Annotated in this window: 53 protein-coding genes (2 of these 53 cut by a window edge); 16 read left to right on the top strand and 37 right to left on the bottom strand. The window is 46.8% G+C overall.

Going from position 1 to position 57,671, the window contains the following annotated elements; genetic code table 11:
• From ASD40_RS06540 to ASD40_RS06515, 6 genes are all read left to right on the top strand, one after another.
• A protein-coding gene (locus ASD40_RS06540) for an HD domain-containing protein (RefSeq protein WP_057302526.1) crosses the window boundary here: on the top strand, nucleotides 1-449 show its 3' portion. Its footprint begins 529 nt before the window's first position; only the last 449 of its 978 coding nucleotides appear in the window; its start codon lies beyond the left edge, outside the window; the stop codon is at nucleotides 447-449.
• Nucleotides 450-483: 34 nt separating this feature from the next.
• Entirely contained in the window at nucleotides 484-1,059 is a 576-nt protein-coding gene (locus ASD40_RS06535; RefSeq protein ID WP_057302525.1) for a thymidine kinase, read from the top strand.
• 57 nt (nucleotides 1,060-1,116) lie between these two features.
• The gene (locus tag ASD40_RS06530; protein ID WP_063860204.1) at nucleotides 1,117-2,298 is read left to right on the top strand and encodes an MGDG synthase family glycosyltransferase; all 1,182 of its coding nucleotides are present in this window, start codon (nucleotides 1,117-1,119) and stop codon (nucleotides 2,296-2,298) included.
• 25 nt (nucleotides 2,299-2,323) lie between these two features.
• Nucleotides 2,324-2,815, top strand: coding sequence for a hypothetical protein (locus ASD40_RS06525; RefSeq protein WP_057302524.1), 492 nt, complete (start codon nucleotides 2,324-2,326; stop codon nucleotides 2,813-2,815).
• A gap of 151 nt (nucleotides 2,816-2,966) precedes the next feature.
• The gene (locus tag ASD40_RS06520; RefSeq protein ID WP_057302523.1) at nucleotides 2,967-3,692 is read left to right on the top strand and encodes a polysaccharide deacetylase family protein; all 726 of its coding nucleotides are present in this window, start codon (nucleotides 2,967-2,969) and stop codon (nucleotides 3,690-3,692) included.
• 50 nt (nucleotides 3,693-3,742) lie between these two features.
• Nucleotides 3,743-4,669: a polysaccharide deacetylase family protein gene (locus tag ASD40_RS06515; RefSeq protein WP_057302522.1), complete on the top strand. Its 927-nt coding sequence runs from the start codon at nucleotides 3,743-3,745 to the stop codon at nucleotides 4,667-4,669.
• 19 nt (nucleotides 4,670-4,688) lie between these two features.
• On the opposite strand, the gene ASD40_RS06510 is transcribed toward ASD40_RS06515, so the two are convergent.
• Nucleotides 4,689-5,456, bottom strand: coding sequence for a C40 family peptidase (locus ASD40_RS06510; protein WP_057302521.1), 768 nt, complete (start codon nucleotides 5,454-5,456; stop codon nucleotides 4,689-4,691).
• A 148-nt stretch (nucleotides 5,457-5,604) separates the two neighbouring features.
• Entirely contained in the window at nucleotides 5,605-6,801 is a 1,197-nt protein-coding gene (locus ASD40_RS06505; protein ID WP_057302520.1) for a WD40/YVTN/BNR-like repeat-containing protein, read from the bottom strand.
• A 251-nt stretch (nucleotides 6,802-7,052) separates the two neighbouring features.
• Between ASD40_RS06505 and ASD40_RS06500 the strand changes: the two genes are divergently transcribed.
• Together ASD40_RS06500 and ASD40_RS06495 are read left to right on the top strand one after the other, a co-directional pair.
• Complete coding sequence (locus ASD40_RS06500) at nucleotides 7,053-8,063, top strand: M23 family metallopeptidase (protein WP_235549184.1); 1,011 nt, start codon at nucleotides 7,053-7,055, stop codon at nucleotides 8,061-8,063.
• A complete protein-coding gene (locus ASD40_RS06495) occupies nucleotides 8,063-8,515 on the top strand; it encodes a bactofilin family protein (protein ID WP_057302519.1) in 453 nt (150 codons plus the stop codon). Before ASD40_RS06500 ends, ASD40_RS06495 begins: the two co-directional genes overlap by 1 nt.
• Before the next feature lie 866 nt (nucleotides 8,516-9,381).
• Here the strand turns inward: ASD40_RS06495 and ASD40_RS06490 are convergent.
• The 13 genes from ASD40_RS06490 to ASD40_RS06430 form a co-directional block, all read right to left on the bottom strand.
• The gene (locus tag ASD40_RS06490) at nucleotides 9,382-10,050 is read right to left on the bottom strand and encodes a DUF559 domain-containing protein (protein ID WP_057302518.1); all 669 of its coding nucleotides are present in this window, start codon (nucleotides 10,048-10,050) and stop codon (nucleotides 9,382-9,384) included.
• A gap of 250 nt (nucleotides 10,051-10,300) precedes the next feature.
• Nucleotides 10,301-11,809 (bottom strand): leucyl aminopeptidase family protein, encoded by a 1,509-nt coding sequence (locus tag ASD40_RS06485; protein WP_057302517.1) that lies wholly within the window; start codon nucleotides 11,807-11,809, stop codon nucleotides 10,301-10,303.
• Nucleotides 11,806-12,705 carry a metallophosphoesterase family protein gene (locus ASD40_RS06480; protein WP_057302516.1) on the bottom strand — a complete coding sequence of 300 codons (900 nt, stop codon included), beginning with the start codon at nucleotides 12,703-12,705 and terminating at the stop codon, nucleotides 11,806-11,808. Before ASD40_RS06480 ends, ASD40_RS06485 begins: the two co-directional genes overlap by 4 nt.
• Nucleotides 12,706-13,049: 344 nt before the next feature.
• Nucleotides 13,050-14,006, bottom strand: coding sequence for a carbohydrate kinase family protein (locus tag ASD40_RS06475; RefSeq protein ID WP_057302515.1), 957 nt, complete (start codon nucleotides 14,004-14,006; stop codon nucleotides 13,050-13,052).
• A 32-nt stretch (nucleotides 14,007-14,038) separates the two neighbouring features.
• A complete protein-coding gene (locus ASD40_RS06470; protein ID WP_057302514.1) occupies nucleotides 14,039-15,058 on the bottom strand; it encodes a LacI family DNA-binding transcriptional regulator in 1,020 nt (339 codons plus the stop codon).
• Nucleotides 15,059-15,101: 43 nt separating this feature from the next.
• The gene (locus tag ASD40_RS06465; protein ID WP_057302513.1) at nucleotides 15,102-15,989 is read right to left on the bottom strand and encodes a hypothetical protein; all 888 of its coding nucleotides are present in this window, start codon (nucleotides 15,987-15,989) and stop codon (nucleotides 15,102-15,104) included.
• Between the two features lie 23 nt (nucleotides 15,990-16,012).
• Nucleotides 16,013-16,924 (bottom strand): carbohydrate ABC transporter permease, encoded by a 912-nt coding sequence (locus tag ASD40_RS06460; protein WP_060645838.1) that lies wholly within the window; start codon nucleotides 16,922-16,924, stop codon nucleotides 16,013-16,015.
• 77 nt (nucleotides 16,925-17,001) lie between these two features.
• The gene (locus ASD40_RS06455; RefSeq protein ID WP_057302512.1) at nucleotides 17,002-18,732 is read right to left on the bottom strand and encodes an extracellular solute-binding protein; all 1,731 of its coding nucleotides are present in this window, start codon (nucleotides 18,730-18,732) and stop codon (nucleotides 17,002-17,004) included.
• 84 nt (nucleotides 18,733-18,816) lie between these two features.
• Entirely contained in the window at nucleotides 18,817-19,677 is an 861-nt protein-coding gene (locus ASD40_RS06450; protein ID WP_414858696.1) for an ABC transporter permease, read from the bottom strand.
• Nucleotides 19,678-20,454: 777 nt separating this feature from the next.
• Nucleotides 20,455-21,480: an ABC transporter substrate-binding protein gene (locus tag ASD40_RS06445; RefSeq protein ID WP_057302510.1), complete on the bottom strand. Its 1,026-nt coding sequence runs from the start codon at nucleotides 21,478-21,480 to the stop codon at nucleotides 20,455-20,457.
• A 16-nt stretch (nucleotides 21,481-21,496) separates the two neighbouring features.
• Entirely contained in the window at nucleotides 21,497-22,261 is a 765-nt protein-coding gene (locus ASD40_RS06440; RefSeq protein WP_047687173.1) for an ABC transporter permease, read from the bottom strand.
• On the bottom strand, nucleotides 22,194-23,033 hold the full coding sequence (locus ASD40_RS06435) for an ABC transporter ATP-binding protein (protein WP_057302509.1): 840 nt from the start codon (nucleotides 23,031-23,033) through the stop codon (nucleotides 22,194-22,196). The genes ASD40_RS06440 and ASD40_RS06435 overlap by 68 nt, the downstream gene beginning before the upstream one ends.
• Before the next feature lie 40 nt (nucleotides 23,034-23,073).
• Nucleotides 23,074-24,327, bottom strand: coding sequence for a DUF445 domain-containing protein (locus tag ASD40_RS06430; protein WP_057302508.1), 1,254 nt, complete (start codon nucleotides 24,325-24,327; stop codon nucleotides 23,074-23,076).
• A gap of 164 nt (nucleotides 24,328-24,491) precedes the next feature.
• Between ASD40_RS06430 and ASD40_RS06425 the strand changes: the two genes are divergently transcribed.
• Complete coding sequence (locus tag ASD40_RS06425) at nucleotides 24,492-25,319, top strand: DUF2935 domain-containing protein (RefSeq protein ID WP_057302507.1); 828 nt, start codon at nucleotides 24,492-24,494, stop codon at nucleotides 25,317-25,319.
• 403 nt (nucleotides 25,320-25,722) lie between these two features.
• Here the strand turns inward: ASD40_RS06425 and ASD40_RS06420 are convergent, their stop codons facing one another.
• The 11 genes from ASD40_RS06420 to ASD40_RS06370 form a co-directional block, all read right to left on the bottom strand.
• The gene (locus ASD40_RS06420) at nucleotides 25,723-26,394 is read right to left on the bottom strand and encodes an HD domain-containing protein (RefSeq protein ID WP_057302506.1); all 672 of its coding nucleotides are present in this window, start codon (nucleotides 26,392-26,394) and stop codon (nucleotides 25,723-25,725) included.
• The gene (locus ASD40_RS06415; RefSeq protein WP_057302505.1) at nucleotides 26,391-27,266 is read right to left on the bottom strand and encodes a TrmB family transcriptional regulator; all 876 of its coding nucleotides are present in this window, start codon (nucleotides 27,264-27,266) and stop codon (nucleotides 26,391-26,393) included. Before ASD40_RS06415 ends, ASD40_RS06420 begins: the two co-directional genes overlap by 4 nt.
• A 211-nt stretch (nucleotides 27,267-27,477) precedes the next feature.
• The gene (locus ASD40_RS06410) at nucleotides 27,478-28,164 is read right to left on the bottom strand and encodes an MgtC/SapB family protein (protein WP_442952628.1); all 687 of its coding nucleotides are present in this window, start codon (nucleotides 28,162-28,164) and stop codon (nucleotides 27,478-27,480) included.
• A gap of 558 nt (nucleotides 28,165-28,722) precedes the next feature.
• Complete coding sequence (locus tag ASD40_RS06405; RefSeq protein WP_047687167.1) at nucleotides 28,723-29,412, bottom strand: response regulator transcription factor; 690 nt, start codon at nucleotides 29,410-29,412, stop codon at nucleotides 28,723-28,725.
• Nucleotides 29,409-30,884, bottom strand: a complete 1,476-nt coding sequence (locus ASD40_RS06400; protein WP_057302504.1) for a sensor histidine kinase — start codon at nucleotides 30,882-30,884, stop codon at nucleotides 29,409-29,411. The genes ASD40_RS06405 and ASD40_RS06400 overlap by 4 nt, the downstream gene beginning before the upstream one ends.
• A 5-nt stretch (nucleotides 30,885-30,889) precedes the next feature.
• Nucleotides 30,890-31,639 (bottom strand): ABC transporter permease subunit, encoded by a 750-nt coding sequence (locus ASD40_RS06395; protein ID WP_057302503.1) that lies wholly within the window; start codon nucleotides 31,637-31,639, stop codon nucleotides 30,890-30,892.
• Nucleotides 31,632-32,369, bottom strand: coding sequence for an ABC transporter ATP-binding protein (locus ASD40_RS06390; protein ID WP_057302532.1), 738 nt, complete (start codon nucleotides 32,367-32,369; stop codon nucleotides 31,632-31,634). Before ASD40_RS06390 ends, ASD40_RS06395 begins: the two co-directional genes overlap by 8 nt.
• A 66-nt stretch (nucleotides 32,370-32,435) precedes the next feature.
• Nucleotides 32,436-33,368 carry a hypothetical protein gene (locus ASD40_RS06385; RefSeq protein ID WP_057302502.1) on the bottom strand — a complete coding sequence of 311 codons (933 nt, stop codon included), beginning with the start codon at nucleotides 33,366-33,368 and terminating at the stop codon, nucleotides 32,436-32,438.
• 202 nt (nucleotides 33,369-33,570) lie between these two features.
• A complete protein-coding gene (locus tag ASD40_RS06380) occupies nucleotides 33,571-34,734 on the bottom strand; it encodes a Ger(x)C family spore germination protein (protein ID WP_057302501.1) in 1,164 nt (387 codons plus the stop codon).
• Nucleotides 34,731-36,179, bottom strand: a complete 1,449-nt coding sequence (locus tag ASD40_RS06375) for a spore germination protein (RefSeq protein ID WP_057302500.1) — start codon at nucleotides 36,177-36,179, stop codon at nucleotides 34,731-34,733. Before ASD40_RS06375 ends, ASD40_RS06380 begins: the two co-directional genes overlap by 4 nt.
• On the bottom strand, nucleotides 36,179-37,270 hold the full coding sequence (locus ASD40_RS06370; protein ID WP_057302499.1) for an endospore germination permease: 1,092 nt from the start codon (nucleotides 37,268-37,270) through the stop codon (nucleotides 36,179-36,181). The genes ASD40_RS06375 and ASD40_RS06370 overlap by 1 nt, the downstream gene beginning before the upstream one ends.
• 204 nt (nucleotides 37,271-37,474) lie before the next feature.
• On the opposite strand from ASD40_RS06370, the gene bluB reads away from it, so the two are divergent.
• Nucleotides 37,475-38,125, top strand: coding sequence for a 5,6-dimethylbenzimidazole synthase (gene bluB, locus ASD40_RS06365; RefSeq protein WP_057302498.1), 651 nt, complete (start codon nucleotides 37,475-37,477; stop codon nucleotides 38,123-38,125).
• 611 nt (nucleotides 38,126-38,736) lie between these two features.
• Here the strand turns inward: bluB and helD are convergent.
• The 7 genes from helD to arfA form a co-directional block, all read right to left on the bottom strand.
• The gene (gene helD / locus ASD40_RS06360) at nucleotides 38,737-41,034 is read right to left on the bottom strand and encodes an RNA polymerase recycling motor HelD (protein ID WP_057302497.1); all 2,298 of its coding nucleotides are present in this window, start codon (nucleotides 41,032-41,034) and stop codon (nucleotides 38,737-38,739) included.
• A 21-nt stretch (nucleotides 41,035-41,055) separates the two neighbouring features.
• The gene (locus ASD40_RS06355) at nucleotides 41,056-42,027 is read right to left on the bottom strand and encodes an ABC transporter ATP-binding protein (protein WP_057302496.1); all 972 of its coding nucleotides are present in this window, start codon (nucleotides 42,025-42,027) and stop codon (nucleotides 41,056-41,058) included.
• A gap of 34 nt (nucleotides 42,028-42,061) precedes the next feature.
• Nucleotides 42,062-42,853, bottom strand: coding sequence for an ABC transporter permease (locus tag ASD40_RS06350; protein WP_200957368.1), 792 nt, complete (start codon nucleotides 42,851-42,853; stop codon nucleotides 42,062-42,064).
• The gene (locus ASD40_RS06345; RefSeq protein WP_057302495.1) at nucleotides 42,850-43,626 is read right to left on the bottom strand and encodes an ABC transporter permease; all 777 of its coding nucleotides are present in this window, start codon (nucleotides 43,624-43,626) and stop codon (nucleotides 42,850-42,852) included. Before ASD40_RS06345 ends, ASD40_RS06350 begins: the two co-directional genes overlap by 4 nt.
• 728 nt (nucleotides 43,627-44,354) lie before the next feature.
• Complete coding sequence (locus ASD40_RS06340) at nucleotides 44,355-46,373, bottom strand: sulfatase-like hydrolase/transferase (protein WP_057302494.1); 2,019 nt, start codon at nucleotides 46,371-46,373, stop codon at nucleotides 44,355-44,357.
• A 97-nt stretch (nucleotides 46,374-46,470) separates the two neighbouring features.
• Entirely contained in the window at nucleotides 46,471-46,785 is a 315-nt protein-coding gene (locus ASD40_RS06335; protein WP_057302493.1) for a c-type cytochrome, read from the bottom strand.
• 240 nt (nucleotides 46,786-47,025) lie between these two features.
• A complete protein-coding gene (gene arfA, locus ASD40_RS06330) occupies nucleotides 47,026-48,537 on the bottom strand; it encodes an arabinosylfuranosidase ArfA (protein ID WP_057302492.1) in 1,512 nt (503 codons plus the stop codon).
• Nucleotides 48,538-48,701: 164 nt separating this feature from the next.
• On the opposite strand from arfA, the gene ASD40_RS06325 reads away from it, so the two are divergent.
• Nucleotides 48,702-49,607 (top strand): ArsR/SmtB family transcription factor, encoded by a 906-nt coding sequence (locus ASD40_RS06325; RefSeq protein ID WP_057302491.1) that lies wholly within the window; start codon nucleotides 48,702-48,704, stop codon nucleotides 49,605-49,607.
• 521 nt (nucleotides 49,608-50,128) lie between these two features.
• Here the strand turns inward: ASD40_RS06325 and ASD40_RS06320 are convergent.
• From ASD40_RS06320 to ASD40_RS06305, 4 genes are read right to left on the bottom strand one after another with little or no spacing between them, the layout of a single operon-like run.
• Entirely contained in the window at nucleotides 50,129-50,563 is a 435-nt protein-coding gene (locus tag ASD40_RS06320) for an SRPBCC family protein (protein WP_057302490.1), read from the bottom strand.
• 36 nt (nucleotides 50,564-50,599) lie between these two features.
• Entirely contained in the window at nucleotides 50,600-51,055 is a 456-nt protein-coding gene (locus tag ASD40_RS06315) for an SRPBCC family protein (RefSeq protein ID WP_057302489.1), read from the bottom strand.
• Nucleotide 51,056: 1 nt separating this feature from the next.
• A complete protein-coding gene (locus tag ASD40_RS36045) occupies nucleotides 51,057-51,608 on the bottom strand; it encodes an ArsR/SmtB family transcription factor (protein ID WP_063870734.1) in 552 nt (183 codons plus the stop codon).
• Nucleotides 51,601-52,995, bottom strand: a complete 1,395-nt coding sequence (locus ASD40_RS06305) for an MATE family efflux transporter (RefSeq protein ID WP_057302530.1) — start codon at nucleotides 52,993-52,995, stop codon at nucleotides 51,601-51,603. The genes ASD40_RS36045 and ASD40_RS06305 overlap by 8 nt, the downstream gene beginning before the upstream one ends.
• Before the next feature lie 155 nt (nucleotides 52,996-53,150).
• On the opposite strand from ASD40_RS06305, the gene ASD40_RS06300 reads away from it, so the two are divergent.
• The 5 genes from ASD40_RS06300 to ASD40_RS06280 form a co-directional block, all read left to right on the top strand.
• A complete protein-coding gene (locus tag ASD40_RS06300; protein WP_057302488.1) occupies nucleotides 53,151-54,029 on the top strand; it encodes a helix-turn-helix transcriptional regulator in 879 nt (292 codons plus the stop codon).
• A gap of 80 nt (nucleotides 54,030-54,109) precedes the next feature.
• On the top strand, nucleotides 54,110-54,352 hold the full coding sequence (locus ASD40_RS06295) for a hypothetical protein (protein ID WP_057302487.1): 243 nt from the start codon (nucleotides 54,110-54,112) through the stop codon (nucleotides 54,350-54,352).
• Nucleotides 54,353-54,449: 97 nt separating this feature from the next.
• Nucleotides 54,450-55,649 (top strand): MFS transporter, encoded by a 1,200-nt coding sequence (locus tag ASD40_RS06290; RefSeq protein ID WP_057302486.1) that lies wholly within the window; start codon nucleotides 54,450-54,452, stop codon nucleotides 55,647-55,649.
• Between the two features lie 34 nt (nucleotides 55,650-55,683).
• On the top strand, nucleotides 55,684-56,364 hold the full coding sequence (locus ASD40_RS06285; RefSeq protein ID WP_057302485.1) for a TIGR00266 family protein: 681 nt from the start codon (nucleotides 55,684-55,686) through the stop codon (nucleotides 56,362-56,364).
• Between the two features lie 669 nt (nucleotides 56,365-57,033).
• Nucleotides 57,034-57,671, top strand: partial view of an IclR family transcriptional regulator gene (locus ASD40_RS06280; protein ID WP_057302484.1) — the 5' portion only. 112 nt of this gene lie beyond the right edge of the window; the window shows 638 of its 750 coding nt (coding positions 1-638); its start codon is at nucleotides 57,034-57,036; its stop codon lies off the right edge, out of view.

Here is a 57,671-nt window from a genome sequence, read left to right as displayed (position 1 = left end):
GGCTTCGCTTACGCGGTCATTATGTGGAAGCTGACGAAGATACGGCTGCTGCACTGGTTCATGCGGTCGTGGAGGACCACCGGCTCTTTCTGAACCCGCAGTTCCTTGCGATGGATGCTTTGCTGGCCAAGGCCGCTGCTCATCACTGCGAGTCGAATCCCGGCATGAAGGAACGTATTCCATCTCTTATGGATCACGAATTGATCCAGGAGCTTTTGCAAAGCAATAATGCGATTTCCAGGGAAATCATCCATGTGCTGATGTACGAGCCCCAACGGATTCAAATCACTGGGGAGCCTGTTCCAGGCAGTATAGAAGTCAAAATTCGAAAGCCTTACAAGAAACAGCCGCTGATCGGCGATAAGCTCGCTTCAGAAGCAAGCTTTCAATCCGCCGTCAAGCTGGCAGAACTCGATAGTATGACAGCCACTTACTTTTTCACCATATAACATTTATTACATCCGCAGAGGGGAATGGCCCAGCTTGGCAAAATTGTATTTCCGTTATGGTACTATGAACAGTGGTAAATCAATTGAAGTTTTACGAGTCGCACACAATTATGAAGAACAAGGAAAGAAAGTACTGCTCCTCACGTCCGTCGTAGATGACCGTTTCGGGGTTGGCAAAGTTGTCTCCAGAATCGGCATGCAAAAGGTCGCTACCGTGGTGGACAAGGACTTGGATATGATTGCACTCGCGAGCACAGAACGCCCAAACTGCATTTTGGTTGATGAAGCGCAGTTTTTGAATAAAGAGCAGGTTGCTCAATTAATTGAAATTGTGGACGAATTGGATATTCCCGTTATTGCTTATGGACTCAGAGCTGATTTCATGGGGCAATTATTCGAAGGAAGCGATGCCTTATTAGCCGTAGCTGACACGATCGAGGAGATCAAAACCGTCTGTTGGTATTGCGACAAAAAAGCAATTATGAACATGCGCTGCAAAGACGGGGAGCCGATCTTCCACGGTGAGCAGATTCAAATTGGCGGTAATGAAAGCTATGTACCTGTGTGTCGTAAATGTTATGCAGCTAAGCGGAAGTCTTCACAAATTTAATGGCTATACTTATAAATAGGTCACAAAGAAATGGTTTTACTAAGAAAGGTGAGTTCCTTGCGAAAAAAACGGATTTTGCTCTTATCCGAGGGCTTCGGGAAAGGTCATACGCAAGCGGCTCACGCGCTTTCAGTGGAGCTTAGGCAGAGCTCATCTGAGATTATTACACGCGTGATCGAGCTTGGCGCTTTTTTGCATCCTACCTTGGCACCTTGGATCTTTTCGGCATACCGCCGCACGGTTACATCACAACCCAAACTCTATGGTATGCTTTACCGTAATCAGTACGAAAAGTCGCCGAGTCGCGTCGCTGGGCTTGTTCTGCATCGTATCTTCTACTCCCAGACGAAAGCAATCATCAAGCAGCTAAGACCAGATATCATCGTTTGCACGCATCCTTTTCCAAGCATTATCGTCTCTCGTCTCAAAAGAGCTGGACTTCATGTTCCTCTCTTCACCGTCATTACCGATTACGACGTTCATGGCACATGGATTGATCCAGCCGTAGACAAATACTTGGTTTCAACACCCATGGTGAGAGAACGTTTGATAGGCCGCGGTGTGCCGGAAACGCATGTTGAAGTCACGGGAATTCCTGTGCATCCTAATTTCCGTTTGGAACATAGCAAAGAGCAGATTCGCCAAGAATTTGGTCTAAAAGCCATGCCCACTGTTATGGTCATGGGCGGCGGTTGGGGTGTATTTAAAAAGGAAGAAAAGGAAGAACTGCTGACGTATTTGGCAAGTTGGAGCAAGGATATCCAGCTTCTAATCTGCTTGGGTACGAATGAAAAAGCGCGTCAACAGCTACTCGAGGAAGACGTGTTCCGGCAGCCTAACGTACATCTAATCGGTTACACTAGCGAGATTAACAAGCTGATGGACATCTCCGATCTGCTCATTACGAAGCCTGGCGGGATGACCTGTACAGAAGCGATGGCCAAGGGCATTCCGATGCTGTTCTACAGCCCCATTCCAGGTCAAGAAGAGAAGAACTGCGACTATTTTCAGGAACAGGGTTATGGTCAGAAAATTATTTCGCTAGAGATGATAGATCACTGGTTCAATTTACTGCTTGAACAGTATCCCGAGCTTGTGAAACGTAGAACAGATATCCGCAACCATCAAAAATATACGGCGCAAGACTGCTCCGCAGCCATCATGCAATATTTAAAGTTATCGGAGAAGCGCCCCTATGTGCAGGCATCAACAACAACACCGCTCATACAATGGTATTAACCATGTATAGGGCGGTGTTTTATTTATGGATCCCCTTCACCGATTCGGCAAGCAGTTCATCTTCACTTATTTGCTTATCTGGTTCGTCGGAAGCCTCTGGATGATGGCTGTGCTTGGCAGCGGTTCTGTTCAGGGGAAACTGCTCGGAATTGACGTAAATCAGTATCACGAGTATGCGTGCTTTGGATTTGCAGGAGCTTTAGGCGGGGCGCTGTATGGACTGCGCATGTTTCATGAGCATTACCACGACCTCACCACACAGTGGGTGTACTGGTACCTGATGCGCCCGATACTATGCTTTGGATCAGCGATCATTACCATCGTCTTATTCGAGAGCGGCATCCTACTGTTGCAAGTCGGGGACTCGATGGCCGCTCGTATCAGTGTGGCGTTTCTTACCGGATATGGGTACGGGAAATTCATGGAGAAGATTCGTGCACTGACGACTACGTTTTTTAACGGAAATGGGAACAGTACCGGAAACGGTAGTAATGGCGGCGATCAGCCGAAGAACTAATAAGATGGTGCAAAAGACATGTTGCTGCCGCGACATGTCTTTTTTTTGCTCAAATTACCATAAGAGCTGAATCGAACCAAATTTATATTGAATTGGATTGGCTTTATTGGAGATTATAATTTTGTCACCCATTTATACAAAGGAGAACAACATGAGAATATTTATTATTTTGTGTATTTGTCTATTTTTGATGCAGCCTGCTGCTAATGCCGCCCCTAAGAAAGATCGAGCTTATTATGAGACACGCGGAGAAATCGTTTGGGAAATAACCACCGATGAGAAAGTCATTGCACTAACGTTCGACGATGGTCCTCACCCTGAATACACAGCTCAGATCCTGGAACTGCTCAAACAGTACGAAGCTAAGGCCACTTTCTTCGTTGTGGGTAATAAAGTAAAGCTTTACCCTGACGTTCTAAATCAAACTATACGCGAGGGCCATGAGATAGCTAATCATACATATAGCCACGCCTATCTAAGCAAAAAAAACAACATTAAAAAAGAAATTAATCAAACAGAGGAACTTATCTATGACACAACTGGAAAACGGTGCCTATTGTTTCGCCCGCCTGGAGGGTTTTATAACGAGCGGCTTGTAGCTACTGTACGGGCGGAAGGGTATAAGATGATTATGTGGAGTTGGCAATTGGATACAAAGGATTGGAGTACACCAGGGGTCAACAAAATTGTAAACCGCGTATTAAAGAATGCGAAAAACGGAAATATTGTGTTATTTCATGACTATATTGAAGGTCCTACACAGACCATTGCAGCCTTGAAGATCATTTTGCCGGAATTAAAAAGTAGGGGATATCAGCTAGTTACCGTTTCACAACTTCTAAATTATAACAAGGCTCTCCCTGCAAAAATTGATTAGACATAGAGATGCCTAAACCTAAAAAGAAATTTGAAATGGAGTGCTTTGCGATGGTACATTTTAAGCTGCGTTATTGTTTGATACTTTGTGCGCTGCCTGTTTTGTCCGGATTCACAGTATCTGCTGGCGATTCCGTCATGACCGAAATTATGAATGAAGCTCCAAAAAAGCGAATCTTACCTATTTCTGCAAAAATAGATCGTGTTGAGGGGGCTATCCCTGGTTACAATGGTCTGGAAGTCGATATTCAAAAGACATACGAAATGAACAAGAACAACCTTGGCGGCAGATCTATTCATTATGTTTATAAGGAAATACCACCGGAGATTCATCTTAATCAGTTGGGAGCAGCCCCTATTTATCGCGGCAACCCTCAAAAACCTATGGTTTCGTTCATGATCAATGTGGCATGGGGAAATGAATATATCCCTGTTATTCTCGATACACTGGACAAACATCATGTGAAAACAACTTTCTTTCTGGACGGATCTTGGCTTAAAAAGAATGTGACCACGGCCAAACAAATTCTGGACCGCGGTCATGAATTATCCAATCATGCTTATTCTCATAAAAACATGAGCCAATTAAGCAACAGCCAAGCTTATCTAGAGATCTCAAAAACCGAGAAGCTGCTCTCTCAAGAGCTGCAAGTAAAAAACCGCTGGTTTGCTCCCCCGTCGGGTGATTTCGATAAAGAGACTGTTGAAGTTGCTCAAAGTATGAAGCTGAATACGGTGTTGTGGACGTTAGATACGGTTGATTGGAGAAATCCAAGCCCGCAATCCATCATTCATAAAATTAGTACAAAAGCAGGCAATGGTTTCTTAATCCTCATGCATCCTACTCGATCAGCAAGTAAAGCCTTGGACGGCATGCTTACCGCTGTCAAGAATAAAGGATTGCACGTAGGGACTGTAAGCGATGTATTGTCTACAAATCGGGTTCCTGTTGGTGAACAGTACTTTGGGACAGAATGACGTGGAACTTTGTGGGGAGTTACAGAACGCGCTTAGCCTTGACAAAGCGGTCTTTCCAAGAACCATTCAATTCAGATATCGTGACGCCAATGCCCGGGCGGAAGGTATGCAGCATAAGGCCGTTACCTAAGTACACTGCAACATGACCGATACGGTCGATACCGCTTTTATTTTTTCTTTTGGGCGTGGTGAAAAACACGAGATCACCTTCACGCAGTTGATCCATAGACACCTCTGTACCAAGCTGACTCTGCTGCCTTGAATCTCGCGGAAGCGACACCCCTTGACTGATAAAGATGTATTTCAAGAAGGAAGAACAGTCGAAAGAGTCGGTTTGGTCCGACTTCGCCCCGAATACGTAAGGGGTTCCAAGGAAACCAAATCCTTTCACAATGAGATGGTCGGCTTTGCGTTTCCAACTTGGCTCCTTTTGATCCGAATGGGCAAGCTGTTCAAAATGCGCGACAACTTTAGCTATTTCGGCAGCGGATATCTTTACATTCTTCGCATTTGGGACTGGATCGTCTCCATCTTGCGTCATCTCTTGTGTGAGAGCGTTCTCATTCTCCTTCACGGAAGGCGCGCTGCTATCAGGAGTTGTCACTTGCTTATCGGCAGCAGCATCCTGTCCTGATAACTGAATAGGAGCGGTTGCTACCCATCGATTAGAGTGAGCATTCGAGAATGCAGCTGTTAATTTCATGTTTTCAGGATTTTTCATGGTAAAACCGATTAGTACCAGAAAAGCAATGACTAGAGCGGGTATCGCATATTTTTTGGCAAGCATGTGTGACTCCTCTAGTAAGCAAGTTTACCTATACCATTCTACGGCCATTGGCTAGGTTAGGGGGTATAGAGGATGGAATTTCATGGGTGATGTAACAGCAAAGAAGCCTTTCCTTCAGCAGTACTCTGCTTCCAGAAAGGCTTCTTCGTTATTTCGCTGTATCAAACGTATGCACCTTGTTCCAATTAACACCGCCGTTAGCGGTGGTGTACATGACGCTTGGCTGCTCATTATCATTCGTGATGAGCCAGCCTTGATTCATGTCTGCCATAGCCAGCAGCAGCTCACCAAAGCCTGTGAACGACTCCTTGCCGTTCACCCATGTCTTGCCGCCGTCCTTGGTCCATCCGACGGAGTTCGGCTTGTCGCAGCTCGGGCACTGCCCGCCCATATAAGCTACGTCTGGACTCACGACGTAGAGAGGTCCGGGCTTGGAGCCCGTATTCTTCGGCCCTGTGTTCTCACCAGCAGGGAAACCTGGGGCTGGTCCCCCTCCGGCGGTGCTGTTTGCCAGAACCGTTAGCCAGTTCTTCCCGCCGTCTTTCGTGTGAAACAACGAATACGAGGTTTGAGTCATCCCCGATTCCCCAATTAACTCGACCCACGCATCGTTCACACCTGCAGAACGAATAACGACTCCGGTTAGTGAGGCTTCTGTTTTACGCGACATCACCTTATTCCATGTCTTGCCGCCATCCTGTGTTCGCTGGACTTCAATAGCATCCTTGACTTGTCTAACCGCCCATCCATTATTTTTATCATGAAAATAGGCGTCCCCCTTCGTGCCCTCGGGTACAGGCAAGGAAGTCCATTTCACTCCTCCATCCACAGTGTGTGCATTTCCGCTAAATGCTTCCGTCTTCGTTACAAAATGAAGGAACGCCTGATTCGGTACTTTACCAACGGATGTCCAGTGTTGGCCTCCATCGTTCGTACTTAGCAGTTTACCTTCATCACCGACTGAAGCCCAAGCATCTTGACTATTCAGAGCGAACAACTGCTTAATGTCGCCTGTCCCCTCGTATTGAACCTTCCATTTCACACCGCCATCATCTGTTCGTGCGATCCAGCCTTTGCCGCCGATCCAACCAGATTTGGCATCAGCCAGCCTTACCGCTGTTACCCCGTTCATCGATACCTTCGATGGTGTTTCATTACCTTTATTGGGAACAGCTGTGGAACTAGGAGCCGGTGTTTCAGCGGCAGCTGTCGGTTGTGGCGTGATCGTTGCACTAGGTGTCGGTGAATTTGAAGCATTCGCTGTCCCGCTTGTTGTTCCGGATGATTCACACCCTGTAAGTGCAAATAGCGTTATTGCCAAAAGCGTAATTGTTTTTCTCAACATGATGATAACTCCCTTCACTTCTAATCGTTCATCGATCTACCTTATAGACGTAACTTTCATTGGAAAAGTTGAGCCTCCAGACATATTTTGATTGGCAAATTTAGTATGTCCCATAACGGATCGCACTTATGTTGGCAGCACCAATGGCCGACATCCTCTTTTTAGCAAAATAAATTAGGCATGACTCATCCCATTGAGGAATACAATCGAATCAAGGAGGGGGACATTGTTACGGAAAGGAAGAGGATCGGTTGAAATTCATCTGGGGTAAAAAAGAACTCACCTTAATGATTATTCCGGGCGCCAACCACCGAACCGTAAGATTCAAGCTTCCGCACAGCAGTTTGTATATTGTGCCTAGCTTGATCCTGCTCGTGTTGATTGGATTTTTTGTCACGATTTACTTAATGAATATCTACTCCCATCAAACGAGAACCAGCATGCAGCAAACGTTCGATGGACAAGAACGCCAACTGGTTAATCAAATTACACTTAAAAATAGCGAACTAGAACAGCTTCAAACCAATTTGATTGACTTATCCCAGCAAGCGAGTGAATTTAAGGTGAAGTTAGAAGAAATTAAGAAACTTGATCATGTCATTCAGTTAATGAGCCAGACAGAAGGAACAAACCGGACAAGCAAAAAGATTTCAATGGAGAGTACAGAGACTCAGAGTGGCTTACGCTCTGACGTCGGCGGCAGTGAGATCCCTGTTACTTCGCAAGAAGTATCTTCTTTGGTCAGCAGCACCAAACAAGGACTTACTTCGTTAGTTGGGGATATTAACGCGCTGCTTTTGAATTTGAACGAATCCGAAGCCAGGCTGGAAGAAGCCGAGCGTCTGCGCAGCATCACACCGACACTTTGGCCAACGACGACCCACCTTATTACATCAGGTTTCGGCATACGTAGAGATCCTTTTACGCTTAAACCGACCATGCATGCCGGGCTCGACCTCGATGGTGAAATGAATGACCCCGTATATGCCACTGCTGCAGGTAAAGTCGTAGAAGCCAGCTTTGACAACGAACATGGTAATCATATTATTCTCGATCATTCCCGAGGGATACAAACGGAGTACATGCATCTGAATAAAATGCTCGTCAAACGCGGAGAATCAGTAACGAAAGGTCAAAAGATCGGCCTACTCGGCTCCACAGGACGAAGCACGGGCTCCCATCTGCATTATGAAGTTCATAAGAACGGCGTCCAGATTGACCCCTCCCCTTATCTCATTACCAATAGAAAGGATGAACCCTAATGCTTGGAAGCTCTAAGTCGAAGCGAATTGATGCTAAAACAACCGATACATTGATCGGGGGCAGTACCATTTGTGAGGGTAAAATCATGTCCGAAGCCAGCCTTCGCATCGAAGGCCAGATGAACGGCGACATTGAGTGCGCAGGCGACATCACCATTGGTGAGAACGCTGTTGTGCAGTCCAACATCCAGGCACGCGATGTCATCGTTGCCGGCAAAGTGAAAGGCAATATTCACACCAAAGGCAAGCTCATCGTGACCAGCTCCGGCGTGCTGGTTGGCAATATCGATGTCCGTTCCTTCATTATTCAGGAGGGCGGCATTTTTCAAGGAAGCAGTGCGATGAGCCTCGCAGCTGTGAATGACAAAGGCAGCGGAAACGGCAAAGTCATCGATGCTAAAGCACATAAACAGCAGAAGAGCGAGCAGCAGGCTGCTTCTGGCGGGAACTAAGCATTGGAAGTAAGCAAAAATAAAGATTGCCTATCAGCTGGCCTTTTGGGCCAGGTTGTGGGCAGTCTCTATTTTGTTCTGTGCAATGCAATGGCACCAGACCTTTTCTCGCTCGTGAAAACGGTAAAAGTGGAGTCTGTGGAGCGCTTTGATTCCGCGAAGCCTCGAACCTCCCTAATTGAATTCCTAGTTAGAGCGAATTCAAGGCATCTAACAAAGCCTGCGTAAGTGCAATCTTTTCAATCGAGTCAGACTGTTTGGAAGAAATTCCTGCAAATATACAGTATTATTGCAAAATTTCTACCTGAACTTGAGAAGAAGCCGTGGAAAAGTGTATTTTTGCAGGGATTATATTTATCGAGCTAAATATGAGGTAAATGGATGTATAATTGCATTTATTATACAAAAGCTGAACTGCGCTTCGTTGAAGTTCGTATCGCACGATATTTTTGCCTGCTGCCCATGTGACAGCGGAAAACCATCTTTTCGTACAGAGCGACTGCAGCTTTCGAACGGCAGTTCGGTGATTGATGCCTAAATGAGTCAATACATCAATAGGCCGCAGCGGACGAGCGAGTCTGCAGGCGAGACGAACGATTTCCCTCTCCTACACGCTGCTCGAGGCAGTCTTTTTTTGTCCTCTAAGTAATTATCTTCGTCAGGGAAATTGACGCAGCTAACAAAGCCTGCATAAGTGCAGTCTTTTCAATCGAGTTCGACTATTGGGAAGGAATTCCTGCAAATATACAGTATTATTGCAGAATTTCTGCCTGAACTTGAGAAGCAGCCGCGGAAAAGTGTATTTTTGCAGGGATTATATTTACCAAGCTAAATATGAGTAAAAAGGATGTATAATTACATTTATTCTACAAAAGCTGAACTGCGCTTCGTTGAAGCTCGTATCGCACGATGTTTTTGCCTGCTGCCCCTGTAACAGCGGAAAACCATCCTTTCGTACAGAGAGACTGCAGCGTTCGAACGGCAGTTCGGTGATTGATGCCTAAATGAGTCACTACATCAATAGGCCTCAGCGGACGAGCGAGTCTGCAGGCGAGACGAACGAGTTCCCTCTCCGACACGCTGCTCGAGCTTGCGGGAGATGATTGCGACTGATAGCGACTAAGCAGCATCCGCAATAACGTGATGCATAGCTCTGGACGATGAGCGACGTCATCATAGGCAAAAGATATGATCTGGAATCCCATAGCAGATAGAAATGTTTCCCGGTTCAGTTCGTTGCAGTATTTTTGTCTGTCCATATCCCGAACATGCGAACCGAAACCTTTGATTTCGATGATCAGTTTTACAGCTTGCGTCAGCCAGGCGAAATCGCAGAAATAGGATAGACCCCGCCAATCGAGTACTTCGAATTCCGGATGTAAATCGTCGAAATTTCCTAGGAGAGGCCACCATATGTTCCTACAAAATAATCTCTCGGCTTCCCGGTGTCCCCGCTCCAAGCGGCCTCTTCTTTCTCCCGTTCGCCTCTGTAAATGGTTCTGAATAAAATAAGAATGTGACTTCTCAAACGTCATCTTCAACCTCCCCTCACAAATGAAAAAAAGAACGACCCAGCTCCATCTGTTGAGGAATGGAGCGGGACGTTCTTCGTCTCGTTGAGATTATTATAATGCGAATTCGTTCGGTTAACCAGTCCGAATATTGGGTAATTATTCCTAATTTATGAGCGGAGCAGGCTGCCAAGGAAGGAGAGCTTTCTGATGCTGGGAATTTCCTTGTTGCTTACCTGCGAATATTAATCACAAACGTGAGCATATAACGGCACTAAAGCAAACGGCTATCCCCTTTGGAAATCACGTTTTCATTGGACACCCGATTGCGCACAAATTGCGCGAGTAAACGGGCTCCGTAACCAGTCGCACCTGCCGAATGCCAGCCTTGAGCAGACGAGACATCCTTTAGAGATGCCATATCGATATGGGCCCAGCGCAGAGATGGCTGGACGAACTTACGCAAAAATAAAGCTGCCGTCGTAGCTCCTGCTTCTCCTACCCTGCTGATGTTGCATATATCCGCATAATCGCTGTGCAGGTAAGCCTCGTACTCATCGACAAGAGGAAGCTGCCACACTTTTTCGCTCACTTGCTTTCCGGCTTGTGAGATCTCAGCCACAAGAGCGTCCTCCCCCCATATCCCAGCATACTTGGAACCTAGAGCGGCTCCGCAAGAATAGGTCAAGGTTGCAATATCAACGGCTTCCACTGCCCCAAAGCGCTGGGCATGAATCAAGGCGTCGGCTAGCACCAATCGGCCTTCCGAATCCGTATTGCCCACTTGAACCGATACGCCATTCGGGTATTGCAGCAGCTCGCCAGGCAGCAATGCCTCACCGTCTGGCATATTTTCGGCAGCAGCAATAAGCACAACGACGTTCGCCTGCACGTCCCCAGCAGCAAGAATATCGAGAGCGCCTATCACGGCTGCCGCCCCAGCCATATCCATTCGCATATCGCTGATATCGAAGTCCTTCTTCAGACTGATCCCGCCTGTATCAAAAGTAATGCCTTTGCCAATTAGGGCCGTAAGCGGCAATGTCTCATCCGTACAATAGCGCAGCTCCAGAAGCGCTGGAGGATACTTGCTGCCTTTGCCCACGGCGATCAAGCCGACCATACCTTGCTGCTCCAGACGCTCCCCTTCATAAACGACAGCCTCGACCTTCGTACCGGCAAAATGTTCCACAGTCCTCTCGATGAGAGTCTTCGGACGCAGCATATTGGGGGGCTCATTCGCGAGATTGCGGGCTAGAATCGCCCCTTCTGCATAAATGCGTCCCCATCGTACCGCTTTATTCAACACTTCGAATCTTGCTTCGGTGAGAAACTGCAAGCTTACTTCCGTATGTACGGTCTGTTTCTTTCGATACACCTCGAACGCATAGGTGCCGAGCTTCCAGCCCTCCACCCAAGCGGTAACTGCTTCCGCTTCGCTAGTGGGAACCGAATGTTCACATCGCTTCAGCAGCTCGCCCAAATTTATGCCTACTCGCTCTTTCTTGTGCTTATGAATCGCACGTCCTGCATTCCCCGCTGCCTCGCGGATTCTTTCCGTATCCAAGCGCGAGTTCTCTCCACAACCAACCAGCAGCGCGTCACGCTCTCCAATACGGCCATGAAGCCAAGTCAGCTCTCCTCGTTCTCCCATATGCGGCAGAAGTGAATAGGCTTGCAGCCATGAAGGAAGGCGTATCCCTCCCATCTCTTCGATGTCGTCCGAGCAGATGGGAACAATGAGAGTCTGGGCATCATTTTCTCCACCAACCGTAAACGTCATCTTAAGATGCCTCCATCTTCTAACCGCTGCCATGTTTCAAAGGAAGGCCTTCCTTCTTGCAAACGAATAACGCGGGCGCCCCGAGGTAAATCTCCATAGGTGCTGCAGCCTGTCACTCTGCCAAAACATAACCGAATATCATGCAGCGTACCACAGTAATCATTGTCATGATCATGTCCGACAAAGGTTCCCATCACATCACCCATTTCCACCATGGCAGCAAATAACCCGCTGTTGAGTTTGGGACAACATACCTCTTCGTGCTTAGTACCGCTCACTTTCCCCAGTTTCCATACATCGTCGTATTCAGGAAGCGGGATATGGAAAAACGCAAGACCAGGCAATATAGCCCCGCTCCGTTCGCGGAGAGCAAGCGACTGCTGCTTATACCAATGCACCTGATCCGAGGCAATCCAAGCGTAACCGCCCACTGATTCTGGTGCCATCACACCGGAATCGAGAAAATAAAGAACAGCAGCCGGATTCCCGGATTGCACGCTTTGAATCGTATGCATGTAATTGCCAACGCCGCTGAGCTCTAATGGTCCTGCTTGCGAGTAGCAGGTCTTATGCTCCAGTGCAATCGCCATCAGTTCCTCACGTGTCACATCCGCCTCCGCATCGTGATTACCGAATACGTGCGTCCAGGGTAAGCCAGACTCAACCGCTGGCGCAATAGCTCTGCGAAAGGAGGCTGTAGAGTCAGATACGCCATAGCTTGAAATCAGATCGCCCGTATACACGATGAGATCCGGCTTCTCCGCCGCTAGTACCGCACTGACTAAAGCGAGCGTCCTCAAATCCTCTTCATTGTCCTTGTCGCCTCCTATATGCAAGTCCGTGAGCTGTACAATAGTAAATGTCCCGTCCTCCCGGAACCTCAGATCGTCTGCCATTCATCCATGCCCCTTTCTAATCGCAGCTTCAAATATCGGAATAAGTTACTAAGAATGTATGCACAAACTCGGTAGAATGATGTTGTAAAAAGTGCAACAATTACTGCTTAGATCCCACCAATCTCCTTTGATGTTGCATGATGTACAACAATTAGTCCCCTTACAGGCCATTTCGCAACAAATGGGCTCGAATGTTGTACAAACTGCAACTTTAACTTGTAAAATAGCCTTTTGGCCGAGAATTGTTGTAGGAACTACAACATTAGTGCCACGACAACCCTAGCTACCCTCGCAAAGCTGCTGAATGACTCTAAAATCGAATTTCGGAGTTATTTCAGTCATCGTTATACCACCTCAGAATGGTCAGATCCCTGTTCTTTATTTTGTCTAATAAAAGCTTCCAGCCCTTCCCGATCCGGGGTACCGGTGCTACCGCCATAAGCTTCGACTGACATAGCTCCGCAAACGTTGCCATATAACAGGCAAGTCTCGACGTTCAGCCTTGTTAAGAACCCATAGATGTAACCGGCATTAAATGAATCTCCTGCTCCTGTCGTATCTAAGGCTTTAACGGAGAATCCGGGGCAAGACGTTTGCAAACCGTCTTTCATCGCTACGGCTCCTTTGGGTCCGAGCTTGACTACAACATGCTTGCAGAAGCCCGACATATAGCTTAAGCTGTCATCTATGTGTTCGAAGCCCGTATAGTGGTGCGCCTCGGTTTCGTTCATCAGAAAGACATCTACATAACGCATCAATTCAAACACCCCGGAATACCATTCTCCGGTATCATCCCACCCTACATCGCAGGATAGTGTGACTCCCATCTCTTTCAACTTTTTGGCCATAGCAACGAATTCATCATGGTTGCGTCGTCCTCTATAACCGGTTACGTGGACATGTCTGCCTGACGCTACTTGGGCTAAATCCAGCTCGCTTACTTGCATCTCCGCATTTGATCCTGCATAAGTAATGAAAGAACGATCCTGTTCCGGATTAATCGCTATCGTTATGCCTGTACGACTCGTTTGGCTAGTCAAGATCAGACTGGTATCGATACCATATCGACCAAACTGTTCCCGGATATAATGACCGTAGCCATCATCTCCAAGAACGCCGTTAAAGGCTACATGCAGCCCTAGCTTAGCTAACGAGATCGTGAATAGAGCCGCACCTCCGCCTACATGCATCAACATATCTTCAACAAAAATTTCTTGTCCAGGCAGAGGAATCTGATTACAGCCCACCACTACTAAATCAATATTGGCATCGCCGATGACAACCGCATCAAATTTGTTCATTCCGCACTTCCTCTCCCGCTCCGTTCTCTGTCCTATCTCTCAGTTTGATAGGCCCTGCAGCTGTCGCGCACGACAAGTTTATGTCCCAAGATCAAATCTTCCCTCGGACTGAATGTAGGATCTGAAATTAATTCAATCAGCGTATCCACCGTAATTTTCCCCATGTCCTGAATTGGCTGCTCCATGGAGGACAAGCGCGGACGAACGAGCTCCGTCAGTTGGCTCCCATCAAAGCCGATGATGGATATATCGTCCGGAACTTTTAGCTGATAGTCATGAATGCAGTTCATTGCTCCAACCGCCATATCATCACTTACTGCAAATAAAGCTGTAGGACGAGGCTCACAGGCAAGCAGTTCCTTCATCAGATTGTATCCGCTCTGCGTCTTATAGTCGCCGAACCGGATATAGTCATTCACAATCTTGACCCGGTTATCTTTGAGGGCATTCCGGTAGCCTACATAACGGTTCTGCCCTGAGGTAATATCTCTCATATCCCCGCCAATAAAGGCAATTCGTTCATGTCCAAGCTCAATTAAATAACGGGTCGCATCATAAGCCGCCTCGTAATCATCGATAATGACAGAAACGAACTTATGATCTAAAGGCCTTACACTGGAAAAGATGACCGGGATATCCAATTTATTAATAAAACTGCGAATGTCATCGCTTAATTTCTCATGCATAATAATAATGCCGTCTACACGCATCTCTTTAAACACATTCAAATATTTCAGCTCTTTATCCGTATCCTCGATAATGTTGCAGACCAGTAAGTTGTAATCATTCAAGCTCGCCGTTTCCTCGATACTGCTCAATATGGTGGAATAGAAACTTGATGTAAGATCGGGAACAATGACGCCAATCAGGTTCGTTTTCTTCCGCACCAAACTCCTCGCGATGTGGCTCGGTGCATAACCAAGCTCGTCAATTACGCGTTTCACTTTGGCCTTCAGATCGTCCTTCACGTATTTTTCTCCGTTTAACACTCTGGAAACTGTGGTTACGGATACTCCCGCTTTCTTGGCTACATCTTTAATTTTGGGCGCCATGATTATCATCCTTCCTTACTAGCAGCATAAACAATTTTCTCTGTTATTCGACAAATATCGGCTGAGCGAAAGCCCCGAATCCACCTTCCAAGTAGACAGCGATGCGAATATAACCTTCATCGCCTCTCACCGTATACTTCACCTGTTTGATTCTTCCTGTTTCCTCCTGAAGTATACGGCCTTCTTTACCGATCAATGTCACATATTTATACATTTTATCATATAATGGGCTTGATCGAAGATCATAAATAATTTGACCGTCTTCTACCCGAATTCCATCAAAACCATAGCCTGTAGAAACATAAAAGCTGCCCTCACGAATTGCGGTAAGAATAGCTCCATTCGTATTTTCTTCTGAAAGCACCATATTCCAGGCTCGCTTCTCCTGCCCGTAGACATGTGAGTCATCATTTCCGAAGCCCCATACCCTGCGTCCTGCGGATAATATGTAATCCCATTTATCAAAAGCGATATCGTATTCCGGATTTCCATCCCCATTTACAACTTCAATGCCATTGTACCGCTGCATGCTGAGCATATCCTCATGCCGCCAATAATGGGAAAATAAACGGTTCGGATGAGCCAGTATAGATAGGCCGCCGTTCTCTACACATATATCGGAAAGCCTTTGATAATTGTCAATCGAAAATTCATTGGAATAGCCATCCATGAGAGATCTCGGAGGGTGGACAAGCAGCATATGCGTTTGGGAACTGCTCACCTCAATGGCTTCAAATACGGTCCCAATCGTGTGCTCACCCTCATGCTCAGTAATCAGATCATGATCGGATATGCCTAGAAAGTCATAATCGTGATACATGCGGTACACCGTAGAAAGCGGATGATGCCCGTCACTGTTAGTCGTATGGTTATGAAAGCTGCCTCGCAGCCAGATACCTTGTCTGTCATACGGATTTGTTATTGCAGTCACTTACAACCTCTCCTCTTGGGCGTCTATTCTTTGACCGATCCAATCATTGCACCCTTGGCAAAATACTTCTGAATAAAAGGATAGGCAGCAATAATCGGTGCCACAACCACGATGATCGTCGCCATTTTAAGAGAATCTCCCGTAAGCTGCATGCGTTCGAGCATTTGATATTGCGTCGTACCAGCGGCCTGCATCAGGGATTCCCGAATCGCATCCTGTTTGGTTAACATCTCCTGCAGCAGGGTGGATAAAGGTCTAAGCGAAGCAGTTCGGACAAAAAATGCACCTGTGAACCAATCATTCCAATGAGTCACGGCTGTAAACAATGAGATCGTTGCCAGCACAGGCTTGCTGAGCGGCATGATAATCCGCATAAAAATACCAAAGTCGCTGCAGCCGTCCATCCTTGCCGATTCCTCCAGACTGATGCTAATCTGCTGGAAAAACGTCCGCATGATGATCAAATTCCACGCACTGTATAATCCCGGAAGGACATAGACCCAGATCGTATTGGTCAAATGCAGACTTTTGAGCAGCATATAATAAGGAATGATGCCGCCAGAGAACAACATCGTAAAAAAGACCATAAGCGTAAAAAATCGTACACCCGGCATCGTCTTGCTTTTTAGCGAATAGGCAGCCATAGCTGATAAAAATACGCCTGCAATGGTACCTAGAGCCGTACGAAATATGGAAATGGCAAATGCCTTGCCGATATTAGCCGATGTAAACACTTCACGATAATTTTCAAGCGTCCATACGCGGGGCCAGAAATAGATTCCTCCTCTTTCCGCATCCTTACCTGCGTTAAAGGAAAGTGCCAGTATATTAAGAAAAGGCAATATGATGGACAGGCATAGAAGAATAATGAGGGCATAATTAACGAACTTGAATATTTTTTCACCTGCTGAGAGCTTATAAAATTCATTTCCCACGTTAATCTCTCCCCATACTAAGAAGTGCGCCCCCGCCATGATCTGGGGGAGCGCCCGCTTCCCTACTCATCTATTCATTATTTGAGAATAACCTTTGTTTTAGGATCGCTGTCCTTCTTCATAAGCAGCTCTTCGAATTTGTCCAAGCCAGCTGCCTGCAGTTGCTTTTTCGATGCATCTAGAATTTTTTGCGCTTCATCCATGCTTTTGGCATAGAACGCGCGAATGACGCTTTCATTGTAGTTTGTTAAGGCTGTTTTTAATTCATTGCCTGTCGCAAGCTCATTAATAAATGAAAGCGGACGATAGCCATCGTTGATGATTGCGTTTTTCTTCTTTTCGTCATATCCCCAGTACTCAGCAACTTTCAGCGGTGTCGCATTGGCTTCCGGTGAAACAGCATCGCCATACTGAGCTTCGCCGAAATCAGCCAGTCTGTTGATATCCGTACTGCCGAGATAGCCTCCCCAGCTATTCCCTACTCCCTCAAAGCCAAGCTCCATAGCTGCTTTCGGATCTTTGTTCCGTAGCTCTAACACTTCTTTCTTGACCAAAGGATTGCCTTTGGCATCCAGCGTAAAGTCTCTTCCCTCTAGACCGTACTGCCAGAGCAGCTTGCCTTCACGACTGGCCAGGAAATCAGCGAATTTGACGATATCCTGCGGATTTTTCGTTGTTTTCGGAATCGACCAGGCCAAGGACCCACTCTTATAGTCAACGGACATCCGGTAGCTTCCATCCACAGAATTAATAGGTCCAAGCGGAAGATAGCTCATATCTTTATTGAAGTCCAAATAGCTATGCATATCACCGATAATGCCAAATGAACCGTTAATAGCTCCTTCAGTCGCTTTGTTTTCCTGCATCGCATAATAATCAGGAGCCATTAGTTTATCCTTCAAAAGCTTCTGAACGAACTCAATACGCTTCATCGGATATTCCGTCTTGCTTTCGTGAACAATTTTACCTTCCTTGTTCTTTTCGAAGTGTTGGTCAGTCGCTCCCCAGGTCATATCATTGAACAGGGGTCCATTCTCGTGATTGCTATTGCCCCAATATCTAGGTCCAAGTGGGATAACCGCTTTTCCGTTTTTATCTTTGAAATTGCCATCTTTGATCTTCTGGGCCAATTCATACACTTGATCCGTTGTTTTAATCGTTCGAGGATCAACCTTCAGCGCTTCGGCGATATCTTTACGTATAAAAGGACCTCCGACATACTTGCGCTCTTCGTAGCCGCCCTCTCTTTGAATGTTCATATGGACAAAGTAACTGGAGCCGTTAAATTCCGGACGGAACATAACGCCGTTCTTCGTATCAAGCGGCAAATATTTATCATCCAAATATTTGCTGTATATCTTTGTACCTTTAATAAGGGGAGTCAGGTCAGTGAACATGTCTTCTTTGGCTGCTTTCAAAATGACTGGCATTTCTTGGCGACCGCTGTTATTCAGATAATAAACGATGAAGTCCGGTAAATCATTGGAAGCCAGCCCTGCAATCAGGCCGTCAATCGCATGCTGCGAGTTTACACCTTCCATTTGCAACGTAATCCCTGTCATTTCTTTCATCTTCTTGGCGATCTCCGGATTGATGTCTTTCGTTATATCATCGCTGTCAATAAACAGTAGTCCCTTGAGTGTTCTGTCTGCAATCCAAGTTGCGGGCTTGCCACTGCTAGCTGTTGTTGACGGTGTTGAACTAGCATTGTCCCCTCCACCTGCTGGTTGATTGGAACTTTCACAACCGGCTAGCAGCAAACTTGCTGCCAAAGGCATAGTAATCCATTTGACCCAACTTTTGCTCATACAATACTCCCCTTATCTTTCAATTTTTATGAATAACACCCGAGGGCGTCCTTCAACAGTTGAAAATCGGACATCATGGTAACGTTACCATACTGATTCGTCAAAAAACTTTTTGGAAGCTCGATTGGCCGTTACAACAAGAATCAGTCCAATAACACCCTGCATTAAACCAACCGCAGTCGCATAGCCGTATTGTCCATTTTGAAGGCCTACACGAATGATATAGGTGTCAAGAATATCGGCTAACTCCATATTCCCGGGTGTTCTCATGAGATAAATTTGATCAAATCCCGCCTGCAGAATGCTGCCCAGCGACAGAATAAACAGGATCGAAATCGTTAACCGAATGCCCGGCAAGGTAACATGCCAGATTTCATGCCATTTATTAGCCCCATCTATCTTGGCGGCTTCATGCAGCTCAGGATTAATGCTGGCAATAGCGGCCAAATAAATGATGGAATCCCATCCTATGCTTTTCCAAATATGGCTTCCAAACATGAGTGAATAAAAGTACTTGCTTTCCATCATGAAAAAAGTGCTTCCGTCTCCTCCGAAGAATCGGATCGCCTCATTAAGCAGCCCTGTTTCGGGAGCAAGCATCCGCTGCATAAGGCCAATGACGATAACCCAGGAAAGAAAATGCGGCAAATAGGATATGCTTTGTGTAATCCCGCGAAATCTTCGGCTTCTAACCTCATTGAACATCAGCGCAAGCAGAATCGGAAAAGGCAGCCCCAGAAATAATTTGATACTGCTGATAATAAGTGTGTTTTTAATCAACTTTCCACTTTGATAGTCGTTAAAAAAAGCTTTGAAATACGTCAACCCCACCCAAGGACTACCAAGGATTCCCTTATTAAACTGGTAATCCTTAAAGGCTAGCATGAGTCCACCCATCGGGATATACGAAAAAATAACGAAAAATACAATACAGGGAAGGAGCATGAGATATAAATGCTTGTGCCCTAGTATTCTTTTCCCCAGATCAGCATTTTTCTTCTTCGCCGCAGCGCCAACTCTAGCTTGCGGCAGATTCGTTTCCATGTTATGACCACCTTCCTAAGGGTTTCTGCAAACTTTTCTGGTATCGATTCCATATTGCATAAAATAAAAAAATTCTGTTGAAAAATCGTCCGGTAAGCGTTTTCTGAAATCGCTACCATATACATCTGCTTTTAGTATAAATCCATTACCACCTTTTGACAATACAAAATTTTATTTAATATTCTTAATTTTCTGTAAATGACAGTTAGGATCATCGTGCACCAAAAAACAAATAAGCGCGGAAAACGCGCTTATCCTTGCAGCCCCAGTAAATGAATGGGTTAATTTGCAGCCTGAGAGTCGATTTCATTGGAGTAAATCCAATAGAAGTCTGTCTCCGGGCGATGAATCGACCATTTGGTTGGATAAATTCCAATAGAAATGCGATTTTCACAGCCTAATAGACTATTTCATTGGATTTACTCCAATGGTTTTGTGGTTCTCTATCTGAGGATCTAATCGGACGATAAATAAGGAGTAGGCTCCGCTTACCCCAAATTCTTACATGTGTACAAATAAGCACGGAAAATGCTTTCGGCGAGAACTGCCCGTGCAGAAGCTACGTTTCAAAATCGATAGCTCCTCTGCTGGTAAATTCGTTGACTACTAGCTTTATTCGACAAAGAGAAAAAAAGAGCCTGATTCATCCAGTAATTTGGATGAATCGGGCTCTTCTCTTTACCTACCGTTCTCGACTTCTTGCAGCATCGACAAATCAACGAATTTACTTAGGTCGAGCTCCTCTTTGTTAATGCCCTTAATATAGCGAGCATCGATGGATACCTTCGCCATCTCCTCCATCACCTTGACGTCAACGTCAGTGGTGAGTTTCAAACGGCTTAGCGAGGCTTTGATTAAGCCCTTATCCATCCCTTTACCGCTATACTTTTTCAGTTGGTTGTTGATGAGATCATAGGCTTGCTCCGGACTGTTCTGGATGAACGCGATGCCATCCCTATTCGCCTTGATTGCACCCTTCACCATATCCCGGTGCAGGGCAATGAACTTGTCGCTTGCGACCATGATGACCGTCGGATAATCGCCGTTGTTCGGCGGGATCGCCTTCCAATCGACGACGACTTTGCCAAGTCCGGCCTTCTCGATCTGTGTCCCCCATGGCTCGGGGACGAGCGTCGCATCGATCTCCTTCTGGCGGAAGGAGATCAGCGTATCCGACGGGGAGCGCACGATGAGGTGCGCACTTTCGGCACCTCTGCCCAAGCTCACACCTTCTTGCTGCAGCAGCATGCGCAGCGAGATTTCGTTCGTGTTTCCTTTGGACGGAATCGCGATCGTTTTATCTACTAAATCTTTAACGGTATTAATTCCCGAGCCATTACGCGCAACCAATACCGCACCGCCGTTATTTGAACCGGAGACAACCCGATAGTTCTTGCTTTTCAAAAAGAAGGTTGTCGCGGGTCCAGGACCAACGAATCCGACATCGATATCCCCTGTCGCCATCGCGATAGATAGGTCAGAGCCGTTATCGAAGGCTGTGACCTCAATCTTAACTTCATTGCCCCATTCCCGGGCGAAATAACCTTTTTCTAGCGCAATGTACGCCGCAGCGTGCGTTACATTTTTAAACACACCGACCCTAACAACCTGAGCCTTGCCAGAAGAAGTCAACTTCTCCCCGCATGCACTCAGCACTAAAACAGCGACCAAAAGCAGCATCAGCACCCATGCCTGTTTCCTCATCCGGCCCACTCCCTACTCAAGACTTCGAGCCAGCGAGGCCGTAGCGCTCTAGCACTTTATCTTCGAGTTTCTTAAAGCAGAAGTGATCAGAAACTGTGCCCAGTACCGCGATAATAATGACAATACACAGCATCAGAGAGGTATCGCCCAGATTTCTTCCGTCCTGCAATAGCTGGCCTAGCCCAGCCCCTTTGGCAATAAGCTCACCGGCAACTAGCGCGCGCCAAGCGAAAGCCCAAGCCGTGCGAACACCATTGATCAAATGCGGGAACGCGGCAGGGATCATGACCTGCACGAATAGATTAAACCCATTGCCCGTCCCCATCGTCTGCGCGGCGCGCAAATAAATAGGCGGGATGTTTTTGATACCGGTACGGCTGGCCAATGCCATCGTCCAGGTTGCTCCGAGTGTCGTAATGAAAATAACCGAAGATTCGTTAAGACCGAACCAAATAATAGCAAAAGGCAGCCAAGCAATACTTGGAATGGTCTGCAAAGAAACCACCAGAAATCCAAGTGTATCATCCAGCATTCTATAGCGTGCGAATAAGAACCCAAGGGTTGTACCGATCAGCAAAGACAACGCAAAAGAAACCAGCAATCTCGCCATACTCGCAAATGTCGCTTGGAGCAGTTCGCCATGCACCAACCCGTCATAGAAGGCTTGTAAGGTTTGGGTTGGCGAAGGAAACTTCCATCCCCATCCGAATAATCTAAATCCCGCCTCCCAAGCTATCAGAAGCAGTACCAGAAAAATCGTTCTTCTTGATGCTGTACTCATCGCCAGTCTCCTCCCTTACCACTTTCTCCAGCTCGTCTGCCAGTGCGTCCATGATCGAATTCTCCACATGATGGAGGACGGTGTCTGCGCTATCCCGAGGTCTCGCCGCTTTCACGGCGAACTCCTTCTTAATCGTTCCGGGACGCGTGGACATCACGAATACACGATCCGAGAGGATTACGGCTTCACGAATATTATGGGTAATGAAGAGGATCGTTTTGCGCGTACGCATCCAGATTTCTTCCAGTTCTTTATGCAAAATAAGGCGTGTTTGCTCGTCCAAAGCGGCGAACGGCTCGTCCATCAGCAAAATCTCTGGGTCCATGGCAAGCGCCCGGGCGATTGCGGCCCGCTGCTTCATCCCGCCCGAAAGCTCATGCGGATAGCGGTCTGTAAAACGGCTGAGATGCACAGCTTTAATCTGTTCCATCGCCAGCTCGTAACGCTCTTTTTTTCCAATACCCTTCTGCTTGAGACCGAAGGCTACATTGTCCAGCACCGTCAACCATGGGAATAGACCATGTTCCTGGAACACGACGACTCGGTCCGCTCCAGCGCCGGTCACCTTTTTCCCATTCACCTGAATAACGCCATCACTCTGCGTATCGAAGCCTGCGACCAAATTCAGCACGGTCGATTTCCCGCATCCGGACGGGCCCAGCAGGGAGACGAACTCCCCCTTTTCAATCGTTAAAGTGATATTATCCAGTGCCTGATAGCTGCCGCCTAATCGCTGAACAAACGTCTTGCTAACGCCTTTAATCTCGATCAAAATGCCTACCTCCACTCGGGCATGTCCCGTCGTTTTTCACCTAAAACAGCATTTTTAACCCTGCCAAGCCAAGTCCTATGATGAATCCGCATATCGCACCGTTGACACGGATCCACTGCAAATCATTGCCGAGCTTATCTTCCATCAACTGGGTCAGCTTCTCGTTCGTCAGCTTATCCAGGTTTTCTTTGACGAGTAGACCGATTTTGCTGTGATTTTGCTCCAAATAAGCAGCGATTTGCTCTTGAATCCAGCTCTCGCCGCGCTGCAGCATATCCTCGTTTTCTTTCACGGAAACAAGCATTTTACGAACCACCGGAACCACATGTTGAGGCACAAAATCGGGCTGATCCACGAAATCCTCTGCCTTCGCCTTCAACCGCTCTAACAGCCCCGATAATTTCTCATCGAGATCAAATAGGCCCGGCAGCTTCGCTTTCAAACCTTCTAGCTCAGCCAAAAGCTGTGGATTCCGCTCAAGCTTGTTCAGTTCATTCCGAATAAAAGTAAGAACCGCTTCTCTGCGCGGATGATTCTTCGTTCGCATTTGCTCGATGTAGGAAAGAACGAAGTTCTGGATAATGCCCCCGATCTTCTCTTCATTCACCATACCGATGAACGCATTAACGGCAAATGCCATGAAGCCATTCGACTGCAAACCCTCGAACGCTTTGAGCGCCATAGCGCCCAGCTGATCGCGCGTATCCGCCTTAACGGCCCATGCTTCCACTTTATCGATAACAAAATCAAATGTTTTGCCGTCATAACCGCCATCAACTATGCTGTCTACAATCGTGCTAACGAGTCGACTCGTATCCACGTCTTGGAGTGCTTTATGAATTTCCTCCGCTAAAAGCGGCGTTAATTTGTCCAGATCAATCGCGTTTAAAGCTTGTTTGGCAAGTGTCGAGAGACCTTTGTGAAGCGCCGCATTGTCCAAATGGCTCTCCGCCAGCTCAAGTCCGCGTTCCAGGAAACGAATTTGTTGCAAGCGAACACGAATGGTTTCTTTGGAAAGCAGTTCATTTTCAACCGTCGAGACAAGCGCTTTCGTAATTTTCTCACGATTCTTCGGCAATAGGGCCGTATGCGGAATCGGAATGCCAAGAGGGTGACGGAAAAGGGCGCTAACCGCAAACCAGTCAGCCAAGCCGCCTACAACGCCAGCCTCAAAACCACCTTGCAAAAAGGTTCCCCATAGGGTTGAAGATACCGGCGTGGGCAGCGTGGCCAGAAAGCCTGCTCCCATAACCCCTAAGGAAACCGTCGCTATATACTTTGCTTCTCTTTTCATTGTCATAACATCTCTTTCTGCTCGAAGTTAATGAATCATTCCTTCTATTTTATCACAAAATGCGACGAAAACCGTTCTCGAACCTTTTTTTGTTGAATACACTTCGTTGATACTAACAAATGAATGTACATGGCGTAAAGTTTAGTTATAGGAGGAAACTTTCCATGAGCCTAAATGAGACAATAACACCATGGCAGGAGCATTTATTCTGGGTTGAAATTTTACAGGATCATGCCATCTTTGTGGATGAGGCGCTCGCGAATGAAGAGGTACAATGGATCACGATAGCCAAGCGATACATCGGTGCTTTTACAGAACTGCGGAACCGCATTTTGAAAACAGACCCAGCTCTGCCTGTCTCCTCGGAAACGATGATTCAGCTCTCAAAAGATATATACCCTGTTGTTCAAGGATATTATCAATTTGAGGGCTATTTGCAGCATCTGCGCATTCAAAATAAAATCGTTGTCTCCTTAACTCCCGTCTATTTCAATGGGACTCTTTTGGAAAACGGAGAGTATATACGCATTCTGCATTATTGGATAAATGGAGTCCCTTATGAGCCCCTTCCGCTCGTTACGCTGGTGGAAATGTGGCTTGAGGATCAGCTCGGTCACGCTGTACTTCTTGCCAACCATTTGGACCCAACAGAAATGGAGCTAATCAAAACCACACAGCTATTCGCTCAACAATTCAGCGCTCACATCGTCAAAAACACAGCAATCCGCGGCTTCCTCCGCTTCACAGCGCCTAATTTCCCTATTCAGCAAAAGTTTGCCCGGCAAGTGGCTGAAACCGTCATCCGTTTTTACCATGTCGTCGAGGGTGTTATTCGCGATTATCAAGAAACCGAACTGCTCAGCCGGTTGACACTACGGTTCCTTGAACATCATTTACCCGAAACGTGCTATTTCCTGCGCAAGCTGGCGGAATATAATGGGGAGATTGTGGGGCTACCGGATTGTCCGCTGACGAAGCCGTCTTTTGAATAATGGCTGGTGGGGGGAACGATCTTACACATCACTTCTCCCAGCCCAATCAAACCTTTCTTCTGTGATTTGCAAGATCAGTAATCGAGCTGTGCAACGATGCGAATAGTAGCAAGATAATCTACGCATATGACAAAGAGAAGCGAAGTTGTACTTTATACAACAATTTGTCCCTGAAGGTGAGGATACCCTCTCCGGAGTTGTACAAAGTGCAACAATTCACCTCAAATCGAGCATCTTTGAAGCAAATTAAAACAAATTGTTGCACAGCGTACAACAGTTTTCATTTGGAACCGTGAAATCCCAAAATATGTTGTATGCTGTACAACAATCTTATCTGCAACCGCGAAAAGATCACAGCCTATCTCACCAAAAAAAAGAGCCATCATTGGCTCTTTTTCGTTTGCTATCTCTCGCCTTCCCACTCCGCGTAAAACTGCTGGAGGTACTGCTCCATGAAACGGTGCCGCTCCTCGGCCAGCTGCCGGGCGTAGGCTGTGTTCATTAGCTCCTTCAATTTCAGGAGCTTCTCGTAGAAGTGATTAATCGCGGTATCTTTCCCAGCGCGATACTCGGTCTCCGTCATATGCTCACGCGCTATGACGGTAGGATCGTGAATCGGGCGGCCTTTCCAGCCCGAATAAGCGAATACGCGCGAGATGCCTACCGCGCCTATCGCATCCAACCGGTCGGCATCCTGCACGACCTGACCTTCCAGCGTGCGCATTGGCGGACGCGCGCCGCCCTTGAACGACATCGTGCTGATGATCTCCAGCACGTGCTGCACTTGCTCCGCTGGCGTGCCGCTGGCAGCGAGCCACGCCTCCAGCTCGCGCTGCGCAGCGGCTGGATCGGCGTTCAGCTTCTCGTCGACGACGTCGTGAAGCAGCGCCGCAAGCTCGCAGACGAAGCCGTCGGCGCCCTCCTGGGCAGCGATGCGCTTCGTCGTCTGCACGACGCGATAGATATGCCACCAGTCGTGGCCGCTGCTATCGCGCTCCAGCTTCTCCTTCACAAGTGCTTCTGCTGCGAGTAGAATTCCCTCTGTCTTCGTTTGTTCCTCTTCATGCTGCTTCATTTCTTCTTTCTCCTTTTTCCTTCGGCAGACTTTCCTTCACTAGACTTGCCTTCCAAAGCTCCCGTCGGTTGCGGGTCCATCCCCTTCACCTCGGTGTACTTCTGTATAATTTTCTTGAAGTTTTTGCCATATTTATCTTCCAGCTTAGCGCCCATATCCTGCTGCAGCTCGTGGATCACCATATCACGTAAGAAATTGTTCAGCAGCAGCTCCACCATCGCTGGATGCTCTGTCATCATCGCCAGAGCCGGCTCATCGCCGCCTCGTGTACCAACAATTGCCAGCTTGCGGTCGATCAGCAGTGTAAATTTCCGCCCATTGCGCTTCTGCCAACCCTCCTCGCGTCCATGCAGGAATTGATGAACCCCGTTTGGCAGCTCCGCTTCACCAATCGTCGAAACTAGCAATCGCACGCCTTGCGCTGGCACTAGCCGAAGAGCTTCCTTCAGCAGCAGCGCTTCTTCCGACCATAGCTCACAGAGCGCCTCTTCCTTCGCTTTTTTCAGCTCAGTTCGTATACGCTCTATGACCTTAACGTCTCCCTCCAAGCTGAAGTACTCCGAGCGGTGCGCATCCTGCTTCGGCATATGCGCTTTCACATAGCGGATCGAGGCTTGCAGCTCCGCTTCAATCCGCTCGCCGATCTCTTCGATCGGCACGCTCTGATAATGCGTGGGCTCACCGTGACTCGTGATCACGGCCCCCTTCTCCGCGAGCTTCTGCAGCGCGGAGTAGACGTTCGAGCGCGAAACGCCAAGCTGCTTGGCGATTTCGTAGCCGGTCTGCGTGCCGCTTTCGGCGAGCACGTGCAGGCACTTGGCTTCAAGGTCCGTGAAGCCAAGATTTTTTAAATGCAGATGAACATCCTCCATGCCAGCTCCCCTTTTCATCAACCCGTTATGATTTCTTGATCAATATTGTAACATGATTTTTCACTTCAAGTTGTGTAGACTTCTGCTTCCTATCCAGTACATTAGCTGGACTCAGTGCAAGATTAGCAGCTTCATCAGGTACTACGAGCTGCTTATAAAAAAAGACCGGATTGCGTCAAAAGCACAATCCGATCCTACTTCTACTTGAATCCTACAAAGTCTCAACTTCCGCAATCTCAATATAATCCATACTTTTCAACTCATCATACACTTCCGAAGCATATTTCCTATCAATAAACACGATGAAATGCAGCTCTTGCTGCTCCTGGTTCAACTCTTTAATATGTACGCTTTTCATCTTGTAACCTTTGGCAATGATCGCTTTGATAATCGTAGTTAAGTTGCCGTCATGGGAGACGACGAGCCTCACGCGCAGATCCTTCATAATAAGGGGTCTTGGGCCCATTTTCTTAATATAATAAGGCAAAACTACAACGCTAATCATGATAAGCAGGAGTCCAAAAAACGCTTCTACAAAGAAGCCTGCCCCAACCGCAATCCCAAGTCCGGCCGCCCCCCAGATCATTGCAGCCGTCGTTAATCCGATAATGACATCATTGTGTTTGCGTAGGATGACCCCGGCCCCAAGAAAACCGATTCCGCTAACGACTTGCGCAGCTAGACGCATGGGGTCCATTACGTGCAGTCCCGCGACGGCATATTTATTGGCCGATTCGATGGACACAATCGTCAGCAAGCAGCTGCTTAAGCAAATGACTAAAGAAGTCTTGAGTCCGAGCGGCTTATTCCTGATTTCCCGTTCCAGACCAATAATGAGACCAAATATAGCTGAGATCCCTAATTTCATTAAAATGTGCCAATCCACGGAAAGTATCATAGTTGTTGACTCCTCTTTATTAAGTAAGCTTTACAATATCTTAACATTACTTTGGAGTAAATGACCATTTGTTAATTACAAAATCATCATATAGACTCGTAAAACCGAGCATACGTCTAACGGTCGCCGATATAAGCGCGGAAAACGCACTTTCGGCGGGTCTACAAAGCACTGTAGCTCAGACGAATAGGCGCTAATAACCTTTCGGCGGCTGTAACAAAAAGAGGCTGTCCCATTAAGTAGATAAATCTACTCGTGGACAGCTTAAGGTTTTTGGGACATTCGAATCGATATTCAAAACAAAATCCATACTTCCATTGGATTTTTCCAATGGAATCGACTCACAGGCTTCGAAATTCGTAGTTCTATTGGAATAACTCCAATAGAATTGACTCTTAGGGTGCCAAATCACTATTTCCACTGGATTAACTCCAATGGAAGTAGCAGGCAGACTGCAAAATGTATGAAGTAACCTGAATTTTCCAAATAGACTTTTATACGAAAATGAATGAAATGGTGTCCGTCAGGCCATGTTGGTTTGGGACAGCCCCTTTCCCGTTAAATCCGAAACCGATATCCTGCTCCCCAGATCGTCTCGATGTATTGCGGGTTGGACGGGTCTTGCTCGATTTTCTCGCGCAGCTTGCGAATATGTACCGTCACTGTCGCGATTTCTCCCATGGCGTCCATGCCCCATAGCAGGTCAAAAAGCTGCTCTTTGCTGTACACCCGATTCGGATTCATCGCGAGATGGGTGAGCAGGTCGAATTCCTTCGTCGTGAAGACGACTTCTTTCTCGTTTACAAAAACACGGCGCGCTGTTTTATCAATCATCAAACCGCGAATGCGGACTTCATCATTCCGAGTTTCGCGCCGCCCCATCAGTCGTTCGTAGCGTGCTAAATGGGCTTTGACTCTGGCCACCAGCTCGCTAGGGCTGAAGGGCTTGATCATGTAATCGTCAGCGCCGAGGCCGAGGCCGCGGATTTTATCGATGTCTTCCTTCTTAGCGGAAACCATCACGATGGGAATGTCCTTCTCACTGCGAATGCGCCGGCAGATTTCGAAGCCATCCACCTTCGGCAGCATAAGGTCGAGAATAATGAGATCATAATCCGTAGAGAGGGCTCGCTGGAGCCCCTTGTCCCCGCTGTTTTCGATATCGACTTCATAGCCGCTGATCTCCAAATAATCCCGCTCCAGCTCCGCAATACTTTGCTCGTCTTCAATAATTAAGATTCGACTCATTCTTCGCTCTCCCCCTGCTGACTAAGCGGTAATGCCATGTACACGGTCGTTCCCCGCCCAATGATGCTGGTTGCGCTGATTCTCCCGCCGTGCTCTTCCATAATTTGTTTGGCTATCGCCAGCCCAAGCCCGCTTCCTCCGGTAGCCGTGTTACGTGAAGGATCCGCCCGGTAAAACCGATCAAAAATATAAGGAAGCGACTCCTCCGATATGCCTTGACCTCTATCTTTTATTTGAATGACGGCATTGCCGTCGATCTCTCTCAACGTTAAGGTAATGTGGCATTTGCCTTCTTCACTGTATTTTATCGCATTTTCGATGATGTTCAGCAGGACACGTCTGAGCTTGTCACGGTCTGCTGTTACATACAGCGGTGACTTCGGCAGCTCGGTGAGCGCGAACTGAACCCCTTTTTTCTCCATATCGAACTGTAATTCCTGTGCGCAATCCAGCACGTATTGTCCGAGATCTACCTTCTCGAATTGAAAGGGCACTTTGCCCAAATCCAGCTTGGAGAACAGAAATAATTCATCGATGAGCCGATCCATATCAGCTGCTTTGTTATAAATGGTTCGAATGTACCGGTCCAGCTTGTCTGGTGAATTCGATACACCGTCCATAATCCCCTCGACATATCCTTTAATCGCCGTAACTGGCGTTTTGAGATCATGGGAAATATTCGAAATTAGCTCCTTGCGGTTCTCTTCATATTGAAGCTGAACCTCCACGGATTTCTTGAGTTTGCGCCGCATTTCTTCAAATGCCGTACTAAGCTCACCAATTTCATCATCGGAATGCGGGACAATCTCAAAGTCGAGATTGCCTTCCTTGATCTCCTCCGCTGCGCGCTTGAGCGCTCTTAGAGGTCTAATAATACTGCGAGAAACGAAGTAAGTCAGAACACCATTCGTCAACACGAGAATGAGAATAAACGTAACGATGACGGATTTTGAAAATTGGTGAAGATACTTTTGAAAGGGGCCTCCGTCTAGAAAAACGAATACAGAGCCTTTACTATTATCTGAAAATAAAAAATCCTGCTGCCTAGTTATCCACAAGGAACCTTGATTTCGCTGAAATTGACCGGATGATGTGCCAAATGAAGGCAGCTTGGAGGTATTCTCAGCCTCACCCTGTTTAATATACGGTGAAACGTACGTAATCTCTTTATCCTTCCGGATGATGATGCCCATATTAATTTTATGGAATTTCGCCTCTAGATCCTTCACGAATGCGGGATCCAGAAAAGCATCCGGTTCCGTATCCGTTTTCGCTTTCATATAAGCGACATTTTCGAGTTCTTGATCAACAACACGTTTGATCGGATTGCCTTGGGAGAAATCGACCTGAAAAACAGACTTCAGATTCCCAAACGTTGCGACGCTGATTAAGATCACGGCTAGCACGGAGAGCACAAGCGGTACAAGCAGCATGGCTATATAGGAAAGTACCAGCCGTAAACGAATCGACATCCGAATCAAATCTCCTTTTTATCAAACAAATAATATCCTGCTGTAAAAAACAATATACTACATGCCATCAAAAACATAAAGATGCTGCTCATCTTGCCAATGGCCATCGAACTGCCAATCCAGAGCATATGCCAATCTGTGTACGCTGTTGGCGAGTAGGTTGCAATTTGGAGAATGAAAAAAGCAGCTACTTTAAACGCCAAATAAAGAAGAATGCTCACAGTCAATGCGGAACTGCTGCTGGAGAAGAACTGCGCGAGAAGCACGGCTGCAATACTGAGCACAAGCAGAGGAATGAAGGCCGAACCATAAGCGAGGAACCATGTAAGTACTGTAGTTACGCCTCCGAAATCCTGGAAAAATAAGGCAGATATACTCGAAGACAGCAAACCTGCAATTAAATAAAGTGCAATGTACACGCCTAGCGCAATTTGCTTGGATGCGAAAACCTTAAAACGAGTGATAGGCCGAGTGAGCGTATTCTTCATCGTGCGTTCTCCCATCTCACCAGCAAATACATCCGCGGCACCCATGAAGACGAACAAAGGCAGGAATATACTCGTAAACAAACCGAGCATGACGATAGGGAAATCCCCCGATGCAATGGCTCCGATGCCGATGCCGCTTTGAAAGCGTGCAAGCAGTAAGCCTGCAATAACCGGAAGAAGCAGCGTAACAACTAGGAAGAAAATCGTCTTCTTCTTTGAAGCGAGTTTGATCGTTTCGTTCCAGACGTTGGCGGTTAAGCTATGCATGGGCAGCGAGCCTCCTGACTTCATTAATTTCGCGCAAATACGCTTCTTCCAGCGTCGCGCTGCCTTTGGCTAATTCCGATACGAGCCCCTCGCGAATAAGCCGTCCTTGATGAATGATGCCCATGCGATTGCACATCAGCTCCATTTCATGAATGAGATGGCTGGAGATGAGGAAGGTAATTCGCTCTTCACGCGCTAGGTGCATGATGATTTCACGAATATGAACCATCCCTTCAATATCGAGCCCATTGGTCGGCTCATCGAGAATAAGCAATTCAGGCTTTGACAGCATCGCTGCCGCTAGTCCGAGCCGCTGCTTCATGCCCAGTGAGTAACCCGCAACCTTTTCATGCTGAAAAGGGGTGAGTCCGACAATCTCCAGTACTTCATCCACTCGCTGCTTGCCGATCCCAGGATAAAAGCGCGCCGCTAGCTCCAGATTCCGCTTGCCGCTCATATAGGTGTAAGCTTCCGCTGTTTCAATCAGCACGCCAACCTTCGCCATTGCCTGTTCATAATGCGTAGATACATCATGGCCGAACAGCTTTACTTCGCCTTGCTGCGCCCTTGTTAAACCCGTCATGATCTTCATGACCGATGTTTTACCGGCGCCATTGGGTCCGAAGAAGCCATAGATATCGCCTTGCTGTACCGTCATATTCACTTGATGGATGCCGCGCAAATTTTTGTAAGTTTTCGTGAGGTTCTTAATTTCTACTACGGGTTTCATGAACGGGCCGCCTTTCAGAACGAATGAGGAGGTCAACGATCGTTGATGCCTCCCCTTGACTTTCTATTAATGTTTCTCTCCCCAGTTTTTGCGGGAATTTTCATCAAACTTCACATTTTCCACTTGTTTTCCTGTCAAATCAATCGTATCTGGCGTTGTGGAGTTCAGACTAGATAAAGTCATATCTACACTTAACACCACATCATGCGCAGCACCTTGAGCATCTTTACCGGAAATATGAATTTGTGCCGTTTGATTCGTAATGTGGTTATCCGCATCCACGCTTGCGTTCACTTCGACCTCATCCATTTTGATGTCTGTTACAAGCTGAGGCAGGCTGTTTTTGAGTGTCGTTACATCTACACCAAGGGTATCCGCTTTAGCCGGAATTGGACGGTGACTGTTCTCTGCAGTGCCGTGTTTAATAACTAACGAGCCAATTGTGTTCACAACAGGTGAAATCTGACTTCCAGACAATTTGAAATGAATGTCCTTTACGTTACCAGGTGCTTCACTCATGGTTACATAGTTTTTCAGGTTACCAACCAAGGCATCGACCACATTTTCCACTTCGCTAATCACTTGCGGGTCAGGTGTGTGGTTTGCTTGCTCATGCCCTTTGAACTTGCCCGGCATGCCATCACCTTCCAGCACTTTATACACCTCGGAATCCTCGGTTTTTACAATCTGCTTCCCATCTTGGCTGTAGAAGTGAATGGTTTGCTCATCCGTTCCGCTTTTCACTGTGACTACTGCGCTGCCAGCTTGATCGACACCACTGCTTTTAATTGTTGATTTCACATTGAGTAATGAAGCTCCATTGTCTTGTAAGGACACATTCACCTGGCGAGTTACATTCTTCACCAATGCTGTTTGTTTGAATGCTGATTTGAATGTCTCATACCCGGGAGCGTCTCCCACACCTGCATATACCGAGGTCACTAGCATCATGCTGCCTACCGCAACGCCTAATCCCAACATCGCTAACTTCTTATTCATATCTTATTTCCTCCGCGTATACATACGCTTTATCTAATTTGGATGCGTTCCTCGCTTCCATGTATTCATCTTATCCCCTCCGCATTAACTGCCTCTAAATCACCTATTAACCGTGCCTAAAACAATTCTTAAAACTTTATTAAAAAAAGCCTCTAAAACCGCAGAATTTGCGGAGATGAAGGCTTTAAATATGGGTCAATAGCTAGTACTGCTGCTCTTTTTCCCTCATCTTAAGCATCCCGGAGTGGGATAGGTGGATAACAACTTTTATATCGCCTAATTGATAATTTTCCAGCGGTTTCTCCCCGTTAGTTGTAAGCTTAGACCACTCCGGAAAAGCTTGCTTATATAATACATGCTCGAGCTGATAGATATCCGTATCATGGCTTTTCCCCTCCTTGCAGGTTTGCTCGATTTCCTCAGCGATTTGTTTGGCGATCTGTTTTCGCAGCGTATCTTCATCAATGTTCTCTAACAATTCGGCAACCACCGCCTCGGCTTCAATATGAATATCAAATAGGGGTTGATCTCCATTCATTCGCGGCGTAATGCTGGCTTTAGGCTTCTGAATAATAACAGATTGTTTTGCCTTCCCATTTATATAAACGACCATAGGCGTACGGGCGGTGCTGTTTTCTAACCAGCGTGCTCCTTTGAACTGATCCTCTGATAGCCATTCCACATGATTTTTTTTAGCTATCGCATAGACTCCGCTTACTTCTAATTTAGGATCTGGTTTTTCATTTTTCACCCACACATCCTTACGAATAGCCAAAGTGGGCATCATCACCGTGTACCCAGGTTCTCTAGATAGAGCAGCAAACCTGTACAATTTGAGCGGACGAATATAAGCTCGTTGATGGTAATTTTCTTCAGGCTGCATAAGAATAGAGGCCAAAGGGGAGACATTGAAGAAAGGGATAACCGAAAAAATCGTCTCTATCGGCTCATCCGTACTATAAACCCATGGGGTAAACCTTGTTTCCCCATAGCGTACTGAACTGTCCGTAAATTTACCCACACCTTCCTTTAGGGCCTCTCTTGTAAAAACATAAGCACCCACATGCCCCCAAAAGGCTCGCTGCTGTAAGGTTTTGTACAAACGGTCGAAAGCCGCATTAACCGTTTCCCCTTCCTCTTGTCCGACCCAAATCGCAGGGGAGTGCCCTCCTTTACCGCCTTCCTGTTTAGCCACGCTAGAGAAATCCAACATTTGAAAATACACCACATAGCGCCCTTTTTGATAATCGAAGCCTATCGCAGTAATGTAATTCGTATCTTGGATCGTCTTTATATCCCAACAGCCTGTCTGACTAACCAGAAGCAGCATTCCGATGACCAGTCGTCCTAACCCTTTCGTTATCATGAGGACTCCCCGCCCTGGCGTGTGTCATCCTTCGTATGTAATGCTTTCGGTCTTCGCTTCATTTTGTTCCACGGCTTGGCCAATATGGCAGGGATGATATCTCTGAACTGAGGCGGCGATAAGGGCGACAAGTAAGGCACACCGAATGATTCTAATGTTGATAAATATAAAACGAGCCCCATGAGGGATACCATAAATCCGAAAATACCGAAAATTGTGGATATTATCAAAATCATGATCCGGAGCACGGTAATCGTCCCCGCTAGCGATTGGTTCACTAGGGTGTACATCGATATCGTCGAAATGGAGGTCACTACTAATGTTGTAGGGCTCGTGATTCCCGCGCGTATCGCGGCGTCCCCAACAATTAGCCCACCGACAACAGTAACAGTTTGTCCTACTACCTTGGGCAGCCGCGCTCCCGCTTCACGAAACAATTCGAAAAGCAGCAGCATGATAATAAAATCCATCGGACCTGACAAGGGTAATCCTAACCTGGATGTAGCGATAGTGGCTACTAAGGGAAACGGGATTTGATCCAGATTAAATGCGGAAATTGAAATCCAAAAACCAGGAAATAAGGCTGAAACGATCAACCCGCCTATCCGCAAAACACGTTCGAATGCGACATAATAGTACGGGGAGTGCACATCTTCGGGGGATTTCAATATATACATCAAATTCGCTGGCGCAATAAGAACCATGGGGGAACCATCCACTATGACCGCGAATCGTCCGCGCAGCAAGCTATCAGCTACATAATCAGGTCTACCCGCATAATCCAAAAGGGGAAAGAATGGGTATTTGCGTCCTGACATCTCTTCTTCTAATTGCGAGCTGCTAATCAGGGCATCAACGTTAATAGCTTGAAGCCGCTGCTTTGCTTCTTGGAGGATATTAGCATTTATTACATCGTCTATATAGAGGAGAGCTACCGAGGTGTTACTTCTCGTTCCGATTTGCATTTTTTCAACACAAAGAGTACGCGTCAGCAAGCGTTTGCGAACGAGCGCGATATTCGTAACGATGCTTTCTGTAAAGGCATCTCTTGGACCTTTGATGGATGTCTCTGTACTTGATTCCTCTGGTGAGCGGTTGGGCGGCGCAGAAATATCCAATGCATACAGCAGTTGCGTCTCTTCGAAAAATAAGATCAGCGATCCTGCATATAATGAAACCGTCATCGACTCTATGGCGTTAGAACCCGTAATTTCAATCAATTGAAGCATCGTATTCACATCTAGCTTAGACGCACTATCAAGTTCATTTTTGAATAAATCTTCAAGCTTAGGCAGTACGAGATTCTCGATATGATCCATATTGGTCATACCCTCACAGTACATGAGTAACACTCGCCCCTTCGGATGAGCTTCCGATAATCGGTAAGATTTCACGATGACATCACCAGACAACGCAAACCAATCCCGTAAATCCTGCTCATGCATTAGGCATTCTTCTCCTTTCGTTTTCCCGGCAGGATAGACATCACAAGCAAAACAAGAAGCAAGCTTAAGCCTATTCCAAACATAATGGGATAATATCTATTTTGAATTAGATGCACCATCTGGTTGTCTGAAACTGGGTACAAGCTCGCCGCTAGGAACAACAGGCTGATCCCTATCAGGGTTAGAGTCCGCGTTCGCTTCTTTTGAATACCAATAACATCCACACTAAGAAACATGAGCATCGACGTCCGAACACAAGCCCCTGATATCCATTGGAAAATAGACAAGAAATCCAAGTGGGAAATATATTTCCCCAAGGTAACCATACGCCATTGTTCAAAAGCTGGATATCTTAAATCCGCGGCTTCAAAGGGGCCAAATATGGCAATGGAACCCGTTAACGGACCTATGGTAAGTCCGATCACACATGCCGCAAGAATCAATAAAGCTGGCAGCCGGATGCGTGTATCCACATGATGCTGGAGGAATACGATAGCTAGCAGCTCGAAGGAGGCGCCACAAGTTAACATGATGGATGCAAGTGTAGGTCCATAACCATGTGTAAATAAAGGTGTAAGAAGGCTGTAATTTTTATATTGGAAATTAGCTCCCATCACAAAATACCCAAGAAAAACGACAACCGGCAGTAGAATGCCTGAGGTAATTGCAATCGCTCGCACCCCTGATCTCGCCGCGAAAAAGCAAAAGATTATAAACAAAAGAGCAATCATGAAAGGCGGTGTTCGAGGTAAATAGGTCACATGTGTCCATGTCACCATTTCTTTTATGGTTATAATTGGTTGAGCAATACAAATGGTAATGAGAAATAGTTTGAATGGAAAAACGACCACTTTCCCAAATTTCCGTTGGATCCACTCCATCATATTCTGCTGTTTCGTGCGTTTAATAACGATATAAAGCAGACATACCCATAGGAGCATAGGAATCAGGGAGACCGCTGCGCCGAGCCAGGAATCACGTTTACCCCAATGCAGCAGCACCGGAATTAATAAGACATGGTTCGTAATGCCGATGGAGAGGATTAAGACAAAATATAATTGAAGTGCGGTTATTTTCTTGGTTCCGGACATAAGCTAATCTCCCGCATTGGTAGTAGGTGGAAACTTTTTATAAGTTAAGATTTCCAATTCAAGTGGATTTATGCGGTGCGACAAATTAGATTTAGGCACCTATCGAAATTAGGTCTTCCATCGATTGCAAAAAGAGAAGAGAGGGTGTAAATTTAATGAATAATTACATCGTACGTGAGCTTGGTGAAGGGGTGAGGTAAAGGTATGTTTAGTGAAGAAGAAAAGGACGGCTTGTACAAGAGCATTTATACAAGACGGGATGTACGAACATTTTTATCGGATCCTATCCCAGAAGAAACAATAATGAAATTGCTAAATGCAGCGCACCATGGTCCTTCCGTTGGATTTATGCAACCCTGGAATTTTATAATCATTTCTACGGAAAAAGTGAAAGAGCGTTTGGCTTGGGCAGCAGATAAAGAGAGACGAGCTTTGGCCATTCATTATGAAGATACACGTCAAGATGAATTTCTAAATCTCAAGATCGAAGGGATTAAGCAGGCACCAATTACGATTTGCGTTACTTGTGATCCAACACGCGGCGGCTCTCATGTGCTAGGAAGAAATTCGATACCAGAAACCGATATCATGTCCGTTGCTTGCGCGATTCAAAACATGTGGCTAGCGGCATGCGCAGAGGGATTAGCGATGGGCTGGGTAAGCTTCTATAAGAAAAATGATGTGCGGGATATCCTTGGGATACCTCCTCATATTGATCCAGTAGCATTGCTATCCATTGGATTCACAGAAAATTATCCAGAGAAGCCCATTTTGGAGACAGCCAATTGGGAAAAGCGCAGGAGTCTGAATAATCTAATATTCAGCGAGACTTGGGGAAATCAAAAAGTTGATTAGTCATGAGGTCTAAAATAAGAAAAACGGTTTGCGTTGTCCTACAAAACTCCAACATTCGATTTTAGAGTCATTCAGCTTTCGTGAGGGCAAATGGACTATAGTAGTTACCAAAGTTGTAGTTTATACAACAATTTGCTCGCCCATAGGCTGATTAGCAACTTGAAGTTGCAGTTTGTACAAGATTTTGAGCCCATTTGTTACGAAATGGCCGATATAGGACCGAATTGTTGTACATTATGCAACAACGAAGGGAAAAAGGCGAGATTTAGGTAGCAATTGTTGCACTTTATACACCATCATTCAACCGCGAACAGGATTCATTCATTAGCTACCTCATTACTCAGAGTATAGTTGATGATTGATCCCGATTTAAATTCATATTTATTAAGAAAGCCGCCCTCCGATCAATCGGAGGGCGGCTTTCTGCATCCTATTTTAATAGAATGTTGCAAGAATGATGACCAACAGAATGTACAGTACCAATACGATAGCTGTGCTAGAATATCCAACGCCTGACATGGCTATTCCTCCCTTCTGCCTGCAAGAACCTTTTCTTTGTTGTTGTTCGAGATATCCTATGTCGGGCAGGGCAGATAGGTATGGACGTATGTCTATTTGTTCAAAAGAAAAGGTGTTAATTCACCTAGATAGAACACGTCTAAGTGATGAAGGGCACGGGTGCAAGCGGTGTAAAACAGCTTGCGTTCCTTCGCCTCCGCGTAGACAGCCGCCCCGGCATCGTAGAGAATAACGGCGTCGAACTCGAGCCCTTTGGCGAGGTACGCCGGTAGGATCATGACGCCTGCCTCATAGTGCAGCGTCTCTTTGGTGATCCGCGCGAGTCCCGGCAGCAGCGGCTTCAGGCTGGCGTGCGCGCCCCGCGTCTCGCGCTCGGTCTTGCAAATGATCGCGACGGAGCTTGCGCCGCCGTCGCGCCTAGCTATTGCCGCCTCAGCCACGAGGCGGCTGAGGCGGCCATCGTCCGCCGCGCGCAGAACACGCGGCGCCTCGCCGCTGCGGCTGAACGGCTCGATCGGCTCGCCGCCAGGCAGCACGCGACTAGCGAAATCGACGATTTCGCGCGTCGAGCGGTAGCTCTTGACGAGGCGGATGGTCTCCGTCTCGTCTTCCTTCATTAGCTCGCTAATGGAGCTGTACTCGCTCGTTTGCCCCTCGCCATCCGTACTGCTCGCGTTAGCATGCGTGAAGATCCCTTGATTCCAGTCCCCGAGCAGGGTGAACCGAGCACGCGGGAACAGCTTCTTCAAGTACGCATAGTGAAATGGCGAGTAATCCTGCGCCTCATCCACGAGACAATACCGAATGGTCCCTACGCGCAGTTGGCCCTCAACAAGGCCCTTCAAATAGACAAGAGGTGTCGCATCTTCGTAATGCAGCATTCCCCTAGCTAGCGCATCGGCCGTGAACGTGCTGATCGTATCCCAAGCTGCGGGTAGACGCTGCTCCGAATGGTGCATAAGCTCTTGATGCAGCTCACTATTTGTATAAAGATCTTGGTACATCCCCAGCACGTCCACATAAGCGAGCTTGCGCGCCTTCTCCCTAAGTGGAGCAATCGCTTTATGCGCTTTGACCTTGCTCATCTTTTTCATCTCTGGCTCGGTGCCCAAATATTTCGGCTCCCGCACCATTTTACGATAAAACCTCTTCTGGACATCGGCTTGAAACTCATCCAGCTTCTCCAGCATCCACTCCGATAATTGTTCCATCCGTTCACCTAGAGCAAGAATCGAGGATTTGCTGTAAAATCGTTCGCTAAGCTCAGCGGCAGTAATCAATACTTTCTTACCTACTGATAAATCTTGGAAACGAATACCGCCAGTTTTCAGCTTCTCCCCGTAAGCCTCAATGACATTGAGGAAAGCAGCGGACGTTTTATAATGAATGCTTTGCAGCCGCGCTGTGTAGGAGGGGTCTTGATCCGTCCCCGTAAGGATGAACTCCAATTGATCGTAGGGATCTTCCAGCGTCAGACCCGTGTCGCTTAATTTATGTGTTAAATAGTCTTGGAATGTCGTCTGCTGCATGGTAGCTTCGCCTAGCTCCGGCAGTACGTGAGAGACGTAGTCGCTGAACAGTGAGTTCGGCGAGAACAAAATCATGTTGTCGGCGCTTAGCGTCGTCCGATATTTGTAGAGCAGATACGCGATGCGCTGCAGCGCAACGGAGGTTTTACCGCTGCCGGCCGCCCCCTGCACGACGAGCACCTTGTGCCGATCATCGCGGATGATCTGGTTCTGCTCGCGCTGGATCGTCGTAACGATGCTATGCATTTTCTCGTCGGCGCTGCGGCTTAGCATCTGCTGAAGCATCTCGTCACCGATGGAGATCCCCGTATCGAACACATCCTGCAGCACGCCGGCTTTAATGATGTACTGCCGCTTGAGCATCAGCTCGCCGCTGACATCCATCTCAGGTGTCCGATACGTCGCCGGGCCCGGCGGATAGTCATAGAACAGGCTAGCAATTGGCGCGCGCCAGTCATAGATAAGAATTTCATCTGTCTTCGCATCAATAAAAGATGTCAATCCGATGTAAATCTTCTCGCGCCCTTGCTCCCCGTTCTCCTTGAAATCAATGCGGCTGAAATACGGAGCATCGACAACACGCTGGAGCTTACGCAGCGCATCCTGCGCCAAGCGATAGCTGCGTTCTTGACCCTGCAGCACATGCTCCTGCTGGGCCATACTCGCTGCCGTCTCAATCAAATCATCCGCATTATCTGCATTGACCGAGATATCATCCCAGAAGCTGCGGCCAATCGCTGTTGCTTCCGATCGTCGCTCATCCACCGTTTGGCGCAGCTCTTCAATTCGCTGCTGTATATTAGCACGTACAGAGGCAACGCGCTGCGTCTCCCTCTCCCGTTCTTCGTTCTCTATAGGCATACGGTCTCACTCCATTTCTATCTATTTATATACACCATGAATTACCTCTTCAAACTCAGGCTCTTCCATGTGCACATCATCCATATCGCCCCAGCTGCTGACGATACGCAGGACTTCCATCGCTTTCAGCTCCTGGCGGTTGCAAGCGATTGTGAGACTATTCGCTTCTTGCTCCAACACGCGAAACGGAAGTTCCCAGCTCGCAGGAACTTGGATTTCACCTCGATAAGTGACCTTCATCATCGTTGGTAAGCCAATACGATCCCGCAGCTCATCGATCGACCCGTCATAGCCAATTTGCCCATGATTGATCACGATGACTCGTTTACACAATTGTTCGATATCATCCATATCATGCGTAGTCAGCAGAATCGTCTTACCGAAATCCCGATTTAAGGTCTGAAGAAAGCCGCGAATGTTTCGCTTGGCGACAACATCCAACCCGATGGTCGGCTCATCCAGAAACAAAATATCCGGATCATGCAGCATCGAAGCCGCCAAATCTGCTCGCATCCGCTGACCAAGGGACAGCTTCCGGACAGGCGTATCCATCAGCTCTTTCAGTTCAAGAAGTTCAGTCAATTCGCCTAACCTGCGGCGGGCTGTGCTTTCCTCCACCCGATACATCGCCGTAAGGATCTCATAAGAGTCCTTCACCGGCAGATCCCACCACAGCTGGCTGCGCTGACCGAATACAACGCCAAGCTGCCTTACGACTCGCCTTCGATGCTTCTGAGGACTATAGCCGTGAATCAACACCTCGCCGGAGGTTGGGTGAAGAATGCCGGTGAGCATTTTGATCGTCGTCGACTTTCCCGCTCCATTAGGTCCAATATACCCGACGAACTCGCCAGATTCAATCTCGAAGCTTACATCGCGTACCGCTTCCTTTTCTTTATAGGCTCGTGAGAACAAAGTTCGAATACCTGAGAACTTACCTTCTTTGACTATCGGAGTTTGAAAGGTTTTGCGCAAATTCGTTACGGTTATCATGTTTTTATGATCCCTCCTTGTATGAAACCCTCGATTAACTTCCTGTGCTTTGATAGCGAGATAATCCTAGCTTCCAGAAGCGCATAGCCAGCCAGAGCGCAGCGAATGAAACAGCAATGGTTCCTAGGAGCATCCAGATACCGCCTTGATGTCTCAGTAAATATAAGGTAGGTATGTAATTGACGAATCCTACTGGAACCAGTACCAATAGCGCACCCTGCAGCCACTTAGGATACAAGGAAAGCGGATAGCGCGCCGCGGTTTGGGAAGCGTCTTCGGTCATATTTTGCAAGGATTCGATCCGTGTCAACCAGAAGCCGGCAGCCGCAGTTGCTAAGCCAATGGCGAATAAAATAATGGCACCTGTTATGATAATTAACACCGTTAAAGGTACGGCTGACCATCCGATTTGCCCATTAGCCATTAAGGCTTTCATAGCAATAAAAAGTAAGATGATGCCCTGCCCTACTTCAGCAAATAAGAGACGAGCGTTTTGTGTCATCAGCGCCAGCAGCACGGGAACAGGCCGTGTGAGCAGCGCATCCAGATCACCAGAAACGAGATATTTCTCTAGATGATGCACATCGGAAGCCAGCGTGCGATAAATCGCTTTGGATATCATCATGACCCCATACAGATAGCACACCTCATAAAGGGTCCAGCCTTTGATATTGCCAAAACGCATCATCACAAGCGCCACCATCAGAAATTCTGAGATATGTACAAAAGAAGCCATCACGGTCGAAAAAAAGAAATTAAACTTATACTGCATTCGGCTTCGCAAGCTCGCCTTGATCAGCAGCATATAGAGCCTCACTGACATCATCCGCCCTGCACCTCCAGCTTTCTGCGTACCCCCTGCGTAACCGCCAGACAGACACAAGTAAACCCGATGCTCCAAAAAAGAGCGCCGAGCACAACAGTTCCTTGTTCAAGCTGCATGTAGATACGAGTTGGGTAATAGAGTAGATAGGGATATGGTGTGTAAAAGCTAATCGTGCGGAGCCAACCTGGCAACCATTCTAGAGGAATGAAAAAGCCGGAGAGCAGCGTACTGAAGGAATAATTGACCCAATAAAACCAACGTGACTCAGTGGTCCACAAAGCTGCAACCCCTATCAAATAATTCGTGCAAATGGAGATATATGCCGCTAAGACGAGCGCAATCGCTGTCCAGCCATAAACCGAAGCGTGATGTGGAAGCTGTAAGGAGAAAATGAAGTAGTAGAGGGCATAAATCGGGATGAATTTATAAAGAAACTGATAATATACCTGGCCCCATTCCCGGCTCATCGCCTGATAGAATAAGTGTACCGGCCGCATGAGATCGACCGCAATTTGCCCGGTGCGCACCGATTGCTCGAGCCCGAGTCCATTCGTTGTGAACTGCGTAATCCAAAGGATCGCTTGGTTAAAAGCAATATAACCTACAATCCCTTTCGCCCCGTACTCGCCGAGTGACGAGTCGCTCCCTAAACCAGTCCAGATGCTAGCATAAATGAAGCCAAACACCGCACTCACTGCATTGTGCAGCAGATGCGAACCGCGATACTGCAAATTCCTCGCATACGCCTTGCGCGCCAAAACCGCGAAAAGCATAAAACACCTCCTGAGCTGTTTTGATCCTTATCAACTAGCTTTTTTTGCAGCCGCCGCGTAGAGACGGAAGTCTATATTACCAAAGTTACCCTAACCATGGCAATGATTATTTTTTATCGCAGATGGTGCCACCACGTAACGATGAAAAACATCCTTCCAGATCATTTCACACATGGACCCAACCCTGATTCCGTTTAATTAAGCATGTTTATCATCGTTAAAGTGCTGCTTCACCTCTTTTTCCGCCACGTAACGATGAAAAACATCATTCCAGCTCACCTCACATGCCAATCCACCCCGATTTCGCTTTCTTAAGGATGTTTATCATCGTTAAAATGCTGCTTCGTCTCTTTTCCCGCCACGTAACGATGAAAAACATCCTTCCAGGTCACCTCACATGCCAATCTACCCCGATTTCGCTTCCTTAAGCACGTTTATCATCGTTAAAGTGCTGCTTCACCTCTATTCCCACCACGTAACGATGAAAAACATCCTTCCAGCTCACCTCACATGCCAATCCACCCCGATTTCGCTTCCTTAAGCATGTTTATCATCGTTAAAATGCTGCTTCGTCTCTTTCCCCGCCACGTAACGATGAAAAACATCCTTCCAGGTCACCTAACATGCAATCCTCTCTCTTTATCTCTTTGTCTCGCTTTTTCCCCAACACCACCAAAAACGAAAAAGTCCCCGTCTCGTCGCTCAAAGCAACAAAACAGGGACTTCTCTTACTGCGAGCTCACCGGCTTAGCCGGCGGGGAATTGCTGTTCACTCCCGCAGCCTGCGGAGGAACATTTCCTTCATTAAACTCAGCGTTATAGCTATCCTGAATGGTTTTGGTCAAATAGTCATGATCGATATGTTCAGCTAAGTACTGTTTCCCGAACAGTAAATCGTACTGAACATTCCTGTAGTCATCAAGGAGTACTTTCGATGATTCGGGGACTTCAGCATGAAGTTCTTGGTTCTCATCAACAACAAGATTACTCAGTAATCCTGGCACTTGCGCCGCCAATTCGGCATTCAACTTGAAATTAGCCGGTTTTTCCATATGCAGCATATCCAGCACGTGGGCACCAAGGAAAGAATCGCTGAGCAGTGGAATGTCCTGCTTCGGCATATCGAAGTTCGACCAAGTCACAAGCGGAATGCTGTGCATCTTCTTCACTTCTTCCAGCGACCAATCATTCGCGTTACTGCTTTGGATGAAGCCTGCTTCTTTATATACTTGATAATCTAATCCCAGCATCGGCAAATGGTCCCCATAGAATACGATCATCGTCGGTTCATCCGATTCTTTGAAGTGATCGATTAGCATTTGCAAGCTTTGATCCGCATCGTGTGCACCCTGCGCGTAGGTCTCAAGAATCGATTTTGCTTCTGGCGTCAAGTCACCTTGCGCTTTGAACTGATTTTCTCCGTACCGAGGTTCATCATAAGGTCCATGGTTTTCCATGGTTACTGTGTACATAAACATAGGATCCTCGGTTTTATCTACTTCATTTATAATGCTCCTAGACACTTCGGCGTCCGAGATAAAATAACCCTTCATTTCCGGATTCACGAAATGTTCACTGCTCTTAAAGCTTTGGAAGCCTAACTCCTTATACACCGAATTACGGTTCCAAAACCATCCTTCATAGGAGTGAATTCCCATACTTTTGTAGCCCTGATCGGCAAAATAACTCGCCAAGCTCGGTACAGGTTTCGTTATATATTGTTGATACGGAATGGAACCCCCTGGCAGGAAGCTCATCGAGTTCCCCGTTAACACTTCGAATTCTACATTGCTGGTACCGCCACCGAATTGGGGGGACAGCAGGTATCCGGATGTCGACTCCTTCTGCAAGCGGTGGATGGTGGGTACCGGATCTTCACTGAACTTCACATTCGTTAACAAAGTCGGATCCCAGAAAGCCTCACTCATAATGAAAATCACGTTCGGCTTCTTCCCATTCAGAGAATTAGTATCTACAGACTTTTTCATTCCTGCTTTTTGCATGCCTACCTCTTGGAGATTAGCTGCAACGGTCGCAATACTTTGATCACTATACGTTTCTGGCTTTTGAACGATCGAATTTTTGACATTGAGGGTGAAAGCCAGGGCTAGTCCATTATTCGCATAGTTCTCTTTCTGATTCCACACAATTTCGTTTACTCCCAAATGGTCAAGAATTTTGCCAGCTAACGGTGTTTTGATTGCAAATGCATATAAGGCATAGAGCGCGAACAGCCCTAAACCAATTCGACTGATAATAGAAAAAGATACGCGCGGGAGTATCCATTTCAATAAAAAGACAAAGATGACCGCGATGATCACAGCTCCGATTCGGAGAAGCGCGGCTTTCCCTGTTACGAGCGAAGCAATATCCATACTTTCTTTATTCAGCAAAATATCCCAAGGGAAGAAGGGCTCCCCGATCATTTTCACCTTCATATAAGAAATCAGTGCCATAAGGCCAAGCAATAAGGTTGCGATGGATCCGGAAATAGCTAATGATCCTACAACCGCATAAATCAACGCTAATAAACAGAAGGATAGCCCTACATTTAATAGAAAAAGTGACTGGTTAGATGTTATCCATTGGGCCGTTTCATGCAAAGAACCGCGTTCAAGAAGTTCCATTCCAGCTACAGAAAGTATGGGTAAGCAAATCATAAATAATAAAAGCGAAATCGTCGCTCCCAGACGGTTTGGTCTCATCTTCTTAGGAAGATGGTTCCGGGGCTTCAAATTCAAGTGCATATTGCATCACTCTCCTCTTGCCCCTATTATAAACACCAATTGTGAAGGAATTATGTAGATAACCTTAAAGGAACCTTAGTTTTACCATAAAAACCCATTATTTGAGTCCAGCCAGCCATGAGGCTAACGCCTTCAATTCTTCCTCTTTCAGTGCCACTTGGAACGGCGGCATTCCGCCACCACCCTTTTGAATGCGCTTTATGATCTCCGCTTCATCTAAACGTTCTCCAACTTTTTGGATATTAGGGCCTTGTCCGCCTTGTAATTGATTACCATGACATGAGATGCAGAAATTTTGATAAATCTTAGGAACGTCCACTTTTACCGCCGCCGACTGCGCTTCATTTTGTTTATTTCCACAGGCCGATAAGCCGAGGGCCAGAACAATTACACCAAACAACTTTAATTTCATACGCGCGAAACTCCTTCAATCTGTTATATTTCTCTCATCATACCAGAGCATAGATTGTAAAATAAAGGAGCAGCGCTATTCACCGTTATTATGTTACTTAATGAGGCTATTTATCGGTTCTAACATTTGGAAAATCATTACGCAAATTGATTATGCGGGCTGGACAAAATAAAAGACATGGTTGGAGCGTTAGCCCAGACCATGTCTTATTTATGTTTGTAATGTCATTTATTCGTCTCTTTAAGCTAGCTTCAACCGAATGACGTTCCACGATGCTTTGCCAAGTATCGCCTGAATCTGGCTGTTGGATGATATGGCCGCATTACCGCCTGTGTGAGGCTTCACTCGATCCTGGGCATCCATGGTATTCGAGGCTTTCAGATCATCGTTTTCCAGAACGATATGCTCGATAACTCGGCATTCACCAAAACTGCGCAGATCCAGCTCCAGAGGAAGTGCTTCCTCCAGATGACGGTTAACTGCGAAGATCGTCACTTCGGACTTGTCTTCGTTATGAACGGCAACTGCTTCCAAGTAAGGCACATCCGTATAATCCTTCGCGTCATATTTCGGTGATTTGATCAGCGGCACAAGAACAGTCCCTCGTCCAAACACACTGGCGTGCATGTAAGGGTAGTAGATTGTTTGTTTCCAGGCTGCTCCCCCATTCGCGGTCATGATCGGTGCGATGACGTTAACGAGTTGTGCCAAACAAGCCATCTTCACACGATCCGCACGCTTCAACATAGAGATAAGCATACAGCCAACTAACAAGGCATCTTCATGGTTGTAAATGTCTTCGAGCTGTGGCGGCGCGATGGACCAAGGCTCTATTTTGCGATCCGCATCGTTGGAGTGATACCACACATTCCACTCGTCGAAGGATAAGTTGATTTTCTTCTTACCGCGCTTTTTGGCCTGAATATAATCTGCCGTCGAGATCACTGTGTTGATAAACCGATCCATGCCCATAGATTGTGCGAGGAAATTGGCTGAATCCTTATCACGATTGCCATAATATTGATGCAGGGAAATATAATCAACGTGATCATACGTATGCTCAAGTACTGTCGCTTCCCAATCAGGGAAAGTCGGCATATTCAGACTGGAGCTGCCACACGCAACAAGCTCGATCGATGGGTCGACCCATTTCATAACTTTGGCCGTTTCACAGGCTGCACGTCCGTATTCCGCGGCAGTTTTGCTGCCTATTTGCCAAGGGCCGTCCATTTCGTTGCCTAGACACCAGGTTTTGATGTTATGAGGTGCCTTGTAACCATGCGTGATCCGTAAATCACTCCAGTAGGTACCGCCTTTGATATTGGAATATTCAATGATATCTCTTGCCTCATCAGGACCGCGAGTCCCCAGATTAACGGCCATCATGGCTTCTGTGTTTGCTTTGCGGCACCAGTCCATGAATTCATTCAATCCAACTAGGTTAGGTTCAATGGTGCGCCATGCCAGATCAAGTCTCTTCTTACGTCCTTCTAACGGTCCAATGCCATCCTCCCAGTTGTAACCGGATACAAAATTACCACCCGGATAACGAACAATCGGAACATCCAACCCTTTTACCAGCTCTAGTACGTCTGCTCGAAAGCCTTGCTCATCCGCTTGCGGATGTCCAGGTTCGTAAATTCCGCCATAGACGGCTCGCCCCAAATGCTCAATAAATGAGCCGTAAATACGAGAATCTACTTCTCCAATTTTAAAATCTTTGTCAATAATCATACTCGCTTTCATGGACATTGTATTCACCTCGTAGTATAATTAATAAAAATATGAATCGATTAATACATTTATTATGTTATGACTATATTAAACAATAAACAGCGGATGATTTCAAGCTTTTCTTCTGCTTTCTGTTGAATTCATATTTTCATTAATTAGTCTACTTATGAGGAGATTGTCCGATGATCCAAACGACAACAGACCGCAAATGGCTGCCGCTGTATGAGGCGCTGGCTAGCGATGTGCGGCTTAAGATACTGGAGCTGCTTGCTGAGCAAGAGATGAATGTCAAGGAATTAGCCCATATGCTTGAATTAAGCAGCGCCATTGTAACCATGCATGTAAAAAAGCTCGAGGCTGGAGGGCTTATTCAGACCGCTTTAATTCGCAAGCAAGGCGGCACGCACAAAATGTGTAAGTTGGCCATCTCCCTCATCGAAATGCGGCTCCCGCGGCCAGTAGAGCAGCAGCGAGTTTTCGATGAAGTTGCGATTCCGGTTGGCCACTACACACGCTTCGAAGTTCATCCAACCTGCGGTTTGGCTACGGCTGACCATGTGATTGGTCAGTATGATGATCCGCGCTTCTTCTTCGAGCCCGAGCGGATGCATGCTAAGATTCTTTGGTTCGGCAGCGGCTTCGTGGAGTATCGCATTCCGAACTATGTGCTGCCCGGTCAGCCGCTTGAGGAAATCGAGATTTCGCTAGAAATTGGCTCCGAAGCACCAGGAATTGAAGCGAATTGGCCGTCCGACATTCATTTTTACGTCAATGATGTGCTGCTTGGCTATTGGACGAGTCCCGGTGATTCGGGACATGGCCGCGGCCAGCTCACCCCTGCCTGGTGGCCGGATTCAATCAACCAATACGGTTGGTTGAAGATCATTCGGGTCACCGAACAGGGAACGTTTCTTGACGGACAGCAGCTATCGGCTGTCTCGATCAAGGATATCCCCATGTCCCGCAACGAGTGGACACTGCGGCTCGAAGTGCCGAGCCATGCGACGCACGTCGGCGGTTTGACCTTGTACGGTGAAGGGTTTGGCAACTACAACCGTGACATCTTGTTTCGCACCTACCGCAGGTAGGGAACGAACCGTATTTGAATAAGGGGCTGTCCCAAGCCACTTTTTGGGATTATGTCTCGCTACCATTACTTTACTATGTTAAGCATTTGGCTCGAGGGAACGTCGATGCTCTATTTGGATGAAAAACACCTGAAAGCATGAGGAAGAGGAACGACGATGCGTTATTTCGCGTTTTTTTTGCCTCCGGGTCGTTCATATGAACAAATAGAGCACCCACGTTCCTCTTATTCGGTTTTTAGCTCAGATTTCCCAAAATAACGAATCGACGTTCCGCTAACTAGAGTCGGGTGACTTACTATTGCAATCGGCCCTATGTGAATTTACACTACTTTCGGAGCAAACTCTTCTTTTAGAAACAATCATACGTCTACGACGGGACACCCAAGAATGAAAAAAATATGCTCCTCCGATGCAATGCATTTTATTTTCGTATAAAAGTGATGCAACGAAAAAAGAGCCCCTAGGCTCTTTTGAACTTGATGTGCTTCTTTTTTGACCTTCATCAGACCATCTTTTGACAGTCATCTCACAATTGCTGCTCTTAATCGATTCACACCAAATTCCAAATACCCCTTTAAGCAGCTCAACATATAAACCCAACCTTCTTTATTATCTATCAATTGACTGATTAGGTCCCCATCATTTTCATTAAAACCCTCTTCATTGACTTCAATAACGGTGCTCGAATTATCCAACTCTTTCAGCGTAATCGTAACAACATGTCCATCATCCGTTGCACCCCACTGGAAAACGATTTTCTTATTTAACTCGATTTCCAATACGTTAATATCCACTTGTGCATCGTATTCATCATATCTCCAAGTAATCGTCTTGCCTTGCTCCAATCTTCCAGAACCCGAAGAAAACCAATAATTAGACATTTTTACTGGATCAATAAGAGCTTCAAATACTTCATTAACGGGCTTAACTATTTTAAATTTCGTTAGGTTGTTCATCCTAAATCAACTCTCTTTCGATGTAACTGTGATTGTTTAAAGAGAAATGGGTGGCAAAGTGTTCCCTGTTTCAAGTAAACTCTTTAAGTTACTCAGAATGGCTGGCCATCCATTATTTAATCCCTCAAAGGTATCTTCTCTATCCACGATGTCCGCAGATGTCAGATTTTCATGCCTAAGTATTAGTTTGACAGTCGAATCCAGCGGTTTCAACTCAAAGGTAACCTGCGACGGCTGCTTACGAGTGGTTTTATCTCCTACCCTGTTCCATGTAAAAGAAAGTAAACGATGCGGCTCGCACTTTAGTATGATTCCATGATCGGTGACTTGTCCATTCCGCGAATAGGTGACGTTAGAGCCTTCTTGCCAGTCCGATTGAATCTTGCTTCCGAAGAAGTATTTTTCGGTAAAATCGCTGCTTGTCAAAGCTTCCCAAAGCTTTTCCGGCGTCGTCTTGATGTAAGTTACATAAACAAATGCTGCATCAGTCATTTTAATCCTCCATATAATATAGGGATCTTTGAGCTTGCTCAGAGTCACTCCGCTTTAGGGACCTTTGAGCTTGCTCAAAGTCTCTCCGCTTTAGGGATCTTTCAGCTTGCTCCTTTTTAAGCTCACGCAATGCTTCGATACGATCACGATCATATTTGCTGATCCAGCGGTCATAAATCTCTCCGATGGGTGCAACATTTAGATAATGAATTTTATTTCGGCCTTGCCAAACAATAAGAATAAGGTTCGCTTCCTCCAATATATTCAGGTGTTTAGTAACGGATTGGCGCGTCATCTCAAGATGTTCGCATAGTTCATTTAAGGTCTGACCATTTTTCTTGAAGAGCTCGTCAAGGAGTTGTCTTCGGCTTGAATCAGCAAGAGCTTTAAATACTTTATCCATGCCATCATTATATGCAACCTTTTGTCTGCATGTCAAGTTTGGTTGATTGATGAATGCTGCCTGAGCATTCCATTCTCGAAATACAAAAAGACACGGAAGAGCAATCCCGTGCCTTTCAAATTGTGTTGTTTGCCCAACTAACCTACGCATGCATGCCCATACCTGCAGCCTCACTGCTCCCTGAATCAGCAGCGCTCTTCTCCCGCTCCTCCGCCCGGCGCAAAAACTTCTGCTGGCGCCAACGGATGACGACGAGAATGCCGCGCAAATATTCGTCGCAAATCATGGCGACATAAATACCCGCCAATCCCCAGCCCATGTGCAAACCCAAGACATAAGAAAGGCCCGCGGCCACTCCCCACATCGAAAACAGGGAGATAATCATATTGTAACGGGTATCGCCTACAGCGCTCAGCGCATTACCGAAGCCCATATTAAGCATTCTCCCTGGCTGCAGGAAAAGTGTCAGCACCAGACATGAGAGTCCCAGCTTGATAATATCCGCGTCTGAGGTGAAGAAGCCGAGAAAGCTTTTGCCGATGAGAAAGAGAATGATACTGTTGAATCCAACCAAACCGAGTCCAATCCATGTTCCTCGATATCCGCTCTTATAAGCTTCCTTGATATTTCCGGCTCCATACAGATGAGCAATCTGAATTTGAACCGCTAAGGCAATGGAATAGCCTAACATAAAACAAATCGACTCGAGCGTGTTCATATACGTTCTTGCCGCCAATTCCTTAGCTCCCATCGTGGCTAGGAACGTGTAGATCGTCAACTGCGTCAATACCCAGGAAGACATGTTCACGCCGAGCGGCCAACCTATTTTCAAAATATCGCCAAACAGCTTTCGATTGAATACGATTAGATCCCTCCACTCCATCCTCCGCTCGAACGCAGAAACGAACATAAACAGCAGCAAACACGTCGCGAGCAGCCTGCTCACAAGTGTCGAAATGGCCACGCCTGTTAAACCCAGTTGAGGAAATCCGAGCTCTCCATATATAAATCCGTAGTTAAACACGATGTGTATAACATTCATACCAATCGCCGTTATCATCGGCCCCTTGGTGTTCCCTGTATTCCTAATCACGGTGCTGAGAGCAGCCGTCAAAGCCGTTAAAACCATACCGCTCCCCACAATGGAGATATAGGTTTCAGCCAGAGGAAGCAGCCGCTCCTCCAAGTGGAAGAGATTAGCTAGAGGGCGAGCCTCCATATAAAGAATCATACTCAGTATACTACCTATCACTGCGCTGACAGTTACAGCCATAATCGCAACGGTCCGTGCAGATTCATTCTGCTTGGCTCCTAGTTTCTGAGCAATCAAAATCCCTGCGCCACTCGCAACCGTCATAAATAAGATCATCATCGCTTGGAACAATTGATTCGATAGACCGACCACCGCCACCGCATCATCCGATACACGGCTCACCATTAAGGTGTCGACGGCACCCAAAAGCAATTGCAGCAGCAATTCGACGAAAATAGGCCAAGCTAGAAGCCACAGTGTAAACTTATTTTTCTCTTTGACCATGTTTTTCACCATCCGATTATTATCTCTCTTTTTGTATAAATGAAACTTTGTTGTCTGCTCAAATTATAGATGCTATAGTTGACTCCAAGTATGAGTATTGCAACTTAAAGTTTCAAAATTCCAACCTCCATTCAAGAGATGAAAAGGTGACTCCGATGGCTTTTATCGAAATGACTGTCCCTCCGCTGCCGCACTACATTACAAGCGGTTTCAGCACAATATCCAAAGGCAGCAAACATCCGAGCAGACGCAATATCCAAGTATTTGATTTATTAATCACCACATCGGGCTGCTTCTATATAGGCGAGGGAGATGCTAGGTTCGAGGTAGCAGCTGGACAAGCCGTTATTCTAAGGCCAGACAGCTATCATTTCGCTACACAAGTCTGTTCCGAGCTGACGGGTACTTATTGGATGCATTTCCACGCAGGAGGACCATGGGCTATGGTAGACCATACGGTCCAACCTATACCTCTGGAAGACCCAACACAAACCCCAATTGAGCCATTTGCTGTAGAGCCCTTTACGATTCGGATCCCCCAATATACAACACTTGTGCAGCCAGAAAAAACCTATGACCTGTTCGAACAGCTTCAGCAGCTGCAGCCAAGTGCTCATCAGAGCAGTGTCCGTTTTGCGCAGCAGCAGCTTTTTCATGAGCTATTGCGCCAGCTTTCTGCTTCCACGGACAGCGATCATCCATCACCTTCCAAGGCTTGTGCGGAAAAAGCGGCGGCCTATTTAAGGCAGCATTACAAAGCGTCTGTTTCAGCCAAAGAGCTCGGCGATCATGTCAATTTCCACCCTGTTTACATTGCACGCTGCATGCAAAAAGAGTATGGCTGCTCCCCTACGGAATACCTGCTTAGGTTAAGGATCCAGCAGGCTAAGCTGCTGCTGCTTCAAACCGATCTTCCCGTCGCGCACGTCGCGGAAGAGGTGGGTTTTGAACAGCCTGCCTATTTCGCCACCTGCTTCACCAGAATGGAAGGTATCTCTCCTCGCAAGTACAGGCAGCAGTTCTCACGGGGATAATGAACGAACAACTCGAAGGCATATATAGGCTAACTTCACAATACAGTTAACTTATATAACTCAGAGGGAGTTGACTTGATATGGAAGATCAGCAACATGCACCTGTCCTAAGTGTAAAAGATTGGATGATTACCATCCTGCTCCTTGCCATTCCACTTGTGAATATTGTGATGCTATTCGTGTGGGCATTCAGTAAGGGAGAAAACCCTACAAAATCTAATTATGCCAAAGCAAGCTTAATCTGGGCTCTCATCGGACTCGGTCTCTATTTTATTTTCTTTGTCCTCTTCTTCGGCGCAATGATTTCGAATATGAATCAATAAACCTTCTCCCCAGCAGCTATCCTCCTTGCGGCCGTAACCGCTTGGGGATAGCTCTTTTTATGTTATACTGGAAAAAAATGATAAGGAGTCTACGAACATGCCATCCCCCTTACATTGGAAAAAGTCACTATGGATTCTATGGGGTGCTAATTTCTCCGTTATGTGCGGCATGAATCTTGTTCTTCCTTTCCTACCACTATATATCGGAGAACTTGGGGTTCAAGATCTCGGCGAAATTGTACGTTGGACAGGCTGGATTGTCGCTGCACAGTTCATCACATCTTTTCTCACTCAGCCGCTTTGGGGCGCTATCGCGGATCGTCGCGGACGTAAAATCATGCTGCTTCGCGCCGGCTTTGGGATGGCGATTGTGACAGCACTTATGGGCATCGTCACGTCACCGTGGCAGCTGCTGTCTCTGCGGCTGCTCAACGGTATCTTCTCCGGTTTCATCTCCATGGCGGTGTCTCTTCAAGCTTCCGTTACACCGCCGGAGCATTCGGGCAAGTCGCTCGGCACTTTACAAACGGGAGCTATCGCCGGGTCGCTCATCGGCCCTTTACTTGGAGGCTTGCTGGCAGGTTTCTTCGGTTACAGCCATGTGTTTTTCTTCACTGGAGGGCTCATGCTCTGCGCGAGCATCATCGTCATGATTTTCATTAAAGAGGAGCGTAAGCCTCCTTCTAAGAAAAAAGAACGACGGCGCACAGATTGGCGGCTATTTCGGCCTTTGCTCCCAGTCTTCGCTGCTTCCCTGATCACACAGATCGGCATGATGAGCATCGAGCCGATAGTGACGGTGTACGCGAAGACCTTATATTCGGGCAGCCACTTGGAGCTGTTCGCTGGTCTAATCGTTGCGATTACCGGCATCGCGAATTTGTTCGGCGCCCCATCCTTAGGGAGACTCGGCGACCGAATCGGTCAGCGTAAAACGCTTGTTATCGCCTTATCAATGGCGGCACTTGCCTTCATCCCGCAGGCTTTTGCCACTAGCATCACTATGCTCCTAGTCGGCAGGTTCCTGCTCGGACTGTTCATCGGCGGCATGATTCCCTCTCTGAACGCGCTAGTCATGAAGCTAGCGCCTACTCAGATTCAGGGGACCGCTTACGGCTTTAATACCTCATCGCTGTTCCTAGGCAATCTGATTGGCCCCTTAATTGGCAGCCATCTTGCGGCAGCGTACGGTTTCACATCCGTCTTCTATATCACGATGGGCATTTTACTGCTCTGTGCTGGATTCGTCTTTACGAATCGCAGTTTAGACCATCAACCCCATTCGAAACCAGCTTAACACTTACCACTACTTGTAAAATTGGAGGATCACAATGAAACACGAAATTCTATACAAAGGCGCATTTCCTATGTTGAAGGTTGAGCTTGAAGCAGGCGAAAATATTAAGGCGGAAGCTGGAGCTATGGTCTCCATGTCCCCAAATATCGAACTCAAGGGAACTGTAGAGGGCGGTATCATGCGCGGTTTAGGCCGAATGCTGAGCGGCGAGAAATTCTTCTTCCAAGAATTAACTCCATCCAGAGGATCTGGCGAGGTTTTACTGGCACCTACTGTCATTGGCGATATTGAAGCCGTAGAGCTAGACGGATCCTACAAGCTGTATGTGCAAAAAGACGGCTTTCTTGCTGGAACATCCGGCATTCAGGTGAATACGAAAATGCAAAACCTGATGAGCGGCTTTATGTCAGGCGAGGGCTTTTTCATCGTTGAAATTAGCGGAAAAGGCACCGTCTTCCTTTCCTCCTACGGCGCTATTCATGCCATTAATCTAGCTCCAGGGCAAGAAGTGATCATCGATAACGGACATCTCGTCGCTTGGCCGGATTATACGCAGTATACGATTGAAAAAGCGGCCAAAGGCTGGTTATCCAGTTTGACGAGCGGCGAGGGCGTTGTCTGCCGATTCCGCGGCGAAGGTGTCGTGCTTATTCAAACGAGGAACCCGCAGGGTTTCGGCGGGTGGATTAAGCAGTTCATTCCGGGTGGCAGATAGGTGTAATGGAACCCAAGAAGTCATTCTAGGTGGCAGATAAGTGCCATGGCATCGGTTCTCGTACCTAGGGTGACTTGCTAGCTAAATCAGATAGAGTAACTTCGTCGATGACATGTTTGTTTAACAGATATTGGAGTCTTCTTTGGAGTCTGCATGGAGCCTACATTTAGGGCGTTCATTTGCAATGTTGTATTTTCTACAACTTTACACAAGCAAAACCATGCTATCTTGTCCAAATGTTGCAGAACCTACAACAATTCTGCCTATAAATAGCCGTTTAGCATAAAATCCTCCTAAATTGTTGTACAAGATACAACATCTCCAGCTTGGCGGGAAGAAATGAAGGAAATTGTTGTACGTTGTACAACATGCAAGTGCAGGTAACCTCATCTCCCCTTTCTACCAAGGATAAACGACTCCGTCGTCCTATATGGACAAGCGTGTTTGTCGAGGTTGATGCTAAGCAAAATTTGACCGCCGCCTTGCGGCTCTGCAGCGCATATCCAGGATCAACTGAAAAAAACGAGAATTCCTCACGGGGGGTTCTCGTTTTTTTGACGATGATATGATAAAATGGTTCTATCACATAAACTTGGTTTTATATACAAAACCACAAAACGGAAATGCAATGTATTTGAACGATCGCTTTGCGAACAAGGAGGCCCTTACTTGGATGATAAATACCGCGTTCCGGCTATCGAACGTGCACACCTGATCCTTAAAGAAATCTCTCTGCATCCAGGTGAGTTGAAGCTCATCGACTTGTCTCGAACGCTCGCCATTAACAAAAGTTCGATGTACTCGTTGTTATTAACCATGGAGAACTTGGGATGGATCGAAAAGGAGACCGGAGAAACCTACCGGCTAGGAAGAGAGTTGTCTCGTTTCGGCCATGCCTCCATGCAGCAGCGAGACTTGAATGAGTCCTTCCATAAGGAAGCAGCCCTATCCAAGCTGAAGCTGGGCGAATCTTTCCAACTTGCCAAATTAGATGGCAAGGAAGTCCTCTATACCGCTAAAGAGGAAGCGCTTACGCCTGTTAGGCTCGCTTCTGAACCAGGCATGCGGTTGCCTGCACATGCCACCGCACTCGGTAAGGTCATACTGGCTGATCTGAGCGATGAGGAAATTGATTTGCTTTATCGTTCTGACCAAGAACCATTTCCACGTTTAACGGTTCATTCCATTACCTCTTTACAAGCATTAAAGCAAAGTTTAGAGCAAATCCGGCAACAAGGTTATGCACTAGACTTGGAGGAAGCCGTGCTTGGATTTAGCTGCGCGGCGGCTCCGATCCGTAATGCCCA

The sequence above is a fragment of the Paenibacillus sp. Root444D2 genome (assembly GCF_001426375.1).
Classification (GTDB): domain Bacteria; phylum Bacillota; class Bacilli; order Paenibacillales; family NBRC-103111; genus Paenibacillus_E.
The sequence above is the reverse complement of the archived record's forward strand: the minus strand, read 5'-3'. Positions and strand labels throughout refer to the sequence as shown.

Coding starts and splice junctions, on each gene's coding strand:
- ASD40_RS06525 (WP_057302524.1), top strand. CDS start 2,324: ATGGATCCCCTTCACCGATTCGGCAAGCAGTTCATCTTCACTTATTTG.
- ASD40_RS06520 (WP_057302523.1), top strand. CDS start 2,967: ATGAGAATATTTATTATTTTGTGTATTTGTCTATTTTTGATGCAGCCT.
- ASD40_RS06515 (WP_057302522.1), top strand. CDS start 3,743: ATGGTACATTTTAAGCTGCGTTATTGTTTGATACTTTGTGCGCTGCCT.
- ASD40_RS06510 (WP_057302521.1), bottom strand. CDS start 5,456: ATGCTTGCCAAAAAATATGCGATACCCGCTCTAGTCATTGCTTTTCTG.
- ASD40_RS06505 (WP_057302520.1), bottom strand. CDS start 6,801: ATGTTGAGAAAAACAATTACGCTTTTGGCAATAACGCTATTTGCACTT.
- ASD40_RS06495 (WP_057302519.1), top strand. CDS start 8,063: ATGCTTGGAAGCTCTAAGTCGAAGCGAATTGATGCTAAAACAACCGAT.
- ASD40_RS06490 (WP_057302518.1), bottom strand. CDS start 10,050: ATGACGTTTGAGAAGTCACATTCTTATTTTATTCAGAACCATTTACAG.
- ASD40_RS06485 (WP_057302517.1), bottom strand. CDS start 11,809: ATGACGTTTACGGTTGGTGGAGAAAATGATGCCCAGACTCTCATTGTT.
- ASD40_RS06480 (WP_057302516.1), bottom strand. CDS start 12,705: ATGGCAGACGATCTGAGGTTCCGGGAGGACGGGACATTTACTATTGTA.
- ASD40_RS06475 (WP_057302515.1), bottom strand. CDS start 14,006: ATGAACAAATTTGATGCGGTTGTCATCGGCGATGCCAATATTGATTTA.
- ASD40_RS06470 (WP_057302514.1), bottom strand. CDS start 15,058: ATGGCGCCCAAAATTAAAGATGTAGCCAAGAAAGCGGGAGTATCCGTA.
- ASD40_RS06455 (WP_057302512.1), bottom strand. CDS start 18,732: ATGAGCAAAAGTTGGGTCAAATGGATTACTATGCCTTTGGCAGCAAGT.
- ASD40_RS06450 (WP_414858696.1), bottom strand. CDS start 19,677: ATGCTCCTTCCCTGTATTGTATTTTTCGTTATTTTTTCGTATATCCCG.
- ASD40_RS06445 (WP_057302510.1), bottom strand. CDS start 21,480: ATGAGGAAACAGGCATGGGTGCTGATGCTGCTTTTGGTCGCTGTTTTA.
- ASD40_RS06440 (WP_047687173.1), bottom strand. CDS start 22,261: ATGAGTACAGCATCAAGAAGAACGATTTTTCTGGTACTGCTTCTGATA.
- ASD40_RS06430 (WP_057302508.1), bottom strand. CDS start 24,327: ATGAAAAGAGAAGCAAAGTATATAGCGACGGTTTCCTTAGGGGTTATG.
- ASD40_RS06425 (WP_057302507.1), top strand. CDS start 24,492: ATGAGCCTAAATGAGACAATAACACCATGGCAGGAGCATTTATTCTGG.
- ASD40_RS06420 (WP_057302506.1), bottom strand. CDS start 26,394: ATGAAGCAGCATGAAGAGGAACAAACGAAGACAGAGGGAATTCTACTC.
- ASD40_RS06415 (WP_057302505.1), bottom strand. CDS start 27,266: ATGGAGGATGTTCATCTGCATTTAAAAAATCTTGGCTTCACGGACCTT.
- ASD40_RS06410 (WP_442952628.1), bottom strand. CDS start 28,164: ATGATACTTTCCGTGGATTGGCACATTTTAATGAAATTAGGGATCTCA.
- ASD40_RS06405 (WP_047687167.1), bottom strand. CDS start 29,412: ATGAGTCGAATCTTAATTATTGAAGACGAGCAAAGTATTGCGGAGCTG.
- ASD40_RS06400 (WP_057302504.1), bottom strand. CDS start 30,884: ATGTCGATTCGTTTACGGCTGGTACTTTCCTATATAGCCATGCTGCTT.
- ASD40_RS06395 (WP_057302503.1), bottom strand. CDS start 31,639: ATGCATAGCTTAACCGCCAACGTCTGGAACGAAACGATCAAACTCGCT.
- ASD40_RS06390 (WP_057302532.1), bottom strand. CDS start 32,369: ATGAAACCCGTAGTAGAAATTAAGAACCTCACGAAAACTTACAAAAAT.
- ASD40_RS06385 (WP_057302502.1), bottom strand. CDS start 33,368: ATGAATAAGAAGTTAGCGATGTTGGGATTAGGCGTTGCGGTAGGCAGC.
- ASD40_RS06380 (WP_057302501.1), bottom strand. CDS start 34,734: ATGATAACGAAAGGGTTAGGACGACTGGTCATCGGAATGCTGCTTCTG.
- ASD40_RS06375 (WP_057302500.1), bottom strand. CDS start 36,179: ATGCATGAGCAGGATTTACGGGATTGGTTTGCGTTGTCTGGTGATGTC.
- ASD40_RS06370 (WP_057302499.1), bottom strand. CDS start 37,270: ATGTCCGGAACCAAGAAAATAACCGCACTTCAATTATATTTTGTCTTA.
- bluB (WP_057302498.1), top strand. CDS start 37,475: ATGTTTAGTGAAGAAGAAAAGGACGGCTTGTACAAGAGCATTTATACA.
- helD (WP_057302497.1), bottom strand. CDS start 41,034: ATGCCTATAGAGAACGAAGAACGGGAGAGGGAGACGCAGCGCGTTGCC.
- ASD40_RS06355 (WP_057302496.1), bottom strand. CDS start 42,027: ATGATAACCGTAACGAATTTGCGCAAAACCTTTCAAACTCCGATAGTC.
- ASD40_RS06350 (WP_200957368.1), bottom strand. CDS start 42,853: ATGATGTCAGTGAGGCTCTATATGCTGCTGATCAAGGCGAGCTTGCGA.
- ASD40_RS06345 (WP_057302495.1), bottom strand. CDS start 43,626: ATGCTTTTCGCGGTTTTGGCGCGCAAGGCGTATGCGAGGAATTTGCAG.
- ASD40_RS06340 (WP_057302494.1), bottom strand. CDS start 46,373: ATGCACTTGAATTTGAAGCCCCGGAACCATCTTCCTAAGAAGATGAGA.
- ASD40_RS06335 (WP_057302493.1), bottom strand. CDS start 46,785: ATGAAATTAAAGTTGTTTGGTGTAATTGTTCTGGCCCTCGGCTTATCG.
- arfA (WP_057302492.1), bottom strand. CDS start 48,537: ATGTCCATGAAAGCGAGTATGATTATTGACAAAGATTTTAAAATTGGA.
- ASD40_RS06325 (WP_057302491.1), top strand. CDS start 48,702: ATGATCCAAACGACAACAGACCGCAAATGGCTGCCGCTGTATGAGGCG.
- ASD40_RS06320 (WP_057302490.1), bottom strand. CDS start 50,563: ATGAACAACCTAACGAAATTTAAAATAGTTAAGCCCGTTAATGAAGTA.
- ASD40_RS06315 (WP_057302489.1), bottom strand. CDS start 51,055: ATGACTGATGCAGCATTTGTTTATGTAACTTACATCAAGACGACGCCG.
- ASD40_RS36045 (WP_063870734.1), bottom strand. CDS start 51,608: ATGCGTAGGTTAGTTGGGCAAACAACACAATTTGAAAGGCACGGGATT.
- ASD40_RS06305 (WP_057302530.1), bottom strand. CDS start 52,995: ATGGTCAAAGAGAAAAATAAGTTTACACTGTGGCTTCTAGCTTGGCCT.
- ASD40_RS06300 (WP_057302488.1), top strand. CDS start 53,151: ATGGCTTTTATCGAAATGACTGTCCCTCCGCTGCCGCACTACATTACA.
- ASD40_RS06295 (WP_057302487.1), top strand. CDS start 54,110: ATGGAAGATCAGCAACATGCACCTGTCCTAAGTGTAAAAGATTGGATG.
- ASD40_RS06290 (WP_057302486.1), top strand. CDS start 54,450: ATGCCATCCCCCTTACATTGGAAAAAGTCACTATGGATTCTATGGGGT.
- ASD40_RS06285 (WP_057302485.1), top strand. CDS start 55,684: ATGAAACACGAAATTCTATACAAAGGCGCATTTCCTATGTTGAAGGTT.